General features: G+C 66.5%; 60 protein-coding genes and 1 pseudogene (1 of these 61 only partly in view). 41 read left to right on the top strand and 20 right to left on the bottom strand.

Annotated features, from left to right (window positions below; genetic code table 11):
• The 7 genes from QUG93_RS10985 to QUG93_RS10960 form a co-directional block, all read right to left on the bottom strand.
• A protein-coding gene (locus QUG93_RS10985) for an antitoxin VbhA family protein (RefSeq protein ID WP_289473913.1) crosses the window boundary here: on the bottom strand, positions 1 to 666 show its 5' portion. Its footprint begins 198 nt before the window's first position; the window shows 666 of its 864 coding nt (coding positions 1-666); it begins with the start codon at positions 664 to 666; its stop codon lies off the left edge, out of view.
• Positions 667 to 705: 39 nt separating this feature from the next.
• A complete protein-coding gene (locus QUG93_RS10980; protein ID WP_289473912.1) occupies positions 706 to 981 on the bottom strand; it encodes a hypothetical protein in 276 nt (91 codons plus the stop codon).
• Positions 981 to 2,018, bottom strand: a complete 1,038-nt coding sequence (locus QUG93_RS10975) for a hypothetical protein (RefSeq protein WP_289473911.1) — start codon at positions 2,016 to 2,018, stop codon at positions 981 to 983. The genes QUG93_RS10980 and QUG93_RS10975 overlap by 1 nt, the downstream gene beginning before the upstream one ends.
• The gene (locus QUG93_RS10970) at positions 2,011 to 2,325 is read right to left on the bottom strand and encodes a hypothetical protein (RefSeq protein WP_289473910.1); all 315 of its coding nucleotides are present in this window, start codon (positions 2,323 to 2,325) and stop codon (positions 2,011 to 2,013) included. Before QUG93_RS10970 ends, QUG93_RS10975 begins: the two co-directional genes overlap by 8 nt.
• Positions 2,318 to 2,920 (bottom strand): hypothetical protein, encoded by a 603-nt coding sequence (locus QUG93_RS10965; protein ID WP_289473909.1) that lies wholly within the window; start codon positions 2,918 to 2,920, stop codon positions 2,318 to 2,320. Before QUG93_RS10965 ends, QUG93_RS10970 begins: the two co-directional genes overlap by 8 nt.
• A 534-nt stretch (positions 2,921 to 3,454) precedes the next feature.
• Complete coding sequence (locus tag QUG93_RS16030) at positions 3,455 to 3,661, bottom strand: helix-turn-helix domain-containing protein (protein WP_111240271.1); 207 nt, start codon at positions 3,659 to 3,661, stop codon at positions 3,455 to 3,457.
• Positions 3,662 to 3,744: 83 nt separating this feature from the next.
• Complete coding sequence (locus QUG93_RS10960) at positions 3,745 to 4,425, bottom strand: helix-turn-helix domain-containing protein (protein ID WP_289473908.1); 681 nt, start codon at positions 4,423 to 4,425, stop codon at positions 3,745 to 3,747.
• Positions 4,426 to 4,817: 392 nt separating this feature from the next.
• Here QUG93_RS10960 and QUG93_RS10955 point away from each other — a divergent pair, with 392 nt between their 5' ends.
• From QUG93_RS10955 to QUG93_RS16025, 5 genes are all read left to right on the top strand, one after another.
• Complete coding sequence (locus QUG93_RS10955) at positions 4,818 to 5,015, top strand: hypothetical protein (protein WP_289473907.1); 198 nt, start codon at positions 4,818 to 4,820, stop codon at positions 5,013 to 5,015.
• Between the two features lie 143 nt (positions 5,016 to 5,158).
• Positions 5,159 to 6,121, top strand: a complete 963-nt coding sequence (locus tag QUG93_RS10950; RefSeq protein ID WP_289473906.1) for a hypothetical protein — start codon at positions 5,159 to 5,161, stop codon at positions 6,119 to 6,121.
• Positions 6,118 to 8,250, top strand: coding sequence for a TnsB C-terminal domain-containing protein (locus QUG93_RS10945; RefSeq protein WP_289473905.1), 2,133 nt, complete (start codon positions 6,118 to 6,120; stop codon positions 8,248 to 8,250). The genes QUG93_RS10950 and QUG93_RS10945 overlap by 4 nt, the downstream gene beginning before the upstream one ends.
• Positions 8,247 to 9,350, top strand: a complete 1,104-nt coding sequence (locus tag QUG93_RS10940) for an AAA family ATPase (protein ID WP_289473904.1) — start codon at positions 8,247 to 8,249, stop codon at positions 9,348 to 9,350. The genes QUG93_RS10945 and QUG93_RS10940 overlap by 4 nt, the downstream gene beginning before the upstream one ends.
• A complete protein-coding gene (locus QUG93_RS16025) occupies positions 9,247 to 11,286 on the top strand; it encodes a TniQ family protein (protein ID WP_353067766.1) in 2,040 nt (679 codons plus the stop codon). The genes QUG93_RS10940 and QUG93_RS16025 overlap by 104 nt, the downstream gene beginning before the upstream one ends.
• Positions 11,287 to 11,678: 392 nt before the next feature.
• On the opposite strand, the gene QUG93_RS10930 is transcribed toward QUG93_RS16025, so the two are convergent.
• The 3 genes from QUG93_RS10930 to QUG93_RS10920 form a co-directional block, all read right to left on the bottom strand.
• Positions 11,679 to 12,452 (bottom strand): hypothetical protein, encoded by a 774-nt coding sequence (locus tag QUG93_RS10930; protein ID WP_251154403.1) that lies wholly within the window; start codon positions 12,450 to 12,452, stop codon positions 11,679 to 11,681.
• Positions 12,453 to 12,582: 130 nt separating this feature from the next.
• On the bottom strand, positions 12,583 to 12,987 hold the full coding sequence (locus tag QUG93_RS10925; RefSeq protein WP_175325521.1) for a hypothetical protein: 405 nt from the start codon (positions 12,985 to 12,987) through the stop codon (positions 12,583 to 12,585).
• Positions 12,988 to 13,038: 51 nt separating this feature from the next.
• On the bottom strand, positions 13,039 to 13,395 hold the full coding sequence (locus tag QUG93_RS10920; RefSeq protein WP_058724395.1) for an ArsR/SmtB family transcription factor: 357 nt from the start codon (positions 13,393 to 13,395) through the stop codon (positions 13,039 to 13,041).
• A gap of 108 nt (positions 13,396 to 13,503) precedes the next feature.
• Between QUG93_RS10920 and QUG93_RS10915 the strand changes: the two genes are divergently transcribed.
• The 7 genes from QUG93_RS10915 to QUG93_RS10885 all read left to right on the top strand — a co-directional run bounded on the left by QUG93_RS10915 (position 13,504) and on the right by QUG93_RS10885 (position 19,681).
• Entirely contained in the window at positions 13,504 to 14,892 is a 1,389-nt protein-coding gene (locus QUG93_RS10915) for an FAD-dependent oxidoreductase (RefSeq protein WP_175325520.1), read from the top strand.
• Positions 14,892 to 16,295, top strand: a complete 1,404-nt coding sequence (locus QUG93_RS10910) for an arsenic transporter (protein WP_175325519.1) — start codon at positions 14,892 to 14,894, stop codon at positions 16,293 to 16,295. The genes QUG93_RS10915 and QUG93_RS10910 overlap by 1 nt, the downstream gene beginning before the upstream one ends.
• A gap of 29 nt (positions 16,296 to 16,324) precedes the next feature.
• Positions 16,325 to 16,741, top strand: a complete 417-nt coding sequence (locus QUG93_RS10905; protein WP_175325518.1) for an arsenate reductase ArsC — start codon at positions 16,325 to 16,327, stop codon at positions 16,739 to 16,741.
• A gap of 20 nt (positions 16,742 to 16,761) precedes the next feature.
• On the top strand, positions 16,762 to 18,159 hold the full coding sequence (locus QUG93_RS10900) for an FAD-dependent oxidoreductase (protein WP_289473902.1): 1,398 nt from the start codon (positions 16,762 to 16,764) through the stop codon (positions 18,157 to 18,159).
• Between the two features lie 12 nt (positions 18,160 to 18,171).
• The gene (locus QUG93_RS10895; protein ID WP_175325516.1) at positions 18,172 to 18,567 is read left to right on the top strand and encodes an arsenate-mycothiol transferase ArsC; all 396 of its coding nucleotides are present in this window, start codon (positions 18,172 to 18,174) and stop codon (positions 18,565 to 18,567) included.
• A complete protein-coding gene (locus tag QUG93_RS10890) occupies positions 18,564 to 19,085 on the top strand; it encodes a GNAT family N-acetyltransferase (RefSeq protein WP_175325515.1) in 522 nt (173 codons plus the stop codon). Before QUG93_RS10895 ends, QUG93_RS10890 begins: the two co-directional genes overlap by 4 nt.
• 368 nt (positions 19,086 to 19,453) lie before the next feature.
• Complete coding sequence (locus QUG93_RS10885) at positions 19,454 to 19,681, top strand: hypothetical protein (RefSeq protein ID WP_175325514.1); 228 nt, start codon at positions 19,454 to 19,456, stop codon at positions 19,679 to 19,681.
• A 118-nt stretch (positions 19,682 to 19,799) separates the two neighbouring features.
• Here QUG93_RS10885 and QUG93_RS16055 read toward each other — a convergent pair whose 3' ends face one another.
• The 4 genes from QUG93_RS16055 to cmtR form a co-directional block, all read right to left on the bottom strand.
• Positions 19,800 to 20,696, bottom strand: coding sequence for an IS5 family transposase (locus tag QUG93_RS16055; RefSeq protein WP_374109597.1), 897 nt, complete (start codon positions 20,694 to 20,696; stop codon positions 19,800 to 19,802).
• Complete coding sequence (locus QUG93_RS16050) at positions 20,659 to 21,048, bottom strand: IS5 family transposase (RefSeq protein ID WP_007929259.1); 390 nt, start codon at positions 21,046 to 21,048, stop codon at positions 20,659 to 20,661. The genes QUG93_RS16055 and QUG93_RS16050 overlap by 38 nt, the downstream gene beginning before the upstream one ends.
• 322 nt (positions 21,049 to 21,370) lie before the next feature.
• A complete protein-coding gene (locus tag QUG93_RS10870; RefSeq protein WP_175325101.1) occupies positions 21,371 to 22,054 on the bottom strand; it encodes a cation diffusion facilitator family transporter in 684 nt (227 codons plus the stop codon).
• Positions 22,051 to 22,404, bottom strand: coding sequence for a Cd(II)/Pb(II)-sensing metalloregulatory transcriptional regulator CmtR (gene cmtR, locus QUG93_RS10865; RefSeq protein WP_251155657.1), 354 nt, complete (start codon positions 22,402 to 22,404; stop codon positions 22,051 to 22,053). The genes QUG93_RS10870 and cmtR overlap by 4 nt, the downstream gene beginning before the upstream one ends.
• 106 nt (positions 22,405 to 22,510) lie before the next feature.
• On the opposite strand from cmtR, the gene QUG93_RS10860 reads away from it, so the two are divergent.
• The 12 genes from QUG93_RS10860 (at position 22,511) to QUG93_RS10805 (ending at position 33,031) form a co-directional block, all read left to right on the top strand.
• Entirely contained in the window at positions 22,511 to 22,873 is a 363-nt protein-coding gene (locus QUG93_RS10860; RefSeq protein WP_251155656.1) for an ArsR/SmtB family transcription factor, read from the top strand.
• Complete coding sequence (locus tag QUG93_RS10855; protein ID WP_175325098.1) at positions 22,870 to 23,796, top strand: cation diffusion facilitator family transporter; 927 nt, start codon at positions 22,870 to 22,872, stop codon at positions 23,794 to 23,796. Before QUG93_RS10860 ends, QUG93_RS10855 begins: the two co-directional genes overlap by 4 nt.
• 59 nt (positions 23,797 to 23,855) lie before the next feature.
• Positions 23,856 to 25,871, top strand: coding sequence for a bifunctional copper resistance protein CopD/cytochrome c oxidase assembly protein (locus tag QUG93_RS10850; RefSeq protein WP_289473901.1), 2,016 nt, complete (start codon positions 23,856 to 23,858; stop codon positions 25,869 to 25,871).
• A 151-nt stretch (positions 25,872 to 26,022) separates the two neighbouring features.
• Positions 26,023 to 26,439 carry a hypothetical protein gene (locus QUG93_RS10845; protein WP_175325097.1) on the top strand — a complete coding sequence of 139 codons (417 nt, stop codon included), beginning with the start codon at positions 26,023 to 26,025 and terminating at the stop codon, positions 26,437 to 26,439.
• A gap of 387 nt (positions 26,440 to 26,826) precedes the next feature.
• Positions 26,827 to 27,420: a M23 family metallopeptidase gene (locus QUG93_RS10840; protein WP_344714282.1), complete on the top strand. Its 594-nt coding sequence runs from the start codon at positions 26,827 to 26,829 to the stop codon at positions 27,418 to 27,420.
• A 12-nt stretch (positions 27,421 to 27,432) separates the two neighbouring features.
• Positions 27,433 to 28,029, top strand: a complete 597-nt coding sequence (locus tag QUG93_RS10835) for a copper resistance CopC family protein (RefSeq protein WP_175325095.1) — start codon at positions 27,433 to 27,435, stop codon at positions 28,027 to 28,029.
• 23 nt (positions 28,030 to 28,052) lie between these two features.
• Positions 28,053 to 29,285 carry a M23 family metallopeptidase gene (locus QUG93_RS10830; protein ID WP_251155654.1) on the top strand — a complete coding sequence of 411 codons (1,233 nt, stop codon included), beginning with the start codon at positions 28,053 to 28,055 and terminating at the stop codon, positions 29,283 to 29,285.
• Positions 29,286 to 29,300: 15 nt separating this feature from the next.
• Positions 29,301 to 29,978: a DsbA family protein gene (locus tag QUG93_RS10825; protein WP_175325093.1), complete on the top strand. Its 678-nt coding sequence runs from the start codon at positions 29,301 to 29,303 to the stop codon at positions 29,976 to 29,978.
• Positions 29,979 to 30,001: 23 nt separating this feature from the next.
• The gene (locus QUG93_RS10820; RefSeq protein WP_251155653.1) at positions 30,002 to 30,592 is read left to right on the top strand and encodes a TlpA family protein disulfide reductase; all 591 of its coding nucleotides are present in this window, start codon (positions 30,002 to 30,004) and stop codon (positions 30,590 to 30,592) included.
• Positions 30,589 to 31,173: a signal peptidase II gene (locus tag QUG93_RS10815; protein ID WP_175325091.1), complete on the top strand. Its 585-nt coding sequence runs from the start codon at positions 30,589 to 30,591 to the stop codon at positions 31,171 to 31,173. Before QUG93_RS10820 ends, QUG93_RS10815 begins: the two co-directional genes overlap by 4 nt.
• A gap of 40 nt (positions 31,174 to 31,213) precedes the next feature.
• A complete protein-coding gene (locus tag QUG93_RS10810; protein ID WP_289473900.1) occupies positions 31,214 to 31,942 on the top strand; it encodes a cytochrome c biogenesis CcdA family protein in 729 nt (242 codons plus the stop codon).
• 165 nt (positions 31,943 to 32,107) lie between these two features.
• Positions 32,108 to 33,031, top strand: a complete 924-nt coding sequence (locus tag QUG93_RS10805) for a cytochrome c oxidase assembly protein (RefSeq protein WP_175325089.1) — start codon at positions 32,108 to 32,110, stop codon at positions 33,029 to 33,031.
• A 78-nt stretch (positions 33,032 to 33,109) separates the two neighbouring features.
• Here the strand turns inward: QUG93_RS10805 and QUG93_RS10800 are convergent, their stop codons facing one another.
• From QUG93_RS10800 to QUG93_RS10790, 3 genes are all read right to left on the bottom strand, one after another.
• On the bottom strand, positions 33,110 to 33,823 hold the full coding sequence (locus QUG93_RS10800) for a M23 family metallopeptidase (RefSeq protein ID WP_175325088.1): 714 nt from the start codon (positions 33,821 to 33,823) through the stop codon (positions 33,110 to 33,112).
• 385 nt (positions 33,824 to 34,208) lie between these two features.
• Positions 34,209 to 34,805 (bottom strand): DUF305 domain-containing protein, encoded by a 597-nt coding sequence (locus QUG93_RS10795; protein ID WP_289473899.1) that lies wholly within the window; start codon positions 34,803 to 34,805, stop codon positions 34,209 to 34,211.
• Positions 34,806 to 34,912: 107 nt separating this feature from the next.
• On the bottom strand, positions 34,913 to 35,365 hold the full coding sequence (locus QUG93_RS10790; protein WP_251155650.1) for a hypothetical protein: 453 nt from the start codon (positions 35,363 to 35,365) through the stop codon (positions 34,913 to 34,915).
• Between the two features lie 228 nt (positions 35,366 to 35,593).
• Between QUG93_RS10790 and QUG93_RS10785 the strand changes: the two genes are divergently transcribed.
• Complete coding sequence (locus QUG93_RS10785; RefSeq protein ID WP_251155649.1) at positions 35,594 to 36,070, top strand: DUF4396 domain-containing protein; 477 nt, start codon at positions 35,594 to 35,596, stop codon at positions 36,068 to 36,070.
• 34 nt (positions 36,071 to 36,104) lie between these two features.
• On the opposite strand, the gene QUG93_RS10780 is transcribed toward QUG93_RS10785, so the two are convergent.
• The gene (locus QUG93_RS10780) at positions 36,105 to 37,289 is read right to left on the bottom strand and encodes a permease (protein WP_251155648.1); all 1,185 of its coding nucleotides are present in this window, start codon (positions 37,287 to 37,289) and stop codon (positions 36,105 to 36,107) included.
• Between the two features lie 391 nt (positions 37,290 to 37,680).
• On the opposite strand from QUG93_RS10780, the gene QUG93_RS10775 reads away from it, so the two are divergent.
• The 6 genes from QUG93_RS10775 (at position 37,681) to eno (ending at position 41,800) form a co-directional block, all read left to right on the top strand.
• Complete coding sequence (locus QUG93_RS10775; RefSeq protein WP_175324845.1) at positions 37,681 to 38,187, top strand: universal stress protein; 507 nt, start codon at positions 37,681 to 37,683, stop codon at positions 38,185 to 38,187.
• Positions 38,184 to 38,930 (top strand): 2,3-bisphosphoglycerate-dependent phosphoglycerate mutase, encoded by a 747-nt coding sequence (locus QUG93_RS10770; RefSeq protein ID WP_251155647.1) that lies wholly within the window; start codon positions 38,184 to 38,186, stop codon positions 38,928 to 38,930. Before QUG93_RS10775 ends, QUG93_RS10770 begins: the two co-directional genes overlap by 4 nt.
• Positions 38,927 to 39,430 carry a fluoride efflux transporter FluC gene (locus QUG93_RS10765; RefSeq protein WP_217508192.1) on the top strand — a complete coding sequence of 168 codons (504 nt, stop codon included), beginning with the start codon at positions 38,927 to 38,929 and terminating at the stop codon, positions 39,428 to 39,430. Before QUG93_RS10770 ends, QUG93_RS10765 begins: the two co-directional genes overlap by 4 nt.
• A complete protein-coding gene (locus QUG93_RS10760; RefSeq protein WP_251160802.1) occupies positions 39,427 to 39,798 on the top strand; it encodes a fluoride efflux transporter FluC in 372 nt (123 codons plus the stop codon). Before QUG93_RS10765 ends, QUG93_RS10760 begins: the two co-directional genes overlap by 4 nt.
• A 47-nt stretch (positions 39,799 to 39,845) precedes the next feature.
• Complete coding sequence (locus QUG93_RS10755; protein ID WP_251155644.1) at positions 39,846 to 40,331, top strand: inorganic diphosphatase; 486 nt, start codon at positions 39,846 to 39,848, stop codon at positions 40,329 to 40,331.
• Positions 40,332 to 40,465: 134 nt separating this feature from the next.
• Entirely contained in the window at positions 40,466 to 41,800 is a 1,335-nt protein-coding gene (eno, locus tag QUG93_RS10750; RefSeq protein WP_251155643.1) for a phosphopyruvate hydratase, read from the top strand.
• Here eno and QUG93_RS10745 read toward each other — a convergent pair.
• A complete protein-coding gene (locus QUG93_RS10745; RefSeq protein ID WP_289473898.1) occupies positions 41,785 to 42,696 on the bottom strand; it encodes a LysR family transcriptional regulator in 912 nt (303 codons plus the stop codon). The genes eno and QUG93_RS10745 overlap by 16 nt on opposite strands.
• 85 nt (positions 42,697 to 42,781) lie before the next feature.
• Between QUG93_RS10745 and QUG93_RS10740 the strand changes: the two genes are divergently transcribed.
• Positions 42,782 to 43,939, top strand: a complete 1,158-nt coding sequence (locus tag QUG93_RS10740; RefSeq protein WP_251155641.1) for a TDT family transporter — start codon at positions 42,782 to 42,784, stop codon at positions 43,937 to 43,939.
• A complete protein-coding gene (locus QUG93_RS10735) occupies positions 43,936 to 44,520 on the top strand; it encodes a uracil-DNA glycosylase family protein (RefSeq protein WP_175327031.1) in 585 nt (194 codons plus the stop codon). Before QUG93_RS10740 ends, QUG93_RS10735 begins: the two co-directional genes overlap by 4 nt.
• 190 nt (positions 44,521 to 44,710) lie before the next feature.
• Here QUG93_RS10735 and QUG93_RS10730 read toward each other — a convergent pair whose 3' ends face one another.
• Positions 44,711 to 45,415, bottom strand: a complete 705-nt coding sequence (locus tag QUG93_RS10730) for a hypothetical protein (protein WP_175326771.1) — start codon at positions 45,413 to 45,415, stop codon at positions 44,711 to 44,713.
• A gap of 437 nt (positions 45,416 to 45,852) precedes the next feature.
• On the opposite strand from QUG93_RS10730, the gene QUG93_RS10725 reads away from it, so the two are divergent.
• From QUG93_RS10725 to QUG93_RS10695, 8 genes and pseudogenes are all read left to right on the top strand, one after another.
• Positions 45,853 to 46,119 (top strand): helix-turn-helix domain-containing protein, encoded by a 267-nt coding sequence (locus QUG93_RS10725; protein ID WP_175326772.1) that lies wholly within the window; start codon positions 45,853 to 45,855, stop codon positions 46,117 to 46,119.
• A 340-nt stretch (positions 46,120 to 46,459) separates the two neighbouring features.
• Positions 46,460 to 47,311 carry a TnsA-like heteromeric transposase endonuclease subunit gene (locus tag QUG93_RS10720; protein WP_289473897.1) on the top strand — a complete coding sequence of 284 codons (852 nt, stop codon included), beginning with the start codon at positions 46,460 to 46,462 and terminating at the stop codon, positions 47,309 to 47,311.
• Complete coding sequence (locus QUG93_RS10715) at positions 47,308 to 49,356, top strand: TnsB C-terminal domain-containing protein (protein ID WP_289473896.1); 2,049 nt, start codon at positions 47,308 to 47,310, stop codon at positions 49,354 to 49,356. The genes QUG93_RS10720 and QUG93_RS10715 overlap by 4 nt, the downstream gene beginning before the upstream one ends.
• Positions 49,357 to 49,439: 83 nt before the next feature.
• Positions 49,440 to 50,504: an ATP-binding protein gene (locus QUG93_RS10710; RefSeq protein ID WP_251155639.1), complete on the top strand. Its 1,065-nt coding sequence runs from the start codon at positions 49,440 to 49,442 to the stop codon at positions 50,502 to 50,504.
• Between the two features lie 76 nt (positions 50,505 to 50,580).
• On the top strand, positions 50,581 to 52,710 hold the full coding sequence (locus QUG93_RS10705) for a TniQ family protein (protein ID WP_175326776.1): 2,130 nt from the start codon (positions 50,581 to 50,583) through the stop codon (positions 52,708 to 52,710).
• 310 nt (positions 52,711 to 53,020) lie between these two features.
• Entirely contained in the window at positions 53,021 to 53,761 is a 741-nt protein-coding gene (locus tag QUG93_RS10700; protein ID WP_289473895.1) for a hypothetical protein, read from the top strand.
• Positions 53,751 to 53,984, top strand: a pseudogene (locus QUG93_RS16020) (helix-turn-helix domain-containing protein); the annotation flags it as partial. The gene QUG93_RS10700 and the pseudogene QUG93_RS16020, both read left to right, overlap by 11 nt.
• A gap of 129 nt (positions 53,985 to 54,113) precedes the next feature.
• Positions 54,114 to 54,878, top strand: coding sequence for an ImmA/IrrE family metallo-endopeptidase (locus tag QUG93_RS10695; RefSeq protein WP_289473894.1), 765 nt, complete (start codon positions 54,114 to 54,116; stop codon positions 54,876 to 54,878).
• Positions 54,879 to 55,398: the final 520 nt, after the last annotated feature.

The raw sequence follows: 55,398 nt of genomic DNA, 5'->3' as shown, positions 1-55,398 counted from the left end.
GAGCGAGGACGGGTCACCGAACTCGAGCAGGGCGGGCTTCACGAGTTGCCAGTCGGGGATGCGTTCTTCGCCCTCGAGGTCGAAGCTCGTCAGTCGGCAGGAATCGAACAGCTCACCGACTTCCTCGATGCTGATCTGCAGGGCGGCGGCGACTTCTGGTTCGGTGAGGGTGGTGTCGAGGAGGTTCCGGCGGATGCGGGCTTGCGTTGTTTGCCACCAGTCCTCGGGAACGTCCGCCGGACCGGCGGCGCTGTGTCCGGGACGCCGGGGGATCTGTCGGCCTTCGTCGGCGTAGGCGCTGAGCTGTTCGCGGGTCACCTCTCCGCGGGCATACATCCACAGCTGCGACTGCCACGGCATGTCGTCCGGGAACCCTTCCAAGTAGCCGGAGTGGATCACCGCCCGAACGGCTTTCTCCCGTCGCGCGATCTCGGAGGCGGGGATGAGGAGGGTCTGCACGATGCGGTTCGCTTCCCGCACCGCCGGCACCGAAAGGTCCGACAGCACCGTGTTGGTCCTGTCGTAGAGCTCATAGCCGGGCTCGACGTCGATGGGGCGGACGAGGATCTGCGCCAGGTGCGCGTCCGGGTTCTCCGTGTCCTCAAGGAGCACATGCCCCCAAAGGATCCGGTCGTTTGACAAGTGCAGGGACACCAGACGCATCATCAGCAACTACCTCCAAAAGTTGGGCGTGAGCAGAGCGGGTTAGGGCTGCGGGAAGTCGGCTTGGGTGCGGCCGATGCGGTCGGGCGTGTAGCGGAGGAGGGACCGCATGATGCGGTCCGCTTCGACCATCGCCGGCACCGTCGGATCCTGACCCTCCGGGTCGACGTTGGTGAGGCGGAACCAGGGCGGTTCGTCGGCGTGGTCGATGAGGACCACGGCCGGCTTGTCGTCCGGGTGGTCGGGGTCGGTGAACATGACCGACCCGAAGAACCGGGTGTCGTCGTAGGCCAGCGTCAGCGACAGCAGCTGCAGCATCAGCCCACCCCGCCCTCACCGCTGCCGTTGTTGGGGTGCCAGCGGAGGTCGTGGGCGAGGTCGGACTGGAAGTGCAGCAGCTGCCGCAATCCGTTCACCGCATCCGTGTTCGCGGTAACCCAGCTGTCTTCGTAGAGGACGTGCGCGGTGATGAAGTCGTTCGTGCAGCACCCCTCAGCGCTGCTGAGGACGGTGGTGTCCTGTGGGATGACGACCGACACCGTCGCGTCACCCGCCGACGCAGGCTCGTAGCCGAGCGCCTGCATGTCCGGGTGGTCGGCGAAGAGCGCAGTCAACCGGTTCGGGGGAACGAGCACCCCGGACTGCTGCGCCGCCCACCGATCCGACATCACCCCACCCAGCCCGATCAGCTGATCCGCCTGCGCATCGATTGTGTCGTCCCGTCGCCAGCAGGTGCGGACTCCGCCATAGCCTGGGTAGGCCGCCAGGGCCCAGTCGACCAGGACGGGCCGGTCGGCGGCTTCCCACCCGATGGGCGTGTGGAACACGTGCGGACCGAGGGCCGGCATGGCGGCGCGGACTTCGCCCATGGGGATGCCGGTGCGGTCCGCGATCGCGTGCGTGCCGCCTCCGTGTAGGACGATGCTTCGGGCGATCGCGAACACGGTCCGCCACCCCGGGGTCGCTTTTCGCTGCATCGACGTGCCATGCACCTGCCGGCCGTTCGCCCACACGCGCCCGCGTTTCCCGTTCACGACCACGAGGTCCGGGTAGCGGCGGACCAGTGACAGCACCCCGCCCTCGGACCCGCCCGGCAGGAGGATCACATCATCCACACGGCTCTCGGCACCGTCGCCGTCGTCGGTGACGGTGGCGGTCGGGTCCGGGGTGGCGAGGAACGCGGTGCGGCCGTCGTCGAACCGGAGCCGGTCGAACGCCTCCACCCGTGCCGGCATCCCGGCAGCCGCGAGGGCGGTGAGCGTCTGGGTGATGTCGATCGTGTACCCGAGCCCAAACGGCAACGACAAGATCGACTGCTCGCGCCGAATGTCCTGCACCCACTGCCGATCAGACATCAGCCGACCCCACCGCATCCGCACGACGCCCAACCGCGCGAAGCTTCACCAGCACGTCCATCACCTGCGTCGCCGATTCCAGGAGCGGGTCAGCAGGGTCCGTCAACGGTGCTCCGTTGAGGAGCGTGAACACCCGCCCGTCTTTCGTGGTGCGGACGTTGACGGTTCGTTGCAGAATCTTCGGCCCGGTGGAGTTCGTGAACGTCATCCCCGCCACCGTCGGCCAGATCACGGCGTCGAACTGCGCCGACAACGACAGCAGCCGCAACGGAACCGGCTCGAACCGCGGCGCCCGACGCTCAGGCATCGCCAGCCAACCGTGGGTCATCCTCCGACAGACGCTCCAAGCCCAATCCTGAGGCGTCGAGGATCGCGTTCTCCGACTCTTCAGTAGCGACGAACGACCCGATCTGCGCGTTGACCGCGACAAGAGTCCCTATCCGACTCCGCGCGTCCAACACGACCGCGGAGACCTCCTCCTCCGTGCAGTTCGAGGTCAGTTCGGGCTTCGACGGGTGAAGGGCGGGGAACTCGAGCTGCTGCACGGGCGGGTGCCACTTGACGCCGATGCGGAGCATCCGGCCGTCCTTCTCGTTGCGGTAGAACATCGACCCAAACGGGTGACCCATGTCGAGGGTGAGGTCCGCGCCATGAAGCGTCCACCCGGTCGCCGCATAAGCCGGATCCCACCGCTGAACTATGAGCGAGCCGATACCCATCGTGAGACCGGAGATGAGGGCCTGGTCTTCTCGCACTTCGACGAGGAGAGCTTCCAGGTCGGGCTGGTTGACCCCCCGAAGGTCGGACAGTGAGATTCGAGACAATCTCTGACCAGACCCTGACTGCAGCCGAGACTCCGGACGCCTGTGCTTCGGGACGAAGGGCGAGTCGTGGTCGCTCACGCGCGCGCTGTCCCAGGTAGCCGCGACGCCGATCTGGCGGTTGCAGCGCGGCTCGGCACTGAATGCTGTGGTGCACTGGTCATAGGACACTCCTCCTAGCAAGGTATGGCTAGGTGGATAGTGTACTGTCCATGACGGACGATTGGCCAGGGGAGCTTCACGTGACCCACGGGCGTGGCTTTCAGCGCTTCACCGGTTGGCTCGACGGTTTCGTCGTACCGAGCGGGGTGCGACTCGAGTTCGTTGATCTCGGGCGACGCTGTGATGTGCACGTCGTCCGGGGAGGGCGAGCAGTGACGGTGGTTGCGGACCTCGCGTTGGGGCGGGCGCTCGTGGAGGACGACATCGACGATGGCGAGTTGATGGCGTTGGCAAGCGCCCTGCTCGCGCGGCGTAGCGCGGTGTGGGCAGGGAACCGAACTGGGGCTGCGGACGAGAGTCCTCTGTGGGCGATTGCCGCCTTAGTTCCGAGCGCGAGATGGATGACGATCGGTTAGATCCCGCGGCGCGGACGCCGAATCCGGAGAGTTGCTCTCAGTCGTGGTCGGAAAGTACGCGCCCGGGCCAAAGGTCGGTTGCGAGAGCTCGCTCGAGGCGAGCAATGGTTGAGAGGGTCGGCCACGCCTTCCCGGCTAGGAGGTTGTTGAGGGTGCCATGGCTGATGCCGGCCCGTTCGGCGAGAGACCGAGCTGTCTCTTGTCCCATGGCTGCACGGACCCGCAAGATGAAGCGCCGATCCACTTCTGCGATCGGATCGGACGCGGCTTCATGTGGCCAACCAGTCGGGGAAAGGTCGACAGGAGCGCGACGCTGGTGGCTCTCTGTCACCGCTCAAGCGTATGGGACGCGTCGGCCTCGGAGACCGTTTGCTTCTCGATCTCGTCGTGTTCAGGATCGGTAAGGCATGTCCACGCCGTCACTGGTCCCTCGATGAGCGTGTGGCGGCGCAGGCCATCGGAAGGGAGCGTCCACAGCAGCTCGGCTCGTTCGCAGTCAGGAGCAAGGTGGACGGCATGACTTTCGTAGGGAGCGACATGGAGCACGGCGGAACGGGCCTCGATCCGGTGCTCTGTTCTGCCCAGCGTCACAACTATTGCCCCGGAGAGCACGCTGACGAACTCCTCGCCCGCGTGGATACACGTGTGAGGCTGAGATGCCTGACGGTCCATCGTTAGAGCGAAGAGTCGGTCACGCCGGCCGGGGGGAGTGAGTGCCCGCCAATGCCCTTGAGTGTTTGACCATTCCTCACGGTCGAGGAAGGGGGAGGGGGGCGACGACCTGTCGATTAGGTCATCGATCGATACGCCGAGCTCTCGCCGCAGCTTGACAATGTGCTCTTCTGTCAGCGTGAGCTTGCCTGCTTCGATCCGTGTCACCACGGACGGGTCGCGCTGTAGGCATGCCGCAACCTCCCGCACGCTCCATCCAGCGTCTTCTCGTAGCTGTTTGAATGCGCGCCCGAGGCGTTCGCGTTCGTCCCCACGCACCTTGTGGAAATCGATCATGCGAGCACAGTACTCAGTGCGCCTGGCGCATCGGATCGTGCGCGACCCGCCGCAACTGGCGTTCCGGAAGAGCTTCGCCTTTACAGTGGCGGCGATCCGGTGCACACGACAGGGTGTGGCGCGGTAACTAGACTGACCTCGAGCACGCTGAAGGACGGCCAACTCGGCCGTGCGGGCGCTCCCGGGAAGTTGCGCCGCGTGCTCCCTGCAGTCGAAGAGTGGGTCTCACGTCCGAGCGAGCGTTTCGCGTCGGATCGTTTCACATGCCCGCGAACTTGGCAACCGGATCCGACGTTCACGCTGACGATCGGAACTGAACCGCGATGCCCACTCCCCCGACCCGCCGCCTTGGCAAGCCCCGCAAGCACCCTCCGGAGGAGGCGGTCGCGCGCGTGCTCATCGAGCAAGTGCGTCGGGCTGATGAGCGTATCCAGGAAGCCATCGAGGAACGCGCGAAGCTCGCCCTCGCCGCTAACGACGCCGGGCTGAGTACGACCCGTCTTGGTAGCGAGATCGGCGTCGGTCAGACGACGATCGCGAAGTGGATTCGTGAGGCTCGCGTAGCAGGCGAGCGCAGTTCTAGTGAGTAGCGACTGGTTGCTAGATGCCTGCGTGGGCGGTACGGTGAACTCGAGCAACCGAGCCTCCATCGAATGGGGTCGGTCTGTGCTTTCACTGGTCTGATCCGAGGAGCTGACGCGGGGCGGTTCTTCGCGGGAGAAACGCGTTCGCGATGCAAGCTATCGAGCAACTGCAGACGATCCCGCTCGAGGTATCCCCGGGTCGTGAAGTTGAGGACTGGCACGCGCAACGGTGGCTTCCGCAGCGCTCGCAGAGTTCTGACATCGAACTGCGCGCCCTACTCGAGCGATTTAGAAGCGAGACCCGTCGATCGCCCGGAGTGCGAGCGCGGCTGAACCGTCCAATCGGCGCGCCGAAGCAGAGCACTCCACTGCCGCCGCAGCCGACTGGACCTCATCTCGATTACGTGATCGCGCTTGGGCGGCGGACCAGTGTGACCCGGCAAGCGGAAGCCGTCACGCTCGCCGACCTCGTCTTCGCGCACCCTCGACGCGACTTCTCGAGGCGGCCGCATCAGCATCATCACCCCATCGCGCAGTACGCAGGCACCGTTGGCGATCTGGTCATGTGCGAGTCTCGGCTAGAGCGTGCCTTCGTGCTGCTGGCCGATTTCACTCCAACGGTCTTGCACATCATCAGTCAGCCGCTGACAATCATGTTCCGTGTCGGATCGCAGATTCGATGGCATACGCCAGACTTCTGTGTCCTACGTTACGGGGCACCGCCTCTCGTGGTGGACGTCAAACGACCTGAGCAAGCGCTCGTCGTTCGAACCCAGGAGCGGCACTGGCTGGTGGCTGAGGCCCTAGCTGCTGCAGGTATGCACTACCTCGTGTGGACCGGGCTGGCCGAGCCGGTCGTCGCCAACCTCAGCCTCCTCTCGCGCGCGCAAACGCCGATCAGCGGAGAACGGCGCAATGTCCTCCGTGATGTGACGATCCAGTGGGTTCTCGACGGGCCTCAAACCTTCGAAAGTCTGGCCACAGCGCTCACGCGTGAACACTCCGTGCCAGATCTCGCGGCGAAGACCTTTCTGCGCGAACTCATTTGGCAGCGTCAGCTGCGCATACACATGCACCACTTCCTTCTGCCCGAAAGCGAGGTCTGGGCATGAGCCTGCACGAGAGTCAACCGCGCCCGGCTGTTCGAACCATGGCCGTTGGTACGCGGCTGCAGTGGTTCGGGCACGACGTCCACATCGGTCGAATCGGCGTCTTCGACGTAGATCTCGTCTCCGTAAACGGCGCACTGCTCGGGACCGCACCGATCAAAGACGTCCTCGTCGCCCTACAACAACCCGGCTCCAACACACAGCTGTGGCGCGATCAAGATCCCGCTGAGATACTCCGCGACGATGCGGCGGCACTGCAGGAGTATCGCGAAAAATACGACATCATCCACCGACTCCTCACCGGCCTAGCAACTGACGCTCCAGCTGGCGCTGTACCCCGCCCCGAGCAGGACCCGAAATACACAAAGCTACCGAAACGAATGCGAGCTCTTGCCGAGCAGCGCTACCGGGACCCACGGGTGAAAGGCCGCCGGACGGGAACGACCGTCACGCTCGAGTCGGAGCTGACCTACATCCGCCGCACCTATCGCAAGTGGCTCGAGAAGGGGCCGATGGGGCTCGTGCACGCGTCCCGGCTGCGCGCACGGGACCCGATGGACAACCCAATTCGGGCGGCAGTTGCTGAGTTCATGACATCACAACTGAAGGGCACCAAACGCACGGCCCAATCGTGGGCTCGTCTGTTCAGGGCGTGGGCGCAGAAGGAGCGGGCCGATCTTCGCCTACCGGAGGACGACACGCTTGCGGACTACATCTCGGCATGGTTGCGAGCGCGAGACCATGCCGGCGGAACGGCGAAGAGTCAACGATCTGCAGCGAACAGGCCTGCGATGTCGCCACGGCTTCGCGTTGCTACGCGCGCGGGGGAACTTGTGCTGTTCGACACCACGAAGGTCAACGTTTGGGTGCGGAACCCGGAGGGATCCGGCTTGGTTCGGCTGGAGCTGACGGTAGCTCTTGACCTCTACTCACGAGCGATCGTCGGTATCGCGCTTACCCACACGACACCAGCGCAAGCAATAGCCCTCTGTCTCGCCGACGTCATCGTGCCCAAGGCGCAGGAAGCGCTAGAGGAGTGGCGCGGCGATCCGCCGACGCCCTATGTCGGTTGCCCGGCGGAGCTTGACTTCTTCGCCCGAGTCGAAGATCCGGATGCGCGAGGATTCCTGCCGGAAACCGTGCATACAGACAATGGCAGCGCCTACGTATCCTCAACCATGGTGGCGCTCTGTGCCTACTTCCAAATCTCCTATGAGCAGTCCCGTGCCTACACGCCGACCGACAAAGCGCAGATCGAGCGGGTATTCCTCACGATCAAGCAGATGCTCGAAGAGCTACTTCCCGGCTTCCTCGGCGGAAGCACTGACGACCGTGGCGAGGGCACCGAGCGCCACGCGACGCTGACTCCCGGCGACTACGAACTCGCCGTCCGGAGATTCGCCTACGTCTACAACCGCCGTGTCATGGAGACGCTCCACACGGAGGACGATCCGTACACCGCCATGAGCCCGATGGAAATGTTCGAGTACTCCTTGCGCCGCCACGGGGCGATTCGGCTACCGGCCCACGCACTCGACCCCATCCGGCTGCTCCCGTTTTCCGATCTCGCCGTCGATGCTGGGCGAGTGTTCTGCCGTCGGCTGTACTACCGCAGTCCCGTGTTGGCAGAGATCGCCTCCGACCCACTCGCCGTCAACGATGCTCGTCAGCTCCGCATCTACTACGACCCGACAGATATGCGGCAGGTCTACGTCTTCGACTCCGCAGGACGGTGCCACGAGATCCCCTGGAAGGATCGGCAGCCCTGGACGCGCCGGTTCGGTCTCTACTTCGCGGGACAGGTTCGAGAGCGCCTGGTCGCCGAACACCTCGACCCAGAAGCCGTTGGCACGCTCCTCAACGAGATCATCAACCGATTCGATCGCGATGAACTCCTCGAACCGCCAGCGCTGCTGAGCACATCAGAGCAGGTCATGCGGCAGGCAATCGACCCCGTCATGCGGCGATTCCGCGAGCGATTCCAGGTGCCCTCGCCTGTCTCGCCGAAAGCGATCCGGGCAACGAAGGGCAAACGCCCGCAGGCCCCGGCGACGCCTCCTGTCCGCGTGGAAGCCGTCGCGCCTGCCACCACTCGTAAGGCCATCGAGCCGCTGCCCATCTGGACACCGTGAACCAGGCCCGCCCCGCGGAGCCGTGGCTCAACTTGCTCACCGACACCGATCGCGACTTCATTGCCGCCGTCCGCGGTGAACTCATCCCAGACCCCGGCCTGCTCACCATGCGTTCACTGCGCGCCCTCTCGGATCTGGATCGGGAGCGCTACGCCATGAGGCGCACTAAATGGCACCGGCACTTCCCCATCATCCGACTGTCGTCGCGTGAGCAAATCTACGAGCAGTTCGAGGTGGACCGCCGCGAAGACGAGTGGTCGCGAGGTGACTACGCGGAAGGGCATCCTGTCAGCGTGCTGGACGGACCGCCCGGAGTGGGCAAGTCCACTTTGCTTCGAGCGGAGATTGCAAGCTCGCTTGCCTTGGCCGCTCGGACCCGATGGCTCGACGAAGACGAAAAAGTCGCTCAACCGAGCACCAGCTACCGACATCTTCCGACGTACCAACCGGTCATCCGATTTCGCCACACTTCCGCAAATACTGTCCCGACGATCGTAGCGGGACTACTCGGGAAGCTGGGCCGACCAATCGGGCCACGGCCACACGAGAGCCTTGCGTTGGCGTTGAAGGAATGCCGCACGTCGCTCATCGTCTTTGACGAGGTGCAGCGCGTGAACTTCGACCGGAAGACTGGGCAACATGTCCACGGGCTTCTTCGAGAACTCAGTGAAGGCCACAGTCGACTGATTCTCGCCGGAAACGACGCTAGGTGGATGCTCGAACGGCCGAAGATGTTCGGTGCGACGTTCGGGACGGATGCTTCCGCTGACCGGTGGATCGTCCTTAGAGTCAACCCCCTTGGATACGATGATGAAAGTCAACAAGTAGAGTGGCGTCAATTCCTTGCGGCCATTGAGCGCCGCGTCCGGCTTTGCGACTTGCCGGAGCAGGGATGGTTGTCCGAGGGGCTTGCTGACTACCTGTACGCCCTGTCCGAGGGGCGCTTCAACACTCTGCTTGGAGTCCTGAAGCGTAGTTTCGTCCGAGCGATCGCAGATGGGTCGGAACATGTCGACCGCGCGCTTCTGGAACGAGCACGTATCGAATGGACGCGTGAGCAGAACCGTCTATCACGTACGGCAGAGCTCGATGACGACTGATGAAGGCAGGTCCCGCACGCTTTCTGAGATGCCGCAGGTCCTTGGAGTTCAGGTGAGGCTCGGGCCGGGCGAATGGCTGCAGACGGCGATCAGCCGCTGGGCGTACGAGATGCGGTCGTCACGAGGCGAGCTTCTCGACTTCTTCGGGCTGCGCGGCCTACCGCACAACGAGCTGATTTCGCTCGGAAATCACGCCCAAGAGGATGTCATCGAACGCATCGCTGCGTCCACGCGCCTGGCGACCGCAGCTTTGCGGGGGTCGCTGATGAGTAGTCTGAATGGCAAGGCGCTCATCATCGACGACACCACGGAGCGGGCGGCGCACAGCATCGCCCGTCGCAGTCCCCTGGCAAGGCTGGCGGGCACCCGTTATTGCCCTGCCTGTCTGAGAGAGCAGCCCGGCGTGTACAACCTGACGTGGCGTCTGCACTGGTCCTTCATCTGCCCAATACACAGCTGCCTCCTTCGCGACACATGCCCGGACTGCGGCCGCACTCCTGCGGACGACCGGAGCAAAACAACCAGGAGCTTCGATCCCGACACTTGCCGCAACCGACTTGATCCGAGCAGCCGATTCAGTTTCTGTGGATTCCCATATCCAGATGACATTGTCGAGTCGGTAGACCCCGAGGGGCGACCGGCGAAGGCACAACGACTGATTCTTGACCACATCGGCGCACCAGGCGGGGCCCTCGAGCTGCTCAACAATCTCCGCTCCATCGGTGCCGCTTTGCGCGCGACGGGCAACACCGGCCGGATAGCGCGCCTCGCAAATCTGGAACCGGCAGAACTTGAGGGAATGATCGATCGTGAAGAGCACCCCGGCACAACGGCACCACTTGATGCGTTCGCGATGAGCGCTCTCACGGCAGCAGCAGTAGAGATACTTCACGCTCCGGACGAGATCAGCGAAGAACGTATACGGATCACCACTTTCGAGCGCCCAGTCGGGTACGCGCCCGCATCGGTGCATCTAGGTCCTGGATCTGCCCGAGACCTCATAGCGCACTACCCGGGGGCGCAGCAATCTACGACGCTTCGACGTGCGATTCTCCGGGCACACGACCGTGACCTGTCCGCTACGCAGCGCATCGTGTGGGGCAGCACGTTGACGAGGGCGGTACGAGACAAGTACCCAGAACTCGCAAAGCCGACACCAGTGGAATGGTTAGCGCAGAACGTGCCGCGCAACTTTTGGCCGTCTTGGACCGCCCGGTTCGACGGGGACTCGGGAACCAGCGAGGGAGCTCTGGCTCGTGCGCTTCGTTTCGTTCTGCTCCACACCGACTCTTGGGAACAAGCGGACCTGTCCCGAGGGCCACGCCACCTGGGGCAGGTGAGGGACAGAAGCATCCTTCCCGCCCTTGGTGAAGGTCACGCTCTCACACAACGCCTGGCTGGCATTGGGCAGCTACGACTCGCAATGGAAGCATCGCCGTCCCCAATCGATTACTACGCGCGCACACGGTTCCCCCTTCGGCAGTTGTTGACTCCAGCCGCATGGAAGCTCGTTGCAGATCGCGCAGGGGTGCCTGCTGGTGGCCGTCTCGGATTGGCATGTGCTCGGTGGTACCTCTCGAACCGCGTGACAGGCGTTCGAGAACCCGGGCGAGGTGCACCCACGACTGCCGAATCCGGGGCGACTTACACGATTTTCCGTTTGAGCATGACGGGCGAGTTGCAGCGGGAGCTCGATGCGCACGCGGGCGCAGTTCTCCGCTCCTTAGACCTACGTGGCCCCGTGACCTGGGCGCCCCCTTTGATCGAGCTGCCGCTCGGCAGCCCAGGGCGAGAACTCAATGACGTCAACCTCGCGCTCCTACACGAACTACTGCGATCCGGAGAACGACAGCAACGAGTTCTTGCCAGCGAGCTCGGAGTCAGTGCTCGGCGCGTGCTCTGGGCCGTCGATGAGTGCCCTCCGAGCGCGCAGTGACTGTGCAACAGGTCGTTGCAGTCTGAACATCTGACGTGGACGACACTCTCCGAGACGTCCAGGCAAGGTGCGCCGCCCTGCCGTCGACGGCAGGTCAAGGCGTCTTCGAGGCGCTCGAGCTGAAGACGGACAGTTTCGGTCGCCGACGCCGCGGACAACTTCCAAGCCAAGTCCGTGCAAGACGGGCCATCCGTCGGACAGAATCGGTGCGCTCTTCACAGTCGTCCGCCAACGAACGTGTCCAACTGCCACACAACGTGTCCTGAAATACGGAGGTGGACACGTTATTTGGCAGTCCCGCCGGTCTTCCTCAGACCTGAGTGACCACGCGGTGGCGTCGTGACCGCTCGCTACCTCGGCGCCCGCGAGGAGTGGTGTGTCCCTACTCGGCGTTACGCCAGCCCGGCGCTCAGATCGTCGTGCCGAACTGCCCGTCGTCGATGCTCGATGCTGACTCCGCCAGGGAACAGGTTGATGAGGACCAGTAGGTACGCCTCGTACCACTCATCTGCGATCTCTTCAGCGCGGCGGATGCGCTGGAGATCCTGCTCGGCGAAGCTGATTAGCTCCGGGTATTCGTCTTTGTCGACCGGTTTGTACGTGCCAGCATCCAGCCATCGATGTTCATCTGCCTGCCAAATCAGGCCAACGTAGTCGCGTTCATCGCCGGACAAGGGCTCGAAACCGAACTCCCAGTTGTCGGCCCACGCCTTTCCGAGCTCACTTGCGACGTAGCCGTCGGGTTCCGGCGTCTCGTCCGGGATTGGTTCATGGGGGTACCGCATGATGGTGTTTCCGTCCGCTGCGTAAAACACAACCTCACCGGTCAGTAGGGCGTAGACCACTGAGTGACGTTTACCTCTGCTGGCGAGATCGCCGCGGAACATCCACAGCGCCATGTCCGCCTGCTTCTGCCAGTCGTCCCATGCCTCCGCAGGCTCCGGCAGCGTCTCGCCGGGTGGCTCAATCGTCCACATGGTTCGGTCCCCGAGGACCCACGTCAGAGTGGCCCGTTGAGTCGCATCGGGTTGGAACCGCAACGTCTCTGGCCCGTTCTCCTCGCCGGCGACGGTCAGGCGGGGAGCGTTGAAGTGACGGCGGACCGCAGAGTGGTCGACCTGATGCGCCGGCCATTGATAGCGGATCTCGAGCACTACCGTCGCCACGCGAACCTCCCGCGACGTCGTACTGGTCGCTGACTCAGCGTGCCGTCTCCGTCGTCGGGCTCGTTGGGAGTGGTCGCCGCCACGGTCCCATGCTCTACCGCTTTGCTGGACGCGGGTTTCGATCGTTCGATCAGAATTGGATGTAGCCGTTCCAAGCTGCCTCTGCTTTTGCTCCGTCATCACCGAAGATGTCAGGGTCGACTGGGAAGTGCTCGTTCCGGAAGTGGTCCAGCTCCAGCTGCGCACGATCTCGGAGTGTCGCTCGGTCCTCGTCAGGATGTCCCAAAGCAAGCATGGCGGTGCGCCGCTCGATGACGGCATCCCACAGTTGTCGTCGGCTGACTTCCGCGATCAGTTGCGAAGCAACGAGCATCGAGTTGAACTCAAGCGATCCAGCGAATCGGTCCATCAAGGTGACAAGGTCTCTGTCCTTCACCTCGGTGAACACCTTCGGCTGCTTGCGTTGCTCCTCCATCATCCAACGGATCTGTGCACGGGCGTCCGCAATTGGGTTGGATTCTTGCTCGTCGGTCATGTCTTCATCCTCACCGTGCGGAGGCTTCATCGCGAGGTGAGTTTGGTGATCTCAGCGGGTGGGTGAGGTGAGCAGTGCCGCGACTGATTCGAGGGCGCCGGGGACGAGGGAGAAGTAGGCCCACGTGCCGCGCTTCTCCCGGTGCAGGATGCCGGCGTCGACGAGCACCTTGAGATGGTGCGACACGGTCGGCTGAGACAGGCCGAGCGGTTCCTGCAGGTCACAGACGCACGCTTCTGCACCCTCGTGCGCGGCAACCATCGAGATCAGCCGGAGCCGCGCAGGGTCAGCGATCGCCTTCAACGACTTCGCGAGGACTTCGGCGGACTCCTGCGTCATCGCTTCCGTCGTGACAGGCGAGCAGCATGCGGTGACGTCCTGGATGGGAAGCAGCTCGATCGTCGTCATCGCACCATCATCCCACGCCCTTCGATGCAGGTCTATATTTGCGTTCATCGATATCGACGTGCTTCGATGTTCCTGCTCGACTTCCGATCGATCTAAAGGACCGACCCGATGACTCACCTTGTTGCCGTTGGGGGCAGCGACGCCGGCATCGCCGCAGCGCTCCGCGCCCGTGAGCTGGACCCGTCGACCGACGTGACGGTGGTCCTCGCCGACGAGTTCCCGAACTTCTCCATCTGCGGCATCCCCTACTGGGTCTCCGGCGACGTCGCTACGGAAGCGTCTCTCGCGCACCGCACCCGCGGAGACCTCGAAGCCGCCGGGATGACCGTCCGCTCCTCCACCTGGGCTTCCGCCGTCGACGTCGACCGCCAGTTGCTCTCCGTCACCGGCCCGGCCGGTGAGGAGCAGATCGCCTACGACGAGCTGCTGATCGGGACCGGCGCGGAGCCGGTCCGCCCGGCCGGGATCCCGTTCGGTAAGCCCGGCATCCACCTGCTGCACTCGATGACCGACGCCGAGCAGGTTGTCGCCGCCCTGGAGCTCCTGCCTGCCGGCAGCCGCGTCGCGGTCGTCGGCGCCGGCTACATCGGTCTCGAGATGACCGAGGGGCTCGTCGCCCGCGGGTTCGACACGACGCTGATCCAGCGCGGCCCGGAAGTGCTCTCCACCCTCGACCCGGGACTCGGGTCCCTGGTCACCGAGGAGGTCCGTCGGCACGGTGCGACGGTGCTGACCGGTGCGACCGTCACCGGAATCACGCCCGCTGGCGGCGGGCAGTGGAGCGTCGCGACTACCTCCACGTTTGGGGACGCCGCCGGAACGTTCGCGCTCGTGGTGGTCTGTGTCGGGGTGCGGCCGGTGACGGATCTCGCGGTCGCGGCAGGTGCGCAGCTCGGGCAGGCCGGCGCGATCGTCGTCGACGAGCAGATGCGCACCGGGGTGCCGCACGTGTGGGCAGCGGGTGACTGCGTCGTGACACACCACCGCCTGCTCGGGACGACCTGGCTGCCGCTCGGGACAACCGCGCACAAGCAGGGACGCGTCGCCGGGGAGAACATGCTCGGCGGGTCCCGGACCTTCGCGGGCTCGGTGGGGACGCAGGTGGTGAAGGTGTTCGACCTCGTCGCCGCCCGCACCGGCCTCCGCCACCACGAAACCGCCCCGCTGGACGTGTCGCCGCTGACCCGTGTCACGGTCGCGGACGACCACAAGCGGTACTACCCGGGTGCAGTGCCGTTGACGATCAGCGTCACCGGCGACCACACGTCCGGACGGCTCCTCGGGGCGCAGATCGTCGGGGAACGCACCGCGGAGATCAGCAAGCGGATCGACACGTTCGCCACCGCCCTGCACGCCGGCCTGTCGGTCGACGACGTCATCGACTTGGACCTCAGCTACACGCCGCCGCTCGGGTCCCCGTGGGATGCCGTGCAGGTCGCCGCGCAGGGCTGGGAGCGCGCCGCCGCGGCAGCGAACCCAGCCGGGGTGAGCGTCTGATGGTGCTGGCTGTCGTCGCTGCGGCGATCTTCGTCGCGACGCTCGTGGTGGTGATCTGGCAGCCCAAGGGCTTCCCGATCGGCTACACCGCGCTCATCGGTGCCGTCATCGCTCTCGCGACCACGGTCGTCGGGCTCGGGGACGTGCCGACGGTAGTCGGGATCGTCTGGAACGCGACGCTGACGTTCGTCGCGGTGGTGCTGATCTCGTTGATCCTCGACGAGGCCGGGTTCTTCGAGTGGGCCGCTCTCCACGTGGCCCGGTGGGGTCGCGGGAACGGTCGGCTGCTGTTCGTGCTGATCGTCGGCCTCGGCGCGGTCATCGCGGCCGTGTTCGCCAACGACGGGGCCGCGCTGATCCTCACCCCGATCGTCGTCGGGATGCTCCGCGCGCTGAACATGCCGGCGAAGGCGGCGCTAGGGTTCATCCTCGCCACCGGGTTCATCGCCGACACCGGCAGCCTCCCGCTGGTGGTGTCGAACCTGGTCAACATCGTCTCCGCCGACTACTTCAGCCTCGGGTTCGCCGAGTACGCCGCCGTCATGGTGCCCGTCGGCATCGTGTCCGTGCTGGCGTCCCTCGGGATGCTGCTGGCCTATTTCGGCAGGAGCATCCCGAAGCAGTACGACGTCCTCGCCCTCACCCGGCCCACCGCCGCGGTGAAGGACCGGGCGACGTTCCGCGCCGGATGGGTGGTCCTCGCCGTGCTGCTGGTCGGTTACTTCGCCGCGGACCCGCTCGGGGTTCCCCTCGCCGCGGTCGCTGGTGTCGGCGCGGTCGTGATCGTGCTCGTCGCCGCCCGGCAGCCCGCGTTCCTCTTCGCCCGCCAGGCGGCGTCCCCAGTCCTCGTCACCACCGGCGGCACCGCCACCGTCACCGCCGGCAGTGGTGGCCCCGGTGGTGGGTCGGGGCGGGTGATTCCGGTGTGGAAGACGATTCGAGAGGCGCCGTGGCAGATCGTGCTGTTCTCGATCGGCATGTACCTCGTCGTCTACGGGCTGCAGAACCAGGGCCTCACCGACTACCTCGCCCGCCTGTTCGACGTGTTCGGGGACCACGGGGTCCTCGTCACCGCGCTCGGGGTCGGATTCGTGATCGCGATCCTCGCGTCGCTGATGAACAACATGCCGACCGTCCTCATCGCCGCCCTCGCGATCGGCGGAGCCGGCGCGACCGGGCTCACCCACGAGGCGATGATCTACGCCAACGTCATCGGCTCCGACCTCGGCCCAAAGATCACCCCGATCGGGTCGCTGGCGACCCTGCTGTGGTTGCACGTGCTCGACCGGAAGGGCATCCACATCGGCTGGGGACAGTACTTCCGCACCGGCATCGTCCTGACCGTCCCCGTCCTCGCCGTCACCCTGACAGCCCTCGCCGGCTGGCTCACCCTCATCCGATGACCACGCCCACGCCTACCGAAAGCACCGCCATGACCGCGACCCCCACGATCCTGTTCGTCTGCGTCCACAACGCCGGCCGCTCCCAGATGGCCGCCGGCTACGCCCAGACCCTCGGTGGCGACCGCGTGCAGGTCCTCTCTGCAGGCTCCGCGCCGAAGGACCAGATCAACCCCGTCGCGATCGAAGCGATGGCGGAGGACGGCATCGACATCGCCTCAAACCAGCCGAAGATCCTCACCACCGACGCCGTCCGCGAGTCCGACGCGGTCATCACGATGGGCTGCGGCGACGCGTGCCCGATCTTCCCCGGCAAGCGGTACGAGGACTGGGACCTCACCGACCCCGCCGGGAAGGGCATCGACGACGTCCGCCCCATCCGCGACGAGATCAAGACCCGCGTGCAAGCGCTCCTGGCCGAGCTACTGCCCGCCGAAGCATCCGCCTGACCACCGGAAGGACCATGACCATGACGCTCACCCTCACCGTCCCACCCCATGCCGACGCGGACCGCCTCACCCGGCTGCCCGTCGCCGTCATCGGCGCCGGCCCCGTCGGGCTCGCCGCGGCCGCGCACCTGCTCGAGCAGGGTCTGCCCGTCGTCGTCTACGAAGCCGGCGACCAGGTCGGCACGTCCGTCCGTGCGTGGGGGCACACCAGGCTGTTCTCCCCGTGGCGGTACGTCATCGACGACGCAGCCCGCCGGCTCCTCGAACCCACCGGTTGGGCTGAGCCGCGCCGGTCGTCGCTGCCGACCGGCCACGACCTCGTCGCCCAGTACCTCGAACCCCTCGCCCAGACGCCCGAGCTGGCACCGGTGATCCGGTACGGGGTCCGCGTCGAAGCGGTGTCCCGGCAGGGCATGGACCGCACCCGCTCCGCCGGCCGCGCCGACACCCCATTCCTCCTCCGCCTCCACACCGCGGACGGCGTCGAGGACGTCACCGCCCGCGCCGTCGTCGACACCTCCGGCACGTACACGTCCCCGAACCCGCTCACCGCCGCCGGCCTCGACCCCACAGCCGACCTCGGCGACCGCATCGCGCACGCTCTGCCCGACGTGCTCGGTGTCGACCGGGTACGATTCGCCGGGAAGCGGGTCCTCGTCGTCGGTGCCGGCCACTCGGCCGCGAACACGCTCATCAAGCTCGCCGCCCTCGCGAAGGACGAACCGGGCACGACGCTGCTGTGGGCGATCCGGAACGCCGGCACTGCGCGCCTCGGCGCGGACGCCGCTGACGGGCTCGCCGCACGCGGGCAGCTCGGCTCGAATGTGCACGGGCTCGTCGAGTCCGGGCAGGTCGACCAGCTTGCCTCGTTCGAGATCGACGACGTCCGTCCTGACGGCGACCAAGTCACCGTCACCGGCCGCCGCTCCGGGGAGCCGTTCACCGTCATCGTGGACGTTGTGGTGAACGCGACGGGGTTCCGGCCTGACCTCGACATGCTCCGCGAGATCCGCTTGGGCCTGGACGACATTGTCGAAGCACCGCGGGCGCTCGCGCCGCTGATCGACCCGAACCTGCACTCTTGCGGCTCCGTTCCGCCGCACGGTGTCGCGGAGCTGGCGCACCCGGAGCCGAACTTCTTCATCGCCGGCATGAAGTCCTACGGCCGCGCCCCCACGTTCCTGCTCCTCACCGGGTACGAGCAGGTCCGCTCCATTGCCGCGGAACTCGCCGGCGACCACCAGGCCGCCCGCGACGTGCAGCTCGTGCTCCCCGAGACCGGCGTCTGCACCACCGATGTCGGCGGCTCATCCTCCTGCGGTGTTCCCGCGACGACCGAAGCGGCTGAGGGGTTGTCGTGCTGCGCCGCGCCCGCGCCGGCCGCGCCGCCCGCCAGCAGCTCCTGCTGCACGAACTGAACCGGACCCCACATGACCGACAAGCCCACCGTGCTGTTCATCTGCAAGCACAACGCCGGCCGCTCCCAACTCGGCGCAGCCCTTCTCGAACTCGCCGCCGACGACCGCTACACCGCCACCTCCGCAGGGGTCGCCCCCGCCAACGAGGTGAACCCGTCGATCGCCGTGACCGTCGCGGAACTCGGCCTCGACATCAGCAACCGCACCCCACGGCAGGTCACGCCCGAGCTGCTGGATCAGGCCGACGTCGTCGTGCTGATGAAGCCCGGCCTGAACCTTCCCGCGACGCCCCGCGGGACGGTGTTGCAGTGGTCGTTCCCGGACCCGGACTCCTGGTCCCCCGACGACGTACGCCCCATGCGCGACGCCGTCGCCGCTCGCATCCAGGACGAGCTCCTGCACCCATGACCGACGACACCCCGGTCTCCATTCGGCCGATGACCGCCGCCGACTGGCCAACTGTCGAGGCGATCTACCGGGAGGGCATTGCCACCGGGAACGCGACGTTCGAGGCGGAACCGCCGACCTGGGAGGCATTCGACGACGGGAAGCTGCCCGAGTATCGGTTCGTCGCCGTCGATGGCGACGAGGTCCTCGGCTGGGTGGCGGTCTCTCCGACCTCCGCCCGGCCGGTGTACCGGGGCGTCGTCGAGCACTCCGTCTACGTCGCCGCCGCAGCGCGCGGCCGCGGCGTCGGACACCTGCTCCTCGACGCACTGATCGCGTCGACCGAGGCAGCCGGCATCTGGACCATCCAGTCCGGGATCTTCCCCGAGAACACCGCCTCCCGAGCCCTCCACGCCCGCCACGGGTTCCGCGAACTCGGCACCCGCGAACGCATCGGCCTCATGACGTTCGGGCCGTGGGCCGGACAGTGGCGCGACAACGTCCTCGTCGAACGCCGAAGCCCCCACGCCGGCTCCTGAGCAGGAGCGGCACGCCCCGATCCGCATGCTTGCAGGTATGTTCCCAAACCCGCTATGCTGTGGCACGCGTCATTAGTGCGCGCAAAAAGCCAGTCCATCGGACTGGCTTTCGTCATGTCCGGCCTGAATCGTAGGCTGGAACCGCTCGGAACGACTCTGCCCTCAGCGCAGCACCCGAGCACCACGAACAGGCCGGTCCCGTCAGGGCCGGCCTTTTCCATGCCCGCAACGCGCGAGCACACAGCAAGCCGACCGCTCCCGCATAGGGGTACCACTCGCCCACCGGGCGCTCGCGTCGGCTTCCGACGCTCTAGACCCCCGCCCACAACGGGCGGGCTGGCCACACGGCCAAACCCGAAGGAGGCAACATGCCCATCACCGACACCACGGTGGACATGCTGACGGCCTTCGGCGGCACCATCCTGACCGGCGTCATCACGGTCGTCCTCGCCGTGCTCGGCTTCCTCCTGCGCAAGCAGGTCGTGGAGCTGGTCAAGCACATCGTGGACGTCGTCGACGATCGCACGCTGGCCAGAGACCCCGAGCGGGCACGCATCGTCGCAGAACTGCGACGAGCCCGCCTTGGGAAGAAGTAGCCGCCGAAAAAACGCCAACCCTCATTCGGGAAGGAGAGCTCTACCTTGACTTGTATCGATAGGGGTGCCTCATGTGAGATTGCAAGCACCAATGGCCCGTCTTCCTAGGGCGTGTTGATCAAGAAGGTGCGGGGTGGCCAGCCGCCGCGAGTTGCGCGGGAGAATGGGCGTATGAAGATCCAGGTGCTGCATATCGAGGATTGCCCGAATTGGCAGGAGGCGGGCGATCGAGTACGGCTGGTGCTCGACTCGATCGGACGGGGCGATGTTCCGGTGGAGTTCGTGTTGATCCGCACCGAGGCTGAGGCGGTGAGCTCTGGTTTCGCGGGCTCGCCCACGATTCTTCTGGACGGTCAGGACTTGTTCCCGTCCCAGGGGAACACTGCCGACTTGGCGTGCAGGGTCTATCTGACCGAGCGCGGCTTTGCGGGTGCGCCGACGGTGGGACAGCTTGAGCGCACGCTGCAGGAGCGCGAAGCGCTCGGCGGAGATCGGTCTTGATCCAGATCAGCGCCGCGGCGAGGCTGACGGCGGCTCGGTAGTTGCGGGCGAGTTTGTCCGAGCGCATCGCGATGCCGCGCCACTGCTTGAGACGGTTGAAGCAGCGTTCTACGACGTTGCGTCCCTTGTAGCGTTCCTTCTGCTTGTCGCCGAAAGCGATCGGCCGGCCCGGCTTCTTGCGGCGGTGCGCGATCTGGTCGTCCCGCTCGGGGATGGTCGCCGCGATCCTCCGGTCGCGGAGCCAGGCGCGGTTCGCCCTTGAGGGGTACCCCTTGTCGGCGAGCACCCGGTCGGGGCGGGTGCGGGGGCGGCCCTTCCCGTCGCGGGGAACGCGGATGTTCTCCAGCACCGCGCTCATCATCGTGGTGTCGTTGATGTTCCCGGCGGTGATCATCATGCTCAGCGGCCGGCCGCGGCCGTCGCAGACCAGGTGCAGTTTGGTCGTCAGCCCGCCGCGGGAGCGTCCGATCCCGTGATCAGGCGGCTCGGACCACGGATTCTTGTGATTCGGCACAGCCCCCTGTGTCCCGGGCGAGGGTCGCGCCGTGCTGATGCACGCGCGCGATCGTGGAGTCGATCGAGACGACCCAGTCGATTTCCCCAGCGGCGTCGGCCTGCTTCTGCACCTCGGTGAGCAGCTTCTGCCAGGTGCCGTCCCCGGCCCACCGGTTGAACCGCTTGTAGATCGAGTTCCACTTCCCGAACCGTTCCGGAACGTCACGCCACGGCGCACCGGTCCGGTACTTCCACGCCATCCCCTCGATAGCGAGCCGGTGATCCGTCCACGGCCGCGACCGACCGGTCACCGTCGGCATCAACGGCTCCATCACGGCCCACACCTCGTCAGAGATCTCCTGTCGCGTCACCGTTCAAGACTCACCCACCGAGGAGCGGAACCTCTTGATCAACACGCCCTAGCCAGATGGGCCGCGGGACGGTCTGCCGAGACCCCTACAGACCGAGCAGGCGACATGCACCCACCCGCCGCTCGACGTCATCGAGACTGTCGTATCGGAACCGGAGCCCCGAGCGGAGCATGCACACCTGGCACTGTTCCGGCAGCGCCTCGACGTCCGCGACGGGCTCTCGATCGTCCGCAGACCAGAGCCGGTACCCGTCCGCGATGGCCTCGAACTCGAACCAGTCGAGCAGGAACCGCTCCCCGCGCTGCACAAGGAGCCCAGCCCGTCAGCAGCAGTCGCAGGTGTCGACGTCGCGCTCACCGGTCAGCGCCGACACCGGCTGCTTACACGCGTCGCCGCGCCAGGCCTCCAACCCCTCCCGGACCGCGAAGACCACCACGACCAGCCCCGCCACCGGGTCAGCCCAAGTCCACCCGAACAGCGTGTTCAGCAGTAGGCCAACCAGGACCGCGGCGGACAGGTAGCTGCACACGAGGGTCTGCTTCGAGTCAGCGATAGCGGACGCGGAGCCGAGTTCCTTCCCGGTGCGCCGTTCCAGCAAGCTGAGGAACGGCATCACCGCGAGGCTCACCGCGGCGAGGACGATGCCAACGGTGCTGTGCTCTGGCTCGCGAAGCCCGGCGAAGGTGAGGCCGGCGTCGACGGTGACGTACAGCGCGAGGCCGAAGAACGACACCGCGATGACCTTCAACGCGGTGCGCTCGCGCGCTTCCGGGTCGCGGCCGGCGAACTGCCACGCGACCGCTGCAGCGGAGAGCACTTCCACGATGGAGTCGAGACCGAACCCGATCAGCGCTGTGGAGGACGCCACCGTGCCGGCGGCGATCGCGATCACGGCTTCGATCACGTTGTAGGTGATCGTCGCGGCGACGATCCACCGCACCCGTCGCTGCAACAGCGTCCGACGCGCGGCGGTCAGGGGCGCACCAAGCTGCATCGCGGCGCTCATGCGCCGGCTCCGCAGCACAGCGGGACGTCGCAGTCCTCGTCCGTACACTCGGCGCCGTCATCGACGGCGAGAACGACGTCGACCAGTGCGCCCAGCGCTCGCGTGAGGTGCGGGTCCGCGATCTCGTACCGGGTGCTGCGCCCCTCCGGGACGGCGACGACGATGCCGCAGCCGCGGAGACACGCAAGGTGGTTCGACACGTTCGTGCGGGTCAACTGCAGCTCGTCCGCCAGGCGTGCCGGGTAGCCGGGTTCGTCCAGCAGCCGAAGCAGGATCCGGGCTCGGGACGGATCGGCCAGGGCACGTCCGAGACGGGTCATCACGTCAAGCCGCGAAGCAATGGTCAGCATGCGGTGACTATACAGTCTCCAATGACGTGTAGCTGGTAGTTGTCGACTACAGAAACCGACGGACACGGCGTTGCCGTCTGCCTGCTCGCCATGCAAGGATATTCGCATGAGCGAATATTCGAACGTGGGACTGTCGGAGTTTGACGATGCTCACGTCGAGATTGCGGCCGAGATCTTCTCGATGCTCGCTGATCCCACCCGGATTCGCCTGATCCTGGCGTTGCGGGAGGACGAGTTGTCGGTGAACCATCTCGCGGCGACGGTCGACCGGTCGCAGGCGGCGGTGTCTCAACACCTGGCGAAGCTGCGGATGGCGCGGATGGTGACCACCCGGCAGGAGGGCAATCGCGTGTTCTACCGGCTGGCGAACGACCACGCGAACAAGCTCGTGCACGACGCCATCTTCCAAGCCGAGCACACGGTCGGCGACGTGGTGCGACACCACCACAGTGCGGAGCACGACGCATGAGCACCGGACATGACCACGCCGCGGACGCGCACGCGCACGCAGTGAATCGCAAGCGCCTCGCAATCGCGTTTTCGATCACGGCGACGATCCTTGTCGCGGAAGTGGTCGGCGCGATCCTGACCAACAGCCTCGCCTTGTTGGTCGATGCGGCACACATGCTCACCGACGCCGGCGGCCTCGCGACCGCGTTGATCGCAGCGAACCTCGCACGCCGACCGGCCACAGCGAAGCGCACGTGGGGGTTCGCTCGCGCGGAAGTGCTGTCTGCGACCGCGCAGGCTGCGGTGCTGCTGGCGGTGGGTCTGTTCGTGCTGATCGAGGGTGTTCAGCGGTTGTTCGCGCCGCCGGAGATCGCTTCGGCGGGGCTGCTGACGTTTGGTGTGATCGGCCTGGTCGGCAACATCGCGTCGATCCTGGTCCTGGTCAGCGGACGAAACGCGAACTTCAATCTTCGGGCGGCGTTCCTCGAGGTCGTCAATGACGCGCTCGGGTCCGTCGCGGTCATCGTCGCCGCGCTCGTCATCACGGTCACCGGATGGGGTGGCGCGGATGCGATTGCGGGGTTGCTGATTGGCGTTCTGATCCTTCCGCGGGCCTTCAAGCTGCTTCGTGAGACAGTGAGCGTGCTGCTTGAGACCACCCCGTCGGGTCTGGACCTCGACGCGGTGCGGCAGCACCTCCTGGAACGGGACCGCGTCGTGGATGTGCACGACTTGCACGCCAGCCAGATCGCGACCGGACTGCCCGTGCTGACGGCGCACGTCATCGTCGACCGCGACTCCTTCACAGACGGTTCACTGCCGGCGCTTCTGGATGAGCTGCAGACCTGTGTCGCCGAGCATTTCGAGGTCAGCGTCGAGCACTCGACATTCCAGCTCGAACCTGCCGGTCACACGCAGCACGAGCACACCCCACACACCTGATCGGACTCCATGCCCCGCACCGACCACCGCACCCAAACCCGCGCAGGCAGGTGGCTTCGGTGACCGCTCCCACAGCCTCTCAGCAGCTCAGCCGACAGGGTGCCAATACGGTGACGGTGCTGACCGTCGCCGTGCCCGTTGCCCTTGGCTGCGCGCTGCTCGGCCTGACGATGACCGGCGCGCTGAACGAGGAAACGCAGCTCGTCGACGCCGGCAGCCTCGTCCGTTGGGGCATGCCCGTCGCACGAGTCCTACATGACGCGATGGCGGCCGTCACTGTTGGGCTGTTGATCGTGGCCGCGTTCGCGTTGCCGGCCCGCCGCACCGACCACGGCGCTGTCTCCAGCGTCCAACACCGTGCTGCCCGGTGGGCGGCAACATCGGGAGCAGTCTGGTTCCTCGCCGCTGTCGCGGGCATCGTGTTCACCGGCGCGAACACAATTGGCGCTCCCATCGGCAGCGCCGTGTTCAACCGGATCTTCCCGGAGTTCTTGTTCCGCCTGGAGGCAGGCCAGGTGTACCTGGTGTCCGCCATCGCGGCGCTGATTGCAACAGTCCTCGCCGCCTTCGCGACTCGCGTAACGACCCTCGCTGTCGCGACCGTTGCTGCGCTCTTCGCGCTGCTGCCACTATCTCTCTCCGGTCACGCCGCGGGTTCCCTGGAACACGCCAACGCCGTGAACTCCCTGGCGATTCACCTCGTCGGGGTGTGCGTATGGGTCGGGGGGCTCGTCGCGGTGCTGCTGCTGCGGACCCGCACCAAGGGTGCCACCGGCCGGGTCATCGCCCGCTACTCGGCCCTTGCCGGGTGGGCGTTCGGCGCGGTCGCGTTCTCCGGCGTTGTGAACGCTTCGCTCCGTCTCACCGGCCCGCTGGACCTGGTCACCACCTCCTACGGGTGGCTGATTACCGTGAAAGCTGGAGCTCTGGTGCTCCTCGGCGTTGCTGGTGCGGTCCAACGACGAAAAATCGTCCCGGGGCTGCTGCGCGAGCCCACGAACCGACGGCTGTTCGTCCGGTTCGCGTTAGCGGAAATCGTGTTCATGGCGATCGCCATCGGCGCATCCGTGGCCGTATCTCGCAGCCAGCCGCCGATCCCACAGGCCCCTACAGTTGGCGCGGACACGCGCGACGGGCTGATCGGGTACACGTACCCGGATCCGCAGACGCTTCAACGGTTTCTCACCGCATGGCACTGGGACTGGGTGTGGACCGCCCTCGCCGTGACCGGGATCGTCTGGTATCTCCTGGCCGTCCGGAAACTACGGCAGCGCGGCGATCGGTGGCCGATCGGTCGCACGATCAGCTGGGTGCTCGGCTGCGCGGTGTTCATCTGGACGATGAACGGCGGCCCCGCCGTGTACGGCATGATCCACTTCTCCAGCCACATGATCCAGCACATGCTGCTGATGATGTTCGTCCCGTTGCCGCTGGTCCTTGGCGGTCCAGTTCTCCTTGCCCTCCGGACCCTGCCGATCCGCAACGACGGCTCCCGTGGCGCCCGCGAGTGGCTGCTGCTGTTCGTGCACTCGAAGTGGATGCAGTTCCTCGCCCAACCCGCCGTCGCCGGTGTCATCTTCGCCGGCTCGCTGGTCGCGTTCTACTTCACAGGTGCGTTCCAAGCGTCGATGCAGTCCCATGAATGGCACGTCGCGATGGTGCTGCACTTCGTGCTCAGCGGGTACCTGTTCTTCTGGGTCTTCGTCGGAATCGACCCCGGCCCCCGCCGGCCGCCGTACCCGATCCTGATCATCGCGTTGCTGGCGACGCTGGCGTTCCACGCGTTCTTCGGCGTCGCGGTGATGAGCAGCGCAACCGTGTACGCGCTCGACTGGTTCCGTGCTCTCGGACAGACCGACACCGCAGCGCTCCTGGCGGACCAACGCACCGGCGGCGGGATCGCCTGGGGAGCGGGTGAGTTGCCGATGGTGTTCGTCGCGCTCCTCGTCGTCCGGAACTGGCGACGCTCGGAAGAGCGCACCGCGAAACGCCTCGACCGGCAAGCTGACCGGGACGGCGACGCAGACCTGACCGCCTACAACGACCGGCTCGCCGCCCTCAACGACCGTGACTAGCCCAACAGCAGCACGACCCGCCACTGGCGCCGGTTTGCAGTGCTCTCCCATCCGGATCCCCGACAATCAGCGCGGCGGCAACACGCCACCATCCAGTCTGTGCGGCGCGAACGCGTCCTGCACACTGGATGAAGCCGCGCACGGCCCCCACATGATCATGACGACACTTCGCCACGACCTCCCGCTCCGGCTGCTTCGAGCAGTCACCGCGGTCGTTGCTGCCGTCTTGCTGCTGCTGGGTGCGCTAACACTGCAGAACCTCGCCAGCCACACCGACGAAGCAATCCCGACGCTCACCGGCGCCGTCGCATCTGCCCTCGACACAGCCGAAGTCGACCCGGCGGCGACGCATGTGGATGCGGAGCATGGTGCCGCGAGCATCTTCTGCGCCCTGCTCGGGTTGGCGGCGATGGTCGTTGGCGCGGTCGCCGCGCTGGCAGCGATCACCTCGCCGCGGCGGTCGCTGTTCACCCTGTCGCAGATGCTCGCCCGTGTGGCCATGGTGCCGCGGCGTATGGCAGCACCATCAGCGGTATCGCTGACGGTGCTCTCGATCGCGCGCGTCTGATCACTCTTCCAGACGACCCTGCGCTGCGGGGCCGTCAGTTGCGTCCTGCCCGCACCTCACCGGAAGACCTTTCGACGCGTGAATACTCCCGCACCCACCCCTGCCAACTCCGAACGTCCCTTGGCTCCACTGACCCGCCGTGAAGCCCTTGCCGCTGAGCGCCTCGAAACCCGTTCGCGCCCCGTCACCCGCAGACGGGTGACTGCAGGAACCGGTGGTCGCAGCACCCCTCGCCGGACTGTGACGCCGCCGGCTCCAGTCGCAACGTCCGCTGGTCGGGCGCGTCCCGTCCCGTCAGCTGCAGCCGCGACGGCGGCAGCGGCAGCGGTGGTGCTATTCGCGTCCGCAGCCCTCCCGGGCCCGACTGCGGTCGCGGCCACACCCGGGATGCCACTAGCAACTGCGGCGCCCGCGCAGACACTGACCGTCGCAGCCGCAGCACTCGACCCGAACCTCACCCGCGACAGCTTCACGGTCTCCGCCCCTGCACCGGCCCCCGCGACGTCGGCAGGCTCGTCAGGAATACCGGCAGTGGGGGCGTCGACCGGCGGTGGGGACGTGCAGTGGCCGTTCCCCGGCCCGGTGCCGATGAGCTCCGGGTTCGGGTACCGGATCGCCCCATGCGCAACCTGCTCAAGCGCCCACCAGGGGCTGGATTTGACGCCTGGTATGGGGACGCCGATCGGTGCCGTCGCTGCCGGCACCGTGCGCGTCGCCGGCCGACATTCGGAATTCGGCCAGTACGCGATCATCGACCACCGCATCAACGGTCGACTGGTTTCCACCCTCTACGCACACATGATCGTCGGCTCCTCGCCGCTGCGGGTCGGGCAGACCGTGGCCGCAGGCGACCGGGTCGGTCTCGTCGGTTCCTCCGGCCGGAGCACCGGCGCGCACCTGCACCTCGAAGTGCACCAGGACGGCACCACGCCCATCAATCCGGACACGTGGCTTCGCGCCAACGCTGGCCGTGTCTTCTAGGAAAGGTTCCCCGTGCGTCTTCGCGCTCTGATCGCCACCGCAGTTCCCGTTGCGGTCCTCGCCGCTGTCCTCGTCACCGCAACCCCAGCCGCAGCCCACGACGCCCTCGCGTCCGCCAACCCAGCCGCCGACAGTACTGTCGCCGGGGACCTCGACCAGATCACCCTGACGTACTCAGAGCCGCCGCTCGCAGCGCTGGAGAGCGGCATCATCATCAGCGTCGTCGACCCGGACGATGAAGAAGTCACCACCGGCCAGATCACCGTGGACGGCAGCACCCTCACCAAGCCGATCACCATCACCACGCCCGGTTCCTACACCGTCACCTGGCGGAGCGTGTCTGTCGACGGTCACCCCATCTCCGGCAGCTACCAGTTCACCTCCACCGGCAGCACACCCTCCCCCACCCCATCCGCGTCAACCCCGCAGGAGACCCCCACTCCGACAGCTGCAGCGTCATCCGCGGCGACTCCTGCCGCCTCCGGCGCGGAATCGGCCCCGAGTAACAGCGCCGGAATCTGGGTCCTTGCCGGCCTGACCGCCCTCTTCATCGTGGCAATCGTCGGGATTCTTCTCCTCACTCGCCGCCGCCCGAAGGCACCCGAGTGATGCGCCGGCATGTCCTCGCCGCCGTGACTGCCCTCACTGTCGCCGTCGCCAGCTTTGTCATAGCCGTCCCCGCCGCCGCGGCGACCGCGCCGACATGGGCTGATGTGCTCGAGGCGCGGAAGAGTGAAGCGGCCGCGGAATCGAAAGCCGCGGAGATCACTGCCCTGGTGCAGCAGCTCGAAACCGCGACCGCCGCAGCGAAGCAGACTGCAGCAGCCCGCGGCAAGGAGCTGCAAACTGCGCAAGATGCAGCGGACACCGCAACCGGCAAGTACGACACCCTCACCAAGCAAGCCAGCACCGCCCGTTCAGAAGCAGCAGGCGCTGAGGAGCAGATCGCGGCGTGGTCGGCGTACCTGTCCCGGTCGGCCGGGCGTGACCTGACCGCATCGATCACCGCGGATAGTGACACCCTCCTCGAGCGGCTCGGCACCGCGTCAAAGGTGACCGACACCATGAACGCTGCGCTCGAGGACGCGGCAACCCGCGCCGGAACCGCGGAGGCGTTAACCAAGCAAGCAGCCGCCGCCCGCCGCGAACGGGACCGGTTGCAGCAGAAGGCAGCTGACACCTTCGCTGCCGCTACGGCAGCCGCCACAGAGGCTGCCGAGGCCGAGACGGCGCAACGATCCCGGAAGCAGGAACTCACCGACCAGCTTGCAGTCCTGCGGGACCACACGCTCAACACCGAGTCGGCGTACGCAGAAGCGGAACGGCGCCGCGTCGCAGCAGCCCGAGCGGAAGCTGCCCGGATCGCCGCAGCAGCAGCTGCGGCCCGCGCAGCACAGACCCCACCAAGCACTGCAGACTCAGCGGCTGCACCAGGCGGGAACCCAGGGGCCGCGTCGTCGTCCGGATGGACGAAACCGATCCGGTCGTACTCGTCGTACCAGGCCTACGGCAACCGCCTCCACCCAATTCTCAACTACTACCGGCTGCACGCCGGCGACGATTTCGGAGCCGCGTGCGGCACCGGCCTCTACGCCGTCGCTGCCGGCACCGTCACCTACGCGGGCCCCTATGGCGACTACGGCAACCTCATCACCATCGACCACGGCGGCGGCGTCACCAGCAACTACGCGCACATGTTCTCCTCGGGGGTGCTCGTGCGAGCTGGCCAGAAAGTCAGCGCCGGCCAGACCGTCGCCGCAGTCGGTAACGCCGGCCTGTCCACCGGCTGTCACCTCCACTTCGAGATCCGTCAGAACGGCACCCCCGTCCCCCCGACACCGTTCCTCAACGCGCGCGGCGCGTGATTGAAAGGCCAGCACATGACCAAAAGCGCCCGCATCGGCATCATCTCCGGCGTCATCGCCGGAGCGCTCGTCATCATCCTCATCGCCGTGTTCGTCATCCGGGCGAACATCGAAAACACCCGTGCTGGTACTCCAGCCAGCACGGCAGCGGCCACAGCTGAAGCGCTCACGCCGACGCACGTACTCGGCGAGGAAGGCGACGGAGCGATCACCGTCGTTGAGTTCCTCGACTTCGAATGCGAAGCGTGCGGTGCGTTCTACCCCTACGTCGAACAGCTCCGGAAGGACTACGCCGGCAAGATCACGTTCGGGTTCCGCTACTTCCCGCTCCCCGGACACGGCAACTCCCGCACCTCCGCAAGCGCAGTCGAAGCAGCAGCTCGCCAGAACCAGCTCGAGCCGATGTACCAGCGGATGTACGAGACGCAAGCCGAGTGGGGTGAGCGGGGCACCGACTCCCAGGCCGACCGGTTCCGCGGCTACGCCGAAGACCTCGGCCTCGACATGCGACAGTACGACCGCGACGTCGACAGCTCCAGCGTGCAGAAGCTCATCCAGGACGACGTCAACCTCGGCACCCAGCTCGGTGTGAGCAGCACCCCGACGTTCTTCATCAACGGCAAACCGGTCACGCTGCAGTCGTACACCGACCTGCAGGACGCCGTCGACGCAGCACTCGAGGAAGCCCAATGAGGCCCCGGCAAACCCGGATCATCGTGGCAACCGTTGTGCTCGCCGTCAGCAGCGCGCTCGTGCTCACCGGCTGCTCCTCCAACAGCGACACCAACACCGGTCTGAGCGCGCAATACCGTGACGGCGGCACGAAAAACTACGTCTCCGGGGACGGCACTGTCACCCAAGTGCCCACTGCGAACCGGAAAACCGTCATCGACTTCGACGAGGTCTCCTCGGACGGAGAACCGATGCGCTCCGCCGACCTTCAGGGCAAGGTCGTCGTGCTCAACTTCTGGTACGCCGCATGCCCGCCGTGCCGCGCGGAAGCGAAGCACCTCAATACCGTCTGGGATCGCTACCAGGACCAGAACGTGCAAATGATCGGCGTGAACGTCCGCGACGCGAAGGGCACAGCGGACGCCTTCGAACGGCGCTTCAACATCCCCTACCCCAGCGTGCTCGACAATGATCAGGCCCGGATGCAGTTGGCGCTCTCCGGTGAAGTAGCCCCGAACGCTGTCCCCACCACCATCGTGCTCGACACCAAGGGTCGCGTCGCCGCTCGCATCGTCGGCGCGATCGATGGACCCGGCACCTTGTCCACACTCATCGACGACGAGCTGCGCCGATGACGCAGCCCGCACCCGTCGGCGCTGACCGACAACGATCACGCTGGCGATCCCGGCGCACACTCATCGCGGTCATCGTCACCGGTACCGCCATCGCGGTCCTCGACCAGATCAGTAAGCAGTGGGCCCTCTGGCACCTCGACCCGCACCGGACGATCCCCCTCGTCGGAGAGCTGCTCGGCCTGCGGCTGGCCTTCAACACCGGGGCAGCGTTCTCCCTCGGTAGCGACACGACCTGGATCCTGTCGCTGGCCTCGACCGTTGTCGTCATCGGACTCCTCACCCGAACCGTCCTCGGCATCCCGCCGAAATACACCGCAGGAGTCGGCGTGCTGCTCGGCGGCGCCGTCGGCAACCTGTTAGACCGGCTCGCCCGCGGCGACCAATTCGGCAGCGGCGTCGTCGTCGACATGATCAACTACGCCAATCTGGCCATCGGCAACATCGCCGATATCGCCATCGCGGTCGGCGTCGGCCTCCTCGCCCTCACCTACGCACGCACCTCGCCGTCCAAACGCCGCCACCGCGGAGCTACCACCGCCACCACCAACGCGGCGACCTCGACGTCAGAGAAGCTGCGATGACCTCGCTCGACGCAGCCTGCCCACGTGAGGAGCTGGAACGATGAACTGGCAGGACGCCGTCTTCAGCGGGCAGATGATTGCAGCGATCCCGATCGCGCTCTTCGCCGGCCTGATCTCCTTCGCATCCCCGTGCGTGCTGCCACTCGTGCCGGGCTACCTCGGCTACGTCACCGGATCCGTCGCCGCATCCACGACCAGACGCACCATCATCGGCGCGCTGCTGTTCGTCACCGGATTCGGCATAGTGTTCATCGCCTACGGTGCACTGTTCGGCGCCCTCGGTACTTGGCTCGTGCAATGGCAGGACCTCATCATCAGGCTCCTCGGCGTCATCGTCATCGTGATGGGAGCAGCCTTCATCGGGTTACTGCGCCCACTGCAGCGCACCGTCCGGACGTCCTGGCGGCCACCCACGGGACTCACCAGCGCACCGCTCCTCGGCGCGACCTTCGGTCTCGGCTGGACCCCGTGCTTCGGCCCCACCCTCGCCACCATCACCGCACTCAGCCTCGACGCGGGCACCGCGGGCCGGGGCGCACTCCTCGGCCTGGCCTACTGCCTCGGCCTCGGGATCCCGTTCGTCCTCATCGCAGCCGGACTGGGCTGGGCGAAGAACACCGTCCGGTTCCTACGCACCCACATCCGCGCGGTCAACATCATCGGCGGCGCGATCCTCATCCTCACCGGCGCGGCCATGGTCACCGGCGTATGGACACGCATCATGTACGCCATGCAAGCCCTCATCTCCGGAACCACGATGCCGATCTGAGACCAAGCCACGACGACCCAGTTCCCCCCGCTGAGTCGCCGACTCAACGCGATCAGCCGTCACCACCGCAGACGAGGAAACGATGCAACCGCCACTCACCGACAGCGTTCACCGAGAACGAGCTCGACGGAGCTGCCCGGTTGAACAGCAGGAGCGACTGTAACGATGCCCCGTCTCGATTCGAACGTCCTCTGGTCCTGGGCGACGGGACCGCTGTCGCCCGTAGCGGTCGTCGCTGTTCTCCTAGCGACGACCTACCTCGTCCTGTACGTCAACGCCCGGCGCGGACCGCGTGCCCCAGCTCTCGGTCGGGCCGTGGTGTTCATCCTCGGGTGCGCGGTCATGTTCACAGCGACGACAACCGGCCTCCAGACCTACAGCCGCGAGCTGCTCTCAGCGTTCATGTTCCAGCAGCTGACTCTGCTGCTGATCGTCCCGCCGCTGCTGATTCTCGGTTCCCCGGGAACGGTGCTCCTGCGAGGCATGCCGCGTCGCGGATTCGGCCGCCGTGTGCTCAGGCTGGCGGTCGGCGTTCTCCGATCCCCGTTCGCCCGGCTGATCCTGCATCCGCTGGCAGTCGTGCCGCTGCTCGTCGTGCCCCTCTTCGGGCTCTACCTCACCGGGGCAGCGGATGCGCTTCTCTCCACGGAAGCAGGTCGAATCGCGCTCCAACTGACGTTCGTGGCTCTTGGCACAGTGATCATGCTGCCGCTCGCAACCGTTGACCCACTTCCCCGGCGCACGTCGTACGTCATCCGCATCGTCGATGCGTTCGTCGAGATGCAGATCCATGCCGCATTCGGGCTCACCCTGATGTTCAGCAGCGCACCCCTTGTGGCGACATTCGCCTCGCCGAGCGCCGAGTTCGAGACCACCGCACTTCGCGATCAGCAACTCGCCGGAGGTCTGGTCTGGACGTACGGCGAGCTACCGGTCGCCATCATCCTGCTCGCCAGCATCATCCGTTGGCAGCGACAGGACTCCCGAAAAGCCGCTCGCGCCACTCGCGAAGCCGACCGGCATGGAGACACTGAGCTCGACAACTACAACGCCTACCTCCAAGGCCTCCGACAAGGCAGTGGGCGCTGACTCGCATTGTTATACGAGGGCGCCCCCTCCACCCGTCTTAATAGCCGATGGCTGGTTGGACACCGCTGGGGCTAGGTGCTACAGCGTGCGTCCGGCGTTGGCGGTGAGCCACGGGATCGGGTCGATGGGTGTGGTGCCGCCAGGCATGACCTGCAGGTGCAGGTGCGCACCGGTGCTCGCGCCGGTGTTGCCGACGAGGCCAACGAGTTGCCCGACGGCGACGGTGTCGCCTGGGCGAAGCGGCGAGGAGCCGAATATCATGTGCGCGTACAGGGTGGACACGAGGCGACCGTCGATCTGGTGGTCGATGATGACGTACTGCCCGTACTCGGGGTGCGTTGTCGACACTCGGACAGTGCCGGCAGCGACAGCTCCGATGGGGGTGCCGGCGCCGGGGGTGAGGTCCGCGCCCTGGTGAATCGACGAGCAGGTCGCGCATGGGGCGCTTCGCGGACCGAACGGTGAGCTGACGGTGATAGTTCCGGCGACAGGCCATCGGATGTCGCCGATTCCGGTGTTCACGATCGTGCCGCCCGTGGTCGTGGGAACGCTCTGTTTCGTCGAGGCCGGTGTGGCCCCCGTTGGCGCGGCCTGCGAGGCGGGTGCGGTCTTGGTGATCACGGGCTTCGGGGCCGGCTTGGTGATCGTGTACCCATCGCGGTCGACCGTGAGGGCCAGCCCGGACGCGGTGAAGCTCTGCCCGGCGGCGGCAGGAGCGACACTGGACACGACTGCGGCGGAGCCGGTCGTCGCCTGCGCGGGCAGCGCCGCGGCAGCGGTGAACAGCGCCATCGCGGCCGCGGCACCAGTGATCGGGACCGCGGCGAGAACGCGTGACCGCAGTGAGCGGACCGGTGTTGCGGGTGCAGCCGCGACGGTCGGTAGCGGCCGCAGCGCCGGCTGGGCAGCGGCAGTGATCGTCGCGGTTCGGGTGCGGCTGGCGGTCGGGGCTGAGGCGGAGCGTTCGGCGGCGAGGGCTTCGCGGCGCGTCCGGGGTGCGGGAATGGCGGGGGTCAGGGGATGCTGCTGAGGCACGGGCAGGCTCCAAGAGTGGTGGTGGCCGGCAGGCCGAAACGGGAGGGGTGACCCGAACGCAAGTCGAGCAGGGAGGAGAGGGCGGGCCGGTCGTGGGCCGCGGCAGGAAAGGGGGGAGCCCGCCGCGACCCACGCCGGGGCTTTAGAGGGACGCGAGCATGTCCTGCATCTGGGTGATCTGCTCGGTCTGGCTGGACACGATCGACTTCGCCATCGCGACGGCGTCGGTGTTCTTGCCCTTGTCGACTTCGGTCTTGGCCATGTCGACGGCGCCCTTGTGGTGCTGGATCATCTGCTCGAGGTAGAGCTTCCCGGCGTCCTTCGCGGACGCCTTGTCGAGGTCGGTCATGTCGGAGTCGGACATCATCCCGGACATGGAGTGCCCCATCCCGGAGTGCTCCGACTCGACCGGCTCGCCCCAACCCTTGAGCCAACCGGTGAGCTGGTTGAACTCCGGGGACTGCTCGGCCTTGATCTGCTTCGCGAGTCCAGCGACGTCGGTATCGACGCCCGAGCCCTTGGCGAGGAGCATGTCGCTCATCTCGACGGCCTGCTTGTGGTGCGGCAGCATCATCTGCGCGAACATCACGTCCTGGTCGTTGTGCGCCGACGCCGCCGACGTCGACGAGGACGACGAGCCCGCGTCGGAGCCGCTATTGCTGGTGGAGCAGCCTGCGAGGGTGAGGCCGAGGGTCAGCGCGGCAGCGATCGCGAGCGTGCGCGTGGTGGTGGTGTGCATGATCTTCCGTTCCCGTGAATGCGTCAGGCGTTCCGGGCAGGCGGACGCCTCCCGGTTCTGGGCATGCGGAGGCCACCCATCGGGGGTGGGATCCCGCTGGGGGCGGATCAGATGCGGATGATCTGCAACGCCGTCAGTGATGGCGGTTTCGGTGCCGCGATGCGGCGCGGCAGCCGGTCAGCCAGCGCGAGAAGCCGCGCGAGCAGGTAGAGGATGCCGCCGGTCCGTGCGCGCAGCAGCGCCCACGTGAACAGGGCGATCGTCAGCGCGCACGCCATCCCCATCAGCGAGCACATCAGCGCACACAGGCCGCTGTCGCAGCCCGCATCGGTGAGGACGGTCATCACCGCAGTCGCAGGAGCCGCGTGCTCGGTGTGGCCGGCGGCGACGTGGCTGTGCTCGGCGGTGGCTGCGGGAGCAGCCATCGGGTGCTCGTGGCCGGCGGTGTGCCCGGCCATCGTGTGCATCAGGACCGTGAACCCGACCAGCAGCAGCAACGCCAGCGTCGCCGTGGCCTGCAACAGCAGCCGGCGACGCGGGGAGGTGGCGGTGGTGAGCATCAGTCTTTCGAGCAGACGGGTCGGAGGAGCGCTTCTATGGTGCGGTACCCCGAACGGCGGCGGCAACCTGGTGTCCGGATTCACACCGAACCCGCCGCGACCGGCCGAACCGGGAACATCGCGTGGAGTTTCGCGTTACAGCGCATGGTACCCCCTAGGGGTATATGTGAACTGTTGGCGTCGACCGCGCCAGATCGGAGCAGCATGGACACGCACGAGCACCATCAGATGAGCGGAGACGAGCACGCCGGCCACAGCGGCGGGCACGGGGCGACGACGTGGTCGATGGCTGCGCAAGCGACGCTGCACTGCCTCACCGGCTGCGCGATCGGTGAGGTCCTCGGCATGGTCATCGGCACCGCTGCCGGCTTCCACAACGCCGGCACGATCGTCCTGTCAATCGTCCTCGCGTTCATCTTCGGCTACGCCCTCACCATGCGCGGCGTCATCAAGTCGGGTCTGAGCCTCGGCGCTGCGTTCAAGGTCGCTCTCGCCGCGGACACCGTGTCGATCGCGGTCATGGAGCTGATCGACAACACCGTCATCGTTGCGATCCCCGGCGCGATGGACGCGCAGCTCAGCGACTGGCTGTTCTGGACGGCGCTGCTGTTCTCCCTCGCGATCGCATTCGTGATCACCACGCCCGTGAACCGGTGGATGATCAGCCGCGGCCTCGGCCACGCCGTCGTCCACGGCCACCACTGACCGGTCCGCTAGTCAACTCGATCGCGGCGCGCGGTCAGGCGTGTGAGTGTTCGTGTGCGGGGTGGTCGTGGCCGCCGTCGTCGGGTGCGCCCTTCATCATCCGTAGCATCGACCAGGAGCCGCTGCGGATGAACACGGCCAGCAGGAACGACGCGATCAGCAGGAACACGATGTTGAGCCAGGTGGTGTAGTTCCAGCTGATAGAGGTCGCCACGATGCTCAGATGCCGGTTCGTAGGGATCAGGCCCAGCGGGGTGAACAGCAGTTCGACGGCGTAGCCGGCGAGGACCATCGCCCCGTAGAAGATCCCGGTGATCCGGAGGGCTGCCTTCCAGCCGTAGTACTTCCGGTAGATGACGATGATCGGGATGATGATCAGGTCCGCGAAGATGAAGCTGACCACCCCGCCGAAGCTGATCCCACCGTTCCACAACACCGCCGCGAGGGGCACGTTCCCCACGGAGCAGACGAAGCTCACCATCGCCAGCACCGGCCCGATGATCGGGTCGATGATGAACGCCAACGTCGGATGTCCCTCGAAGAAGACCGCCTGCAGCCAAGCCTTCGGCACCCAGGCATCGAACGCGCCGGCGATGAGCAGACCGATGATGATGTCGCGGAGCACGGACGCCCAGTCCATCACGAAGTACTGCGACACGCTCGTCAGCCCAGGCTTCGAGAACAACCGTCGCCAGAACCCCTGATCGCCCGGCACCGACATGTCCATCGCCGCGTGCCCCTCCATCGACCCAGCGAGCCCCTTGTCGGCCTGCTCACGGGCGGCGTCGAGGATCCTGCCGCGCATCCAGAGCCGGAAGCCGAGGGCGATGAGGATGATCATGATCGGCCCGCCGACAAACTCCGCGACCGTGAACTGCCACCCCATCACGAACGCCAGGATCAGCCCGAGCTCGACAACGAGGTTCGTCGACGCAACCTCGAACGCCATCGCGGCGCTCAGGCTCGCACCCTTCCGGAACAGGGCCCGCGCGAGCGCGACCGCGGCGTAGGAGCACGACGATGACAGGGCGCCAAGCCCGGTCGCGACACTGATCGCGCGTGGCGAGTCGTCGCGCATCAGCTTGGTGATCTGATCCGTACGGACGATCGCCTGGATGATGCCGGACAGGGTGAAGCCGAGCACGAGGGGCCAGAGGATCTCCCACCCCATCGAGCCAGCAGCCGCCAGCGCATCACCAACTCCTCGCAGCACGAACACGGGACCCTCCTTCGTCGGAATTCAACCTTGCTCCGCTGCAACGATCTCGGTATTGGCGCGAACGTGTGAAAGCACGCACGCGCAAGGCAGACGATGTCTCACTAGACGATCCCCAACCGGACACTTGGGCCCTCGGAGGCGGTCCGCGTCGGCTGTGAGCAGCTCCGCTCAGTGTCGCCCTTCAAGCTTCTTTCCCTGTCGTCCCGCGTCACGAAGCGGACCGGTTCTCGAGGTGCGGAAGATCGTCGGTGCGGGCATGGGGTGGTGGGTGCATACTGGTGGTGTCTTCGGACCCGGCAGTGGGGCTTGCCGGACCCAACCTCGACACTCGTCGACAACAGTCCCTATCTCAGCTGGTCGCGCTTCTGCACGCCTGAGGTAGGGAGATGTCATGGTCGAATCGAACACTGCCGGTGTTGTCGTCGTCGGTGTGCAGTCCGGGCAGGCGCACGACGTCGTCGGTGTCGCGGCTGCCGTCGCTGAACGCTTCAGCGCCCCGATGGTGTGTGTGGTCGTCGATCCGGCGCTGCTGTCAGCGGGGATGCGTGCGGACGGGTCGGAGATCATCGAACCGATCGACCCGGACACGGCGGACAGCGACCCGCAGCAGCTTCCCGACGATGACGTGCGGGTCATTCACGGTCTTGCTGCGGCGCGGTCAGTGGGCGTCGAGATTCTCTCCCGGGTCGGAGATCCGAGTCACGCACTCGCTGCGGTGGCTGAGGAACGTGACGCGGTGATGATCGTCGTCGGATCCCAGGCTGGCCGACGCCGGATGGCGGAACTGCTCACCGGGTCCGTCGCCGCGCATCTGACGCATCAGCAGCACCGGCCGGTGCTGGTCGTCCCGCACGACCCGGTCGGCGCCACCGTCCTCCTCCCGTCGGAAGCCCCGTGACTGGCACGCTGACGCTCCTGCGGCATGGGGAGAGCACCGCGAACGAAGCCGGCACCTTCACCGGGCTCCTCGACGTCCCGCTCACGCCCCACGGACGACGGCAAGCGTCCGCAGCCGGATGGCTCCTCCGGTCGAACCACATCACGCCGGACGTCGTGGTCACCTCCACATTGCGCCGTGCCGTCCGCACCGCCGAACTGGTCTGCGACGCCCTCGGGACGCAGCTGCCCACGGAAGCGGTGTGGCAGCTCAACGAACGCAACTACGGCGCCCTGACCGGGATGACGAAGACCGACGCCCGTCACACGCTCGGTGACGACGAGTACATGCGGCTCCGCAGGTCCCGTACCGGCACACCGCCACCGATGTCGCTGCAGCTGTGGGAGGAACTGCGGTCGAGCTCCGCGCTGCACGGCCTGCCCGACGGTGCCCTCCGACGCACCGAGGCGCTCTCGGACGTCATCGAGCGGGTCCGTCCCGTGCTGCACGACCGGCTCCTGCCGATGGTGCGGTCAGGGCGGAGCGTCCTCGTCGTCGCGCACGGGAACTCGCTCCGCGCACTCTGCGCATGCATCGACGACCTCACCGACCCGGAGCTCGAGCAGCTCAACCTGCCGACCGGGCAACCCGTGCAGTACCACCTCGCCCCGACGGGTGCTCTCGTCCCTCGGGGTGGGGCGTTCCTCGATCCGGTAGCAGCACAGCACGCCGCGGCGTTGGTCGCGGCAGAAGGCGGAACATGACCACCCGAACGGACACCCCGATGCCCGACGACCAGCTCCCCTCCGACCCCGACGTCGACGTCTCCGACCCGTCAACGGCGATGCGGCCGGTGCATCTGCGGTGGCGGTACGTCGGCCTCGTCGCCATCGGTGGGGCAGCCGGTACTGCTCTCCGCGACGTCATCAGTAGCCTGCTCCCCGCCCAAGGCGGGGCGAGTTGGTCGATCTTCTGGATCAACATCACCGGAGCGCTGGCCCTCGGTGTGCTGTTGGAAGCGCTCGCGCACCGCGGGCCCGACGCCGGCCGCCGACGCGTGCTGCGGCTGCTCCTCGGCACCGGGGTCCTCGGCGGGTTCACCACCTACAGCACCCTCGCCGAGTCCACCGCCGCCCTGTTCCTCGACGGGCACGGCCTCGCCGGCACCGGCTACGCACTCCTAACCGTCCTGTCCGGCGCGATCGCGACCGCGGTCGGTCTCGTCGTCGCCGGCTGGTTCCGACCCCGCACGGAGGAAGCATGAGCCCGCTCCTGGTCCTCGCCGTCGCCCTCGGCGGCGGTGCCGGCGCTGCCGGCCGGTTCCTCCTCGACGGGCTCATCAACACCGGCCGAGAGTTCCGGCTCCCTGTCGGCACGTTGACGATCAACATCACCGGGTCGCTGCTGCTGGGGATCACCGTCGGCGCCGCCACCCACCTCGGCGCGGTGCCGGTCGCCGTCCTCGGCACCGGGGTGATGGGCGGCTACACCACGTTCAGCACCGCCAGCTTCGAAACCGTCCGCCTCGCCCGCAGCGGCCGCATCACCGCCGCCGCGATCAACGGTCTCGGAATGCTCGTCGTCTCCGTCACCGCCGCGACCGCCGGCATCCTCCTCGGCGGCACCCTGTGACCACCCCGCCCACGGACCACACACCCGCTCCAGAACCGGAGGCATCCATGCTGTTCGACGTCACGATCGAGATTCCCCGCGGTAGCGGCAACAAGTACGAAGTCGACCACGCCACCGGCCGGATCCGGCTCGACCGGGCGGTGTTCACCAGCATGGTGTTCCCCCAGGACTACGGCTCCATCGACAACACCCTCGGCGATGACGGCGACCCCCTCGACGCCCTCGTGCTCCTACCCCGTCCCACGTTCCCCGGCGTCGTCATCACGGTCCGGCCGGTCGGGATGCTGCGCATGGTCGACGAAAACGGCGGCGACGACAAGATCCTCACCGTCCCCGCCAACGACGACCGCTTCGCGCAGCTGCAGGACATCACCGACGTGCCGGAGCACACGCTGGCGGAGATCGAGCACTTCTTCTCCCACTACAAGGAGATCGAGCACGGCAAGCACGTCACCACCAATGGGTGGGCCGACCGTGCTGCTGCCGAAGCCATCATCCGCACCGCACAGGACGCCCACACCCGACACCCGTGACCTACGGGTCCACAGACTGCCGCGGGGAGGCACTGGCGCCGAGTGATCGCCAGCAGGTTGTCCCTCCGCTTCCCCGCGGCTTCCCGCAACCACCCGCCAGCTCGACGTATGACCCGAACCGAAGGAGCGTCACCATGAACGACTACATCAGCGGCATCCACCATCACGGAGCCCATCAGGGCGAGTACGTCACCCACCACGACCACCCGATCACCATCGACGCCGTCCACGCCGCCCGCATCCTCGACTCCCGCGGCTACCCGACCGTCCGCGTGTCCCTCGAACTCGACGACGGCAGCACCGTCACCGGGGACGCCCCAGCGGGCGCCTCCACCGGCGCCCACGAAGCCGTCGAGCTGCGCGACGGCGGTTCCGCGTTCGGCGGCCGCGACGTCACCCAGGCGCTGCACCTGATCGACACCGACATCTCAGGGCTCCTCACCGGCCGGTCCTGGTCGGCGATCGGGCAGATCGACGCCGCCCTCGCCGACCTCGACGGCACCACCGGGTACCGTCGGCTCGGCGGGAACAGCGTCGTTGCCACCTCGATCGCCGCCTCCAGGGCTCTCGCCCACGCCGCGGACCTCCCGCTCTGGCAGTGGATCGCCGAGATCACCGGCTCGACGCCGCGGATGCCGGTCCCGCACTTCAACGTCCTCAACGGCGGCGCGCACGCAGCGAACAAGCTGAACTTCCAGGAGTTCATGATCGCCCCCGTCAACGCAGGCTCGATGGCCGACGCCGTCCGAACCGGCGCGGACGTCTACCACGCCCTCGCGAGCCTGGTGCGGGACCGGTTCGGCAGCCTCGGCCTCGGCGACGAGGGCGGCTTCGCCCCTTCGATCGCTGCACCCGAGGAAGCGCTCGACCTGCTCGTCGCCGCGATCCGCGCCGCCGGCCACGAGCCGGGCGTCGATCAGGTGGCGATCGCCCTCGACCCGGCCGCGAACGAGTTCCACCAGGGCGCCGGCTCCTACCGGATGCTCGACGAAAGCCTCGACCGGGACGGACTGGTCGACTACTACCGACACCTCATCAACACGTATCCGGTCCGGAGCGTCGAAGACGGGTTCGCGGAGGACGACCATGAGGGGTTCCGCCGCATGCAGGCAGCGCTCGGCGGCCGGATCCAGACCGTCGGCGACGACCTCTACGTCACCGACCCGCAACGGATCCGCGACGGCGGCGAACAGCAGCTGACGAACGCGGCACTGATCAAGCCGAACCAGATCGGCACCGTCTCACAGACCCTCGAAGCGATTGCCACCGCCACCAGCATCGGGATGGGCAGCATGGTGTCGCACCGATCCGGGGAGACCACGGACACGTTCATCGCGGACCTCGTTGTCGGAACCGGCACCGGGCAGATCAAGTCCGGCGCACCCGCCCGGGGGGAACGGGTCGCGAAGTACAACCGGCTCACCGAGATCGCCGAGCAGCACCCGGATCTGCCCTACGGACTGATCTGACCACCGACGCTCGAGCTGCGGGCGGTGTCCAGGAACGCCGTCACAGCAGGCCTCGGGTGGCCCGACCAGATCGCACGCAGCGACCGGATCAGTGGCGGGCCGAGCAGCGGCACCCGGACGAGGGCGCCGTCGGCGAGGTCAGTGTCGACCGTGCGGAGACTCATCACCGCGGGCGCGATGCCTGCCCGAGCGTTGGCGCGGATGATGCCCGTCGTCTCCAGCACCGCCGCCGGCGGCGCTAGGGTCAGTCCCGCGTCGTCGAGCCATGCCTCGACCGTGGCGCGGGTGCCGGACCCTTCCTCCCGGAGCAGCAGCGGCGTCTCCGCGAGCTCATCCGCGGTGATGACCGAAGCGCTTGCCCACGGATGATGCGGAGCGACGACGACCACGAGTTCGTCTTCGTCGACCACCAGCGAGGACAGGTCAGGTGGCGCAGCAGGGGTCTCCGTGAATCCGACGTCGGCAGCGCCGGAGCGAACGAGGTCGGTCACCGCGGCGGAGTTCCCCGCGATCAGGCGCACCGACGCCTCGGGTGTCACGGCCCGGTGGGCGAGCAACCATCCGGGCAGCAGGAGTTCGGCGATCGTCTGCGACGCCGCAACCACGAGGGACCCCACGGGTTCTCCGAGTGCGGCGACTCCTGCTTCGAGCCGCCGGGAGGTCTCCAACACCGGAACAGCCAGACCGAGCACCACCCGACCGGCGTCGGTCAGCGCGGTCCCGGATGCCGCCCGGAGCGCCAGCGGCTGACCGACCGCCTGCTCCGCGGCACGTAAACGCGCAGACACCGCCTGCTGCGTCACCCCCAACACCTCAGCCGCGCGGGTCAACGAACCGGTCTCCGCGACGCGGACGAGGACCTCGAGGGTGTCGAGGTCCAGAGTCCGGTCCGTCAACCGCCGCAGTGCCACAAACGACCATTGTGCCCTGCCAACGAGTTCGCCGTTCCCGAACCGTGGGCAACTTGCGCACGCTTGATGCATGTCCGCTCATCCCGCCCACGCACCCGCAACGTCCGAGCACGGTGTGCGCGACCGGCGGCTGTTCCGAGAGCTGGAGCGGCCCGGCCTGATCGTGTCGAACCTCACCCCGAACTGGTTCGCGTCGATCATGGGCACCGGGATCGTCGCCGTCGCGGCTGCGTCGCTGCCGCTGCAGTTCCCGGGGCTCCGCACCGCCGCAACACTCGTCTGGGCGATCGCGGCGGTGCTGCTCGTCGCCCTCACGGTCGCGATGGTGCTGCACTGGGTCCGGTACCGGAGTACCGCAGCCAAGCACCACCTCCATCCGGTGATCTCGCACTTCTATGGGGCACCGCCGATGGCGTTCCTGACCGTCGGAGCCGGAACGATCCTCCTCGGCAAGGACTGGATCGGCCTCCCCGCCGCCGTCCACATCGACTGGGTCCTCTGGAGCATCGGCACCATCGGCGGCCTGCTCACCGCGGTCCTGGTGCCGTACCTGGCGTTCACCCGTCACGAGAACGGACCCGACTCCGCGTTCGGCGGCTGGTTGATGCCGATCGTCCCGCCGATGGTGTCCGCCTCCACCGGCGCGCTCCTGCTGCCGTACGCACCCGCCGGGCAAGTGCGGGAGACGCTGCTGTGGTCCTGCTACGGATTCTTCGGCCTCAGCCTCGTCACGTCCCTGGTCGTGATCACGCTGATCTGGAACCGACTCGCGCAGCACAAGGTCGGCGCCGCAGGCATGGTCCCGACCCTGTGGATCGTCCTCGGACCGGTCGGGCAGTCGATCACCGCAGTGAACCTCCTCGCCTCGAACGCGCCGACCGTGGTTGATGCGTCGACCGCCCACGCGCTCCTCGTCGTCGCGCTCGTGTACGGGTTCGCGATGCTCGGCTTCGCGCTGCTGTGGACCGTCATCGCCCTCGCCATCACCATCCGCACCGCTCGAGAACACCTGCCCTTCAGCCTGACGTGGTGGTCGTTCACGTTCCCCGTCGGTACCTGCGTCACCGGGCTGAACGGCCTGGCCCTGCACTCCGGACTCACCGTCGTCGCCGTCCTCGCAGTCGTCTACTACGCCGGCCTCGTCGCCGCGTGGATCACCGTTGCCGTCCGCACCTTCCACGGCTCCGTCATCCGCGGCACGCTCCTCGCACCACCACAGCCGGCGTGAGCACCCCTGACGAACTCGCGGATGAGGTCGCGGACGTTCGATCGCTGAACGTCCTCGCGGAGGCATGGCGCACCGCACCCGACGGCTCGCGACGGTTCGTCCCGAGCTTCGACCCACGATCCGGCGGCACGTCCAGCCGAGTGCTGGTCCTCATGCAGTCACCCGGCCCGCAGACCATTGCCGCAGCGCACTCGGCGGTCTGCAGCGAGGACAACCCGGGGCCGACCGCGGCCGCGTTCCGCGCAGCCCGCATCGAGTCCGGACTTGCACGCAACGAGTACCTCCGCTGGAACCTCATCCCGTGGGAACTCCCCGGCCGTGGACGACCCGCAGACATCGACGAGGGACGACATGCCCTCGGCGTTCTCCTCAGGGCGCTTCCCTCCGTCGAGGCGATCGTCACGTACGGGAGCATCGCTCTCGAGGGAGTCATGCGACACCTCACCCTGGACGAGCACGCCCGACTCGTCCCCGTCATCGCGGCACCACACCCCTCTCCCGCCAACGGCCGCCACCGCGCGGAACAGCACCGACGTTCCGTCCAGGCACTCCGACTCGCCGCAGGGACGCGTCGGATGTAGCGAGGCTTCAGCTGCCTTCACCGGCAAGGCACGAGTGAACCGGTAACCGGTCGTCAACCGGACGCTCAGCTGTGAGGGCGGGGTCTTTCAAGGACTGCGCCGCCGCACAGTCCGGATGAGTGGTCCGGAATAGGTTCCGATGAAGGTCCGCTTAACGAGACGGCCGAGGAGCTGAGCTGCGCGTCGGCCTTCATCGGGCGCGGCGGAACGCCGACTGGCCGGCCAGACGAATCACGTCCTCAGCTCGCCCGTTCCGAAGGGCAGCTGCTGGACTCATGCCGTCCAGATCATCGCCTGGAGCGTTGAGCCAAACGGCGTCTCCCCACGGGTCGACCAGGTCTGGGTCAAGGTCAGCGAGCACCTCCGTGAGTCGGGGTAGGGGCTCACCGTTCTCGTTGAACTGGAACGAGGGGTAGAGGAGGAAGCCATCAGCTGTAACGACCGCTAGCACGTCACGATTTTCGACCGACGCAGCGAGTGCGTCGGCGCTCAGTCGAAGTAGGTCGAGTAGCGAGGTGCTGTCGAAGAACGGTCCGACTCGATCGTCGAGGGTGGCGACAGAAGCCGGCCCCTCCGTCCTTGGGGTGCCGTATGCGAGGAGTACGTGGATGAGGGCGGAAGCTTCGTCGCCCGTCATGCGCCCCTCGGCAACTCGTCGGCCCAATTCCCGAACGGCAGTGCCGCTGACCTGCAAGCCCTCCGCGCCAAGCGCCGCATCAGCAAGCGACATCGCCCGGTTGACGTCACCGCCATGAGTGTCACTCCGACGATTGCGATCAACGTGGTTCATGGCACTCTCGACGGCGTCGGACGCAGACACCGTCCCGTCAGCAAATTGCTCGAGCAGCCGACGCAGGACCGAGTCCGTCAGCCGCAGGGCGGCTGCGCGGATCATCTGGATCCGGGCGTCTGAAGCAGGTTCACCGGAGTCTGGTTCTGGGCGGGTCACTGAGTTGCCGATCGACGAGCTTTGACGGGTCCGTGGACGTCCCGGCGCGTTGCGGGTGCGGTGAGCGACGGATCGAGCCGCTTGCCCTCTCTTAGAGTCTTCAAATCGGTGTTTCGCCTCGTAAACGAGGGAGAATGGCGAGGTTGGTCCGGCTCTGTGCCGGGGAGATGTTGGAGAGATCGGGGAGCTACGATGACCGGCAGGCACGACTCGCAGGGGTCGTCTTTGACCCCTCGGCACGCGATCGGCAAACCGCGTGTGGTGCCCGCCACAATTCGAGACTGCCTGTCTGATCCGAGCGAGGTTCGCGTCGGATCATTCCACGTGTCCATAGGCCGTGCAAGCGCCGTTCCGACGCTCGAACCGACCGTAGGAACGCAGTTATGAACGCATCGACCCCTGCCCGCAGGACGGGTCGTCCCCCGAAGCGTGTGAAGGATCAGGAGCGGGCGGACGCTCTCCTCGAGGCAATGCGGAACGCCGAACGTGTGCTTCGTGAGACGACCGAGGAACGCGTACGGCTGGCGCTCCAGGCTCACGAGGAAGGGTTCACGTTGGACGCCATCGGAGACGCGCTCGGTGTGAGCAATGTGGCGGTCGGAAGATGGGTCCGGGCGGCGAAAGAGCAGGCGAAGTCGCAACAGCACTGATCCTCTCGCCGAGGTTGTTTTTTGTCTCGGAGTCAGATTAGTGTGCCGCCATGACCGCACCCTTGTCCATCCCTCCCGTCGCGTCGTGGGTGCAGGGGCACCCTTCCAGGCGCGGCCACCATGTGGTCGCGCCTTCGCTCGGGGGTAACGGAGCATGACATCGCGCCCACCGGTGTGCAATTCGTCTGAAGAACCCAGTCGACCTCAACGACCGCCACGCGTACGAATCGCTAGCGTGCTTCCTGCATGGGCAGGCGACCTTGCTAGAACGCTTCTTCGGGACAGCGAACGGCTTGTACATCGCGGCCGGACACGCGTCGCCGAGTGGGACACCGACCCCATGACGATCCTCAACTCGTGGGCGGCTCATCCCCGTGGCCGGACGGTGCGAGTCAGCGGCTCGGTGCGGGGCTTACGGATGCGGTTTCACCGTCCGTGGTCGACGTACCGCTTGAAGCCAGCGAGCCCTTCCGAAGGCGTGGTCGCCGGGTACTCGGCGGACGGGCGCACCGTCCGCACTGTTCAGGTGGCTGATCTGACGGCGGAGATGCTATCCGCCGCTCATCCGATGAGGGAATTCTCCCGCCGGCTAACGCAGGCGCACAAACCCGTAGCGGTTTGGACGCACACGACTGGCTCACTCATCGGTGCCGAGTCGCATCTCGAACGCGACTTCATCACCCTCGCCGACTTCCACCCGGCCGTGAGGTACATCGGCGGGCAACCATTCACGCTGGCGTTCGAGCCAGGAGCGCTGTGCAAGCTGCACACGCCGGATCTGGTCCTTCTTGGGGACGGGCTGCCGCCGCTGGTTGTGGACGTGAAGAACGCTGAGCAGGCGTCGACGCCGAAGTGGCGGGCTCGCGCGTCTCTTATCCGGGACATCCTTGCCGAAGCCGGCATCGGTTACGAGGTGTGGACGGGGATGCCGCGGCTGATGCAGGCGAATCTCGAGAACTTCACTGAAGCACGCGTCCCTGAGCCGTCGTACCTGCGTTGGGCGCCGGTCGCTGCGGAGCTGTGTTCTCGTCCCATGCCCGTCGTCGAGCTCGTGACGCGCGTCGCGGCTCGGGGCTATGAGCCCGGGTTTGCGATGATGCTGATCCGCAGGATGCTCTGGCGGCGTGACCTCCGTACCGACATGCGCTTGCCATTCCGGTCAACGTCGATCGTCTGGACGGTGGCATCGTGACGAAGGACTCAGAGTGGGTTCTGAAGCTGCGTGTGGGCATGCCGGTGGTGTTCGACGGCGAGCAAGTCTTCGTGCAGTCGTGCGGTGACGGGTGGGTGCAGTTCCTCGACGCCGCGAACAGACCCGTGACCCCACGACCGCTGCGAGCGGTCGTGAAAGCGATCGCCAGCCCGGAGAACCCGCCACCGGCGTCGATGCTGCTGCACGACCTCGACGACCGGCTCAGCGACCACGCAATCGACAAGCGCGACGACCACCGCGCGCTCATCCGCTACATCGATACCGGCATCGCGCCCTGGCAAGGCGAGAACGACAAGCCCCTACGGGACGTCGACCCGGACGTGATCCACAACGAACGCAAACGTATCGCCGCGATCGCGAGACGCATCGCCGAGCACGACGAGATCCCCTACGAGACGGCTCGCAAGCGCGTCAGCCGCGCTATCAAGCGAGAAGCGGCTGGCCCCACCGCCACGGTCGACGGTCGCTACACGCGGGAACGTCGGAAGAACCGCGACGCTGACATCCCCGTCCTCGTGGAGAAGTTCCTGCTCGACCGCGTGTTCGATCCGGCCCTGCACACGCAGACGCAGTACCTCGAGTTCCGCCTCTGGCTCCTCGGTACCGCTCCAGACATCACGAAGCCGCCGTCGGAGCGGACGTTCTACCGTCTCGTCGGGCGAGTGCACAAGCGGATGCCGCATCTGAAGACCAAGTCGAAGACGAAGCACGGCACCGCACAAGCACCCAAGCAGTCTTTCGCGCCGCGCCATCTGGAACGCCCCGGGTCGCTTTGGCAGATCGACGCCACCACCTCGAACGTGATGCTCTGGGACCCGAAGGATCGCACCGGAAGGACCCGCACATACCGGGTCACGCTGGTGAAGATCATCGACTCCGCCACCCGCATGATCGTCGGACGCTCCATCAGCGAGCACTCCTCCGGCGTTGGTGTCGTCCTCGCCGTGGCCGACGCGTTCGCGTCGATGGTCGACGACCGCGAGACGGTCACGGTCGATGGCCGCGTATACCCGCGTCCCTTCGTTGGGATGCCGCGCGCTCTCACTCGGTGGCCGATCCCGCCTCGCCGCCTGATCACCGACAACGGCAAGGACTTCCTCTCCAACTTCCACGTCGGCCAGCTCGCCCGCTTGGGGTGCGAGGTCGAGTTCGCTCGCGTTCGTGACCCGCGCGCAAAAGCCTTCATCGAGCGCAGTTTCCTCAGCTACAAGACCGAGTTCGAGGAACTCTGCGCCGGCTATGTCGGCGGGTCGATCGACGAACGCGGCCTCCACACCGAGGCCCTCCTCACCTGGGATCAGCTTTGGGAACGCGACCAGCAATGGACGGACCTCTACAACTTCCGTCAGCACCGGGGCCTTCGCGCTGAGCTCGGACGGCGCATCAGTCCGTACCAGCGATGGGCGGAACTCGTCGGCGAGACCGGGTTCGTCGAGATGCCTAAATGGGAGAACGAGTGGATCCGCTTCCTGCCGACCTTCCGCGCCAAGCTCGGGAAGTACGGCATCACCCGCCGATACGAGGTTTTCAACGCACCCATCATCGAAACCCTGCTGCGTACCCCGGGTGCTTCCCGTGATGGCTACTGGACGTTCCACTACAACCCGTCCGACCTGCGGCAGGTGTACTGCTTCGACCCCGACGGAGCCGCATGGGAGGTGCCCTGGGTGCTCCGAACGGAGGACACGCCCCAGTTTTCGGACCACTCTCTGACCGTCCTCGGCGGGCGGGTTGGCGATCTCACCTTGCGGCGGGCGGAGTTCCAGGACCGGATGCTGCAGCTGCTCATTCGGTGGCGCGCTGATGATGCCCTGATCCGTGGGAGCCGGTCGGAGCTGTCGCGGACTGACGAGATGACCGCGGCTGCCTACGAGCGGCTGCAAGCGCTCGACTCAGGGACGATGATCCCGGCCGACATGGATCACGACCTCGAGGAAGTCCTTGGCCACAATGACGCGGGCGACGGCGCCGAACTCGACGATGATCTAGACGACATCGACGACCTCTTCGGCCGGTTCGCATGACTCTCAACCACGAACTGGGCCTCCCGCCCACGGTCCGGCGACTCTTCGGCGCAGATCCACACCCCGAGCAAAGCTGGGCGCTCATGACGGCGCAGGATCAAGCGTTTGTCCGCGGTGTCACCGGCGCAGATGTTCCCGATCCCGGCCGACCCCAACTCGATGCCGGGCCCGACGAGCGGCGGCGCTACGGCATCGCACTCGAAGACTGGCACCACTCGTGGCCCTACTCACGCACGCTCCAGACAGCGGAGGCCGAAATGCAGTACCGGACCGTCCGTAGCCCGCGGCCCCGCCGCACCGCCGACCTGATCCCGATCACACTCATCACTGGGCCGCCCGGAACTGGCAAAACCAAGCTGATGCGTCGCATCGCGGCGGAGACGATGTGCCAAGCGGCTTGGGAAGCTCGGATCGGCATCAGCGCACCGCTCTACGACGACGGCTTGTTCACCGCACCCCGCAGGGACGTCGTCATCGTGGACCTGCCGAAAAAGCAGGCGGAGCAGCAGCTGTTCGCGTTGCTCTGCCAACAGGTTGGCGCGCCGTTCGACAAGGACGCTCGCGCGGCATTCGGCCGCGCAGTCGAACGTCACCGAATCCGGTGGGTATTCGTCGATGAGATCCAATTCATCAACTTCGACGGGCAAATAGGCAAGTACGTCCACGACGGCTTCAAATCACTGCAGAACATGGGCGTCCGAGTCGTCCTCACCGGCCATGACATGCGACAGCAGCTCGCCGCACAGCGCAGCGGCGCTCGAGAAGCAGCACGGGTCCAGTCTGAAGCGCGCTGGATGCTCATCGAGCTCGAGCCGTACCGACGCAGCACCAAGGGCGAGATCACCGAATGGAGGAAGCTCCTGCAACGCATCGAGCAACGGATCCGGCTCAGAGGACACGAGCCAGGAGAAGCAGTACTCAGCAGCGAATTCGAGGAATACCTCTGGGTGTCGACCCTCGGATACATGAGCCACGTGTCGACACTCGTATCCGGCGCCATCAACGTCGCGGCTGCGACCGCTGACCAGCGCATCACCCGGAAGATTCTCGACCTGGTCGCTGTGGAGAAACGCGCCCAGGACGGCCGCGCGCAACGCCTGCAACTGTGGGACGCCGGCCGGTTCTCGTTCCGGCAGCGCTGGCGCTGAGATGAAGGCGTCGCCGCCAAGAGCGGGTGCCTCCGACCCGGACGACGCGGTCCCCTTCGGCTTTCGGACGACCGTCGTGCCCGGAGAGCACCTGCCGAGCCTGTTGCTGCGGATCGCCGCCTACGTCGGCGAGCCCCCGGCAGCGATCAGTCGATGGTGCGGGCTCGGTGCACTTCGATCCGAAGATCGTCGACGCCTTGACATGATCCTTCCGAACGAGATCGCGCAGTCCATCGCAACCGCCGTCGGCTGCGACACGAGCGAACTTCTGGACGGGATGATGCGGTCCTTTGTCAACGACGCGCTCGCGCCTGGCGACGACGGTCTCCCCGCGCATGCGAAGAACTGGACCCGAGGTTCCGGGACCCGATACTGCCCACAGTGCCTCACCGAGCGGCCAGCCGTCTTCCTCGCCCATTGGCGTTTGTGGTGGTCGTTCCTCTGCGAAACGCACCTCGTGCCACTGCACGACGCATGCCCTGCCTGCGGGCAAGGCATCCCAGATCCTGCGCTCATGGAAGCTCACCCCGTCGACCCCTCTTGCTGCCGTGCACGCATCGCCGGCGCTGGCAGGTGTGGTCACGACTTGCGGATCACCTGGGACGAGGCACCCTTCGACGAAAGCGCTCCCATCGTCCGCGCACAGGCCGCGATCTCAGCCGCCTGGAGACGTGACCGGGACACGCTGGACGTATTCATCCCAGACGCACAGCACCTCTTCCCCACGCTGCGCGGCGTCGGCATCGCACTCCTCGCCGCGAACGACGTCCCTCTCATCGCCGAGCTCGCCACGCTCGACCCCTCCCAGCTGCACGGTCTCTTCGACGAGACGGCACGTATCGGAACCGCGCCTCCGAAAAACGCGTTGGCGATGGGGGCGCTCATGGCCGCCGCCTTCGCACTCATGTTCGACCCGGAGGAGAAGGTCCGGCACATCATCCGGCGGCTCACGTTCGCGCGGCCCTCCGAGCGGGGGCAGAGCGCACGCGGTCCCGGGAGCGCCGCGACCCTCCTCGGCTACTGGCCGGGCGTCGGACCGCGATTCCGAGGCCGCGTCCTCCGCGCCGTCGATCAGGACCTCCCCGCGATGCAACGTCTCGTGACTGGTAGCGCAGTGCGAGCAGAGTTCGATGAACCAGCCGTCGCGGCCTACGTCGACTTCCTGATGCCCCGCGACTCCCTCCGGACCCCAGAGTGGACCGCGGACCACATCCCACCACTGCTCTGGACGAATTGGGCGGTACCGTTGAGCGTGGCCGGCGGCGCCGATCCCGAAACGCTCCAACGATCACTCGCCTTAGGACTTACCGCTGCTCTCGCCGGCACCCACCGGGACGCACCCGAACCGGAGGTGATCGCCGGCATCGGAAGAAGACTCAGGCCGACCATGCTCGGGGCACCCGCGCAGACCACCGCGATCCTGCGTCAACTCGGCGAACTCGCCCGCTACCTCGCAGCGTCCACACCGCACATCAACTACGCGACCCGGCGCCAACACCTGCCGTGGTGGCAACTCCTCAAGCCGACGCACTGGGACATGATCTGCGCCAGCGTCAGCACCTTTACCGGCGGCCCCCGACGGCTCCTCAACGCACGCCGATACCTCTACCTTCGAGCCACAGCACAACCGATCAGCGCTCTCCCCGCTCATTGGGCGATCGTCGCGAACGGACGAGATGCCGCTGAGTACACGGACTTTCAGATCCGCATGACGGCTCAGCTGCAGGCAGCCCTCGACGCGTACTTAGAGGCCTGGCTTGCGGTCGCGATCGATGCCGTGAACGCGTACGACCAAGGCAACGGCACATCATCAGCCGCTGTCTGGGAGCCCCAGCGATGGGCTGGACGAGAAGGGGTCAACCTCGGCCCCGAGATTGACGACATCGACGTCTCGGTGCTCCACGATCACGTCACTTCCGGCGTCACAACCGTCAGAGCCCTCGCCGCAGCAGTGCACCGCACGCCGCAGCACGTCCGCTGGGCCCTCCGCAGGCACCCAATCCCGTCCGACCGGCCGATCTTCCCCATCGACTGGAACCCGCATCTACGCGAGGTTCCGTGGCAGCCGTACCTTCCGGTCATGCGAATGACTCGGCGAAACGAAAACAAAACCGACCAGGACGTGACCGTGCTGGTGCCCTACGGCTGGCACGGCGCCCGCGTCTACCGCGGAGCGCTCGGCAATCACCTCATCGACTGGCACTGATAATCAGCGGTCGCGGCGGGTGACGCGCCTTCGCGGAGGAGAACAACGATGTTCAGACGTACCGTTCATCAGCGAGTGGCGCGTCCTCAACGCTCGGAGCGAGTCCGCTGGAAGTTCAGCGCAGCGATACTCGACGCTCAGCCAAGGGAGACGAAGGGTACGCATGGCCTAGTCCATGCCGGGATGAGAGAGAGCACTCAAGAGCGCGTCGTCTGGGGCTCACGGAAGTGAGCGGAGCCGATCTTGGCGTGCTACTTGATTTTCCGACGGGCTCGTGCGTATCCTACTTGAGGAGGGGTAGCCCCTCGGCATGATTCTGCTTGAAGGGGAGACGATGACGTTCGACACTGAGGCCGCCACTCGTGCGGCGGCTGTCGCCGAGCGGCTGCAGCAAGCGGGCGCTCTGGCGTTCTTCCACGATCTGGTCGCGTCGATGTGGACGACGAACGTCGCTCGCTACGACGATGCACTTGGCGACACGGCTCGGTCGCTTGGCACGCAGTGCTCTGAGAACCTTGGCAAGCGGCTCTACCGTTCTCGGCGGGACGACGTGCTCCTCGACGCCGGCCTGACGGTCGGGCGTCGCAGCGGCGTTGTGTTCTGCTCGTTCGGGGAGGTGACGATCCGCTTGGTGAAAGCACCCTCCACCAGTGGTCTGCACCCGGACTGGTCAACAGACCTCGAATGGGAGAGCAACGTTCGCCGCGAATCAGCGTCTCGTAACGACAATGTTTACCGAGCCCCTCATCAGGAGCACGGGCATGAGGCACTGTTCCCCGCTTCTGGCCTTGGGGCATCCGGGTCGTTGAACGAGTTCTTCCTCGTTTGGAACGGGCTCCTCAGTGAAACGCCGCTTACTGCAGGATGGCTCGCGATCCCGACGTTGCGGTCCGACCACGTGGTTGCGGCCGAGCCCCTTTGGCGTGACGAAGCCGCGGGCGACAGCGTTGACGCCCGCCCTGACGTTCCCCTCGGGCCGAACGTCGGCGAAGAGCCGAAGCTCCACATCCGTCTGAAGAAGAACATCCGAGAGGGCAACAATGGGCGCTGAGTCGGACGCGCTCCGACGTGCCCGAGCCCGCCGTGCTGGCGGGGTAATGCAGGATTTCGACGGTGGTCGTCTGTCCTTGGCGCGACGACTCCGCCGGCTCACTCGAACAAGCCTCGCGGGAAGCGCGGACGTGTCTGCGGCGGCTATCACTCAATTTGAGCGGAACCAGAGCCGGCCAACGACCGCTGTTGCTGCGCAACTCGCTTTGAACCTCGGACTGCCCATTGCCTTCTTCCAGCGTGGTGCGGAGATCCCGCGGATTCCAACGGAAGCCGCTCACTTCCGTTCCCTCCGCTCAACCCCTGCAATATCTCGTGAACGAGCATTAGCGTTTGCTGAGCTCGGCGCTGCTGTGGTCAACGTTCTCGAGGACTACGTCGATTTTCCAGAACTTCGTGTACCAACGCACCTCGTCGATAGTGCGGTGACGGTCGACCAAATTGCCAGCATCGCAGCGTCGACGCGTGCTGCTCTGGGAGTTCCCCGGGGACCGATCGCGCACATGATTCGTACCCTCGAAGCGGCCGGCGTCGTAGTGCTGACAATGCCACCGGAAAGCGACGTTCGCGAGGTGGACGCGTTCTCAACCGACATCGGACGCCGGCCACTCGTCCTGCTCTCGCCCTTCAAGGACGGCAAGGCTCGCAGTCGATTCGACGCGGCTCACGAGCTCGGGCACCTTGTCATGCACCCGGACGTCGAGCCCGGCTCGAAGATCGTTGAGGACCAGGCACACACGTTCGCGTCCCAGTTTCTAGCGCCAGACAACGATCTGCTCCCGGATCTCCCGGAAAAGGCGGATTGGGAAGCGCTACTTGCGGCGAAACGAAAATGGAAAATCAGTCTCCGCGCTTTGATCTTCCGTGCCCATCGCCTAGGGCTCTGGTCCGATGCAACATACTTGCGCGCGAATAAGCGTCTTTCCGCGGAGGGACTACCCGAGCGAGGGCCCCTGGGTCCGCGCGAGCAGCCGGTCGCGGTCGGACGTGCGGTGGCGATGCTCGAAGAGGCTGGATTCGGGGTCGACCGACTCGCAGCAGCTAGTCAACTCCCAGAGTCCATATTCCGGGACGTCGTCCTTGCGGGTAGCGAGCACCGACCTGTCGTCTCCCTCTGAGATGGACGGCACTCGGGCCGAAGCGAGCCGAACGTCTTCAGTTCCAATTGGTCCTGCCGTCTCTGAGGTTCACGTCCAGAACGGACACGTAATTTGGCAGTAGCTCTGGACCGTCATGGCGCCTTTCATGTCAGCCAAGATCGATATCGGACAAGTTGGCTGGCAGTCGACACGTTCGGTGTCGTCCGCCAGCTAACTTGTCCGACTGCCAGTCAACGTGTCTGAAATACGGACACGGACACTTTGTTTGGCAGTACGGACGGGTCGCGTTGATCAGGGGTCGGCTAAGTCTTCGTGCGTCGCGAGGTGTCCGTATGGCGTTCGTGAACTGAGATAGAGCGCGGACCACCTATGTGAGACGGGGAGCGCTCCGGAGCAGGGCGGAGGAGTCCGGGCCGCCCGCAAGCACCCGGGGTTCCATTGGAGGACCGGCTATCGGACAGGGGTTGCCAGCTCCAATGTCATCGCGAGAGACCCGACGGCATCCTGTCTACTGATCCCGACGAAGCCCGCGCGTTCG

It is taken from the genome of Curtobacterium caseinilyticum, assembly GCF_030363035.1.
Taxonomy (GTDB): domain Bacteria; phylum Actinomycetota; class Actinomycetes; order Actinomycetales; family Microbacteriaceae; genus Curtobacterium; species Curtobacterium caseinilyticum.
This window is presented reverse-complemented; position numbering and strand designations above follow the sequence as displayed.

What these genes read in the sequence shown, in the direction of transcription:
- QUG93_RS10845 (WP_175325097.1), top strand. Translation starts at nt 26,023, where the DNA reads ATGATCATGACGACACTTCGCCACGACCTCCCGCTCCGGCTGCTTCGA.
- QUG93_RS10980 (WP_289473912.1), bottom strand. Translation starts at nt 981, where the DNA reads ATGCTGCAGCTGCTGTCGCTGACGCTGGCCTACGACGACACCCGGTTC.
- QUG93_RS10725 (WP_175326772.1), top strand. Translation starts at nt 45,853, where the DNA reads ATGAACGCATCGACCCCTGCCCGCAGGACGGGTCGTCCCCCGAAGCGT.
- QUG93_RS10895 (WP_175325516.1), top strand. Translation starts at nt 18,172, where the DNA reads ATGACCGACAAGCCCACCGTGCTGTTCATCTGCAAGCACAACGCCGGC.
- QUG93_RS10785 (WP_251155649.1), top strand. Translation starts at nt 35,594, where the DNA reads ATGAGCGGAGACGAGCACGCCGGCCACAGCGGCGGGCACGGGGCGACG.
- QUG93_RS10825 (WP_175325093.1), top strand. Translation starts at nt 29,301, where the DNA reads ATGACCAAAAGCGCCCGCATCGGCATCATCTCCGGCGTCATCGCCGGA.
- QUG93_RS10950 (WP_289473906.1), top strand. Translation starts at nt 5,159, where the DNA reads ATGCAAGCTATCGAGCAACTGCAGACGATCCCGCTCGAGGTATCCCCG.
- QUG93_RS10900 (WP_289473902.1), top strand. Translation starts at nt 16,762, where the DNA reads ATGACGCTCACCCTCACCGTCCCACCCCATGCCGACGCGGACCGCCTC.
- QUG93_RS10885 (WP_175325514.1), top strand. Translation starts at nt 19,454, where the DNA reads ATGCCCATCACCGACACCACGGTGGACATGCTGACGGCCTTCGGCGGC.
- QUG93_RS10730 (WP_175326771.1), bottom strand. Translation starts at nt 45,415, where the DNA reads ATGATCCGCGCAGCCGCCCTGCGGCTGACGGACTCGGTCCTGCGTCGG.
- QUG93_RS10960 (WP_289473908.1), bottom strand. Translation starts at nt 4,425, where the DNA reads ATGATCGATTTCCACAAGGTGCGTGGGGACGAACGCGAACGCCTCGGG.
- QUG93_RS10720 (WP_289473897.1), top strand. Translation starts at nt 46,460, where the DNA reads ATGACGATCCTCAACTCGTGGGCGGCTCATCCCCGTGGCCGGACGGTG.
- QUG93_RS10910 (WP_175325519.1), top strand. Translation starts at nt 14,892, where the DNA reads ATGGTGCTGGCTGTCGTCGCTGCGGCGATCTTCGTCGCGACGCTCGTG.
- QUG93_RS10870 (WP_175325101.1), bottom strand. Translation starts at nt 22,054, where the DNA reads ATGAGCGCCGCGATGCAGCTTGGTGCGCCCCTGACCGCCGCGCGTCGG.
- QUG93_RS10945 (WP_289473905.1), top strand. Translation starts at nt 6,118, where the DNA reads ATGAGCCTGCACGAGAGTCAACCGCGCCCGGCTGTTCGAACCATGGCC.
- QUG93_RS10915 (WP_175325520.1), top strand. Translation starts at nt 13,504, where the DNA reads ATGACTCACCTTGTTGCCGTTGGGGGCAGCGACGCCGGCATCGCCGCA.
- QUG93_RS10710 (WP_251155639.1), top strand. Translation starts at nt 49,440, where the DNA reads ATGACGGCGCAGGATCAAGCGTTTGTCCGCGGTGTCACCGGCGCAGAT.
- QUG93_RS10755 (WP_251155644.1), top strand. Translation starts at nt 39,846, where the DNA reads ATGCTGTTCGACGTCACGATCGAGATTCCCCGCGGTAGCGGCAACAAG.
- QUG93_RS10765 (WP_217508192.1), top strand. Translation starts at nt 38,927, where the DNA reads ATGACCACCCGAACGGACACCCCGATGCCCGACGACCAGCTCCCCTCC.
- QUG93_RS10925 (WP_175325521.1), bottom strand. Translation starts at nt 12,987, where the DNA reads ATGACCGACGAGCAAGAATCCAACCCAATTGCGGACGCCCGTGCACAG.
- QUG93_RS10815 (WP_175325091.1), top strand. Translation starts at nt 30,589, where the DNA reads ATGACGCAGCCCGCACCCGTCGGCGCTGACCGACAACGATCACGCTGG.
- QUG93_RS16025 (WP_353067766.1), top strand. Translation starts at nt 9,247, where the DNA reads ATGGGTCGGAACATGTCGACCGCGCGCTTCTGGAACGAGCACGTATCG.
- QUG93_RS10700 (WP_289473895.1), top strand. Translation starts at nt 53,021, where the DNA reads ATGATTCTGCTTGAAGGGGAGACGATGACGTTCGACACTGAGGCCGCC.
- QUG93_RS10860 (WP_251155656.1), top strand. Translation starts at nt 22,511, where the DNA reads ATGAGCGAATATTCGAACGTGGGACTGTCGGAGTTTGACGATGCTCAC.
- QUG93_RS10840 (WP_344714282.1), top strand. Translation starts at nt 26,827, where the DNA reads ATGCCACTAGCAACTGCGGCGCCCGCGCAGACACTGACCGTCGCAGCC.
- cmtR (WP_251155657.1), bottom strand. Translation starts at nt 22,404, where the DNA reads ATGCTGACCATTGCTTCGCGGCTTGACGTGATGACCCGTCTCGGACGT.
- QUG93_RS10795 (WP_289473899.1), bottom strand. Translation starts at nt 34,805, where the DNA reads ATGCACACCACCACCACGCGCACGCTCGCGATCGCTGCCGCGCTGACC.
- QUG93_RS10905 (WP_175325518.1), top strand. Translation starts at nt 16,325, where the DNA reads ATGACCGCGACCCCCACGATCCTGTTCGTCTGCGTCCACAACGCCGGC.
- eno (WP_251155643.1), top strand. Translation starts at nt 40,466, where the DNA reads ATGAACGACTACATCAGCGGCATCCACCATCACGGAGCCCATCAGGGC.
- QUG93_RS10810 (WP_289473900.1), top strand. Translation starts at nt 31,214, where the DNA reads ATGAACTGGCAGGACGCCGTCTTCAGCGGGCAGATGATTGCAGCGATC.
- QUG93_RS10775 (WP_175324845.1), top strand. Translation starts at nt 37,681, where the DNA reads ATGGTCGAATCGAACACTGCCGGTGTTGTCGTCGTCGGTGTGCAGTCC.
- QUG93_RS10790 (WP_251155650.1), bottom strand. Translation starts at nt 35,365, where the DNA reads ATGCTCACCACCGCCACCTCCCCGCGTCGCCGGCTGCTGTTGCAGGCC.
- QUG93_RS10975 (WP_289473911.1), bottom strand. Translation starts at nt 2,018, where the DNA reads ATGTCTGATCGGCAGTGGGTGCAGGACATTCGGCGCGAGCAGTCGATC.
- QUG93_RS10740 (WP_251155641.1), top strand. Translation starts at nt 42,782, where the DNA reads ATGTCCGCTCATCCCGCCCACGCACCCGCAACGTCCGAGCACGGTGTG.
- QUG93_RS10890 (WP_175325515.1), top strand. Translation starts at nt 18,564, where the DNA reads ATGACCGACGACACCCCGGTCTCCATTCGGCCGATGACCGCCGCCGAC.
- QUG93_RS10970 (WP_289473910.1), bottom strand. Translation starts at nt 2,325, where the DNA reads ATGCCTGAGCGTCGGGCGCCGCGGTTCGAGCCGGTTCCGTTGCGGCTG.
- QUG93_RS10805 (WP_175325089.1), top strand. Translation starts at nt 32,108, where the DNA reads ATGCCCCGTCTCGATTCGAACGTCCTCTGGTCCTGGGCGACGGGACCG.
- QUG93_RS10855 (WP_175325098.1), top strand. Translation starts at nt 22,870, where the DNA reads ATGAGCACCGGACATGACCACGCCGCGGACGCGCACGCGCACGCAGTG.
- QUG93_RS10920 (WP_058724395.1), bottom strand. Translation starts at nt 13,395, where the DNA reads ATGACGACGATCGAGCTGCTTCCCATCCAGGACGTCACCGCATGCTGC.
- QUG93_RS10760 (WP_251160802.1), top strand. Translation starts at nt 39,427, where the DNA reads ATGAGCCCGCTCCTGGTCCTCGCCGTCGCCCTCGGCGGCGGTGCCGGC.
- QUG93_RS10800 (WP_175325088.1), bottom strand. Translation starts at nt 33,823, where the DNA reads ATGGCGCTGTTCACCGCTGCCGCGGCGCTGCCCGCGCAGGCGACGACC.